Origin of the sequence: Georgenia satyanarayanai (assembly GCF_900116375.1) — a bacterium.
Taxonomy (GTDB): domain Bacteria; phylum Actinomycetota; class Actinomycetes; order Actinomycetales; family Actinomycetaceae; genus Oceanitalea; species Oceanitalea nanhaiensis.
This window is the reverse complement of the sequence record NZ_UETB01000003.1, coordinates 1-55999: the sequence shown is the minus strand read 5'-3', so window position 1 is coordinate 55999 and position 55999 is coordinate 1. Positions and strand designations below refer to the sequence as shown.

Below are 55999 nucleotides of genomic sequence, written 5' to 3'. Positions count from 1 at the left end.
AGGTACGCCCTCATCGTCAGGGGCTCCATGGCCGTCGTGGCGCCCGGCGCGGTGACCGGCGGCTCGGTGTCCTCCGGCGGCGGGCACTCCCAGGCGGAGTCCCACAGCAGCTCGTAGTCGGCGCCCGCACCCTGCGGCAGGGTCACCTGCTGCCGGTCGAGGGAGCCGTTGAGGACGAGGAGGAGGTCGCCGTCGCCGACGGGGTAGCCCGAGCGGAGCATCTGCAGCACCCGTACCCGCGAGTCGTGCCAGTCGGCGGCGTCCATCTCCTCGGCGTCGGCGCGGTACCAGGCGAGGTCGGGGATCGAGTCGCCCTCGACGGTGTGCCCGGTGGCGAAGGACGCGGGCCGCAGCACGGGGTGCTCGCGGCGCAGGCTCAGCAGGTGACGCACGGTGGCGAGCAGCTCGGCCTGCCAGGGGCGCAGGTCCCAGTCCACCCAGGAGATCTCGGTGTCCTGGCAGTAGGCGTTGTTGTTGCCGAGCTGGCTGCGGCCGATCTCGTCACCGGCGGTGACCATGGGGGTGCCGGCGGACAGGAGGAGCGTGCCCAGGAGGTTGCGCACCTCGCGACGGCGGCCGAGGAGGATGTCCTGGCCGCGCTCGTGGACCGTGGGGGTGGTCCCGGCGCGGACCGCGGCGTCGCCCGGCCCGCCCCGCTCGTCGAGGGGCCGGAGGGGGTCGGTGGTGACGGGGCCCTCGACCTCGAGGTTCCACGAGCGGTTGTTGTCGGTGCCGTCGCGGTTGTCCTCGCCGTTGGCCTCGTTGTGCTTGTGGCTGTAGGTGACGAGGTCGGCGAGGGTGAAGCCGTCGTGCGCCGTCACGTAGTTGATGCTCGCGAGCGGGCCGCGCCCGCCCGGGACGGCGCCGTGGGCGAAGAGGTCGGCGGAGCCGGCCAGGCGGGTGGCGAGGTCGCGCAGGTCCCCGCCGGTGCCGCCGGCCACGCCGGTCGCGGGGTCGCTGAGCCAGAAGGTGCGGGCCGCGTCGCGGAAGCGGTCGTTCCAGTCCGCCATCGGGGCGGGGAACTGGCCGGTGCGCCAACCACCGGGCCCCACGTCCCACGGCTCGGCGATGAGCTTGACGTGGGACAGGACCGGGTCGGTGGCGAGGCCGACGAAGAAGGGGTGGTGCGGGGTGAACTCCGCCCCGTGCCGGCCCAGCGTCGTGGCGAGGTCGAAGCGGAAGCCGTCCACACCGATCCGCTCGACCCAGTAGCGCAGGGAGTCCAGCGCCATCTGCACGACCCGCACACGGCGGAAGTCGAGGGAGTTGCCCGTCCCGGTGACGTCGACGAGGTGGGCCGGGCGGACGCCGTCGTGCATGTAGTAACCGGTGTTGTCCAGACCGCGCCACGACAGGGCAGGTCCGCCGTCGCCGCCCTCGGCGGTGTGGTTGTAGACGACGTCGAGGATGACCTCGAGCCCGGCCTCGTGGAGCAGGTGGACCATGCCGCGCACCTCCTCGAGGACGGCGGCCGGGCCCTGGGCCTGTGCGGCCTCGGTGGCGTAGCGCGGCTCGGGGGCGAAGAAGCCGAGGGTGTTGTAGCCCCAGTAGTTCGTCAGGCCCTTCTCGATGAGGAAGGGCTCGTCGCCGGTCGCGTGGATGGGCAGCAGCTCGACCGCGGTGATCCCGAGCTCGCGCAGGTGGGCGATGGTGGCGGGGTGCGCCAGGCCCGCGTAGGTGCCGCGCAGATGCTCGGGCACGCCGGGCAGGCGCTGGGTGAGGCCGCGCACGTGCGCCTCGTAGACGACGGTGCGGTCCCACGGCACGTGGGGGCGGGCGTCGGCGGGCACGACCGGCGGCTCGGGCAGGACGACGCCGTGACGGACGTGGCCGGCGGAGTCGAGGTCGCTGGGGGACCAGCCGGGGGCGGGGGCGAGGTCCTCGTCGACGGCGTGGCCGTAGACCTCGGGGCCGTGCACGAGCTCGCCCGTGACGCCGCGCGCGTAGGGGTCCAGGAGCAGCTTGGCGGGGTTGTGCCGCAGCCCCGCGGCGGGGTCCCAGCGCCCGTGGACGCGCAGGCCGTAGCGCTGTCCGGCACCGACGCCGGGCACGTGGCCCTGCCACACGCCGTGGGGGCCGCGATGGAGCGCGAAGCGGCGCTCGCGGAAGGAGCCGTGGTCCTCGTCGAGAAGGCACAGGTCCACGGCGCTGGCGTGGGAGGCGAGCACGGCGACGTCGACGCCGTCGCCCCACAGGTGGGCGCCCAGGGCAGGGGCACGCCCGGTCACCCGCTGGGCGACGCTGCGGGCGGGGCTCGTGCGAACGGATGAGGCGGTCATGCTCATGGTGGAGCCCATCGTGCCACCCTGCGTGGCGCTCGTGGGACGGCTTGCGCGTGAGATGTGCCGCGCGCCCGTCAACTCAGGTCTGTGGGGCATCAACCGATGGTGGTGTCTGGGAGGTGTGACGGACCGTGTCGGCACGAGGCCGCCGGAGGTGGCAGGCTTGGGCCATGAGGATCGTCGTGTGCGTCAAGCATGTCCCCGATGTCCAGTCCGAGCGAACGCTGGACGATGACGGCCACCTCGTGCGTGGCCTCGACGACGTCCTCAACGAGCTCGACGAGAACGCCCTCGAGGCCGCCGTCAGTCTCGTCGAGGAGCACGGCGGGGAGGTCGTCGTCCTCACGATGGGACCCGACGACGCCGAGGACGCGGTGCGGCGCGGCCTGCAGATGGGGGCCGACCGCGGCGTCCACGTGAGCGACGAGTCGCTCGCCGGCTCCGACGCCGTCGCCACCGCCCGCGTCCTGGCGGCCGCCGTCCGCACGCTGCAGCACGAGGCGCCCGTCGACCTCGTCGTCACCGGCATGGCCTCCCTCGACGGCCTCACCTCGATGCTGCCCGCGGCCCTCGCCGCCGCGCTCGACCTGCCCCCGCTCACGCTCGCCAGCGAGCTCACCGTGACCGGCGACCGCGTGCGCGTGCGCCGCGAGATCGGCTCGGCCGCCGAGGTGCTCGAGGCGCCGCTGCCCGCCCTCGTGTCGGTCACCGACCAGGCCAACGAACCGCGCTACCCGGCGTTCCGGGCGATCAAGGCCGCTCGCAAGAAGCCGGTGGACACGTGGTCGCTCGTCGACCTCGGCCTCGGTGCACCCGGGTCCGCGACGGCGGTGCTCTCCGCCGAGGAGCGGCCCGCCCGCGAGCAGGGCCGCATCGTCACCGACTCGGGCGACGCCGGCCGGCAGCTGGCCGAGTTCCTCATCGACGCCAAGCTCGTCTGACCGACCCCGCCCACCAGGAAGGCACCATGACCCAGGCACCTGTGCTCGTCGTCGTCGACCACCACGAGGGCGCGCCCACGCCGCCCTCGACCGAGGCGCTCACCGCCGCGCGGACCCTCGCGGCCGGTGCGCCCGTGGCGGCCGTGTGGCTCGGGGAGCAGGGACCGGGGGAGGCGGCGCGTACGGAGCTCGGCCGCTTCGGCGTCACCACCGTGCACGTGCCCGAGCTGGGCGGCCTCGCCCCGCAGCTCGCCGCGGTCGCGACCGAGGCCGTGGCCGCCGTCGTCGCGGCGACGTCCCCGCAGGCCGTGCTGCTCGTGTCGACCTACGCCGGCAAGGAGCTGGCCGCCGGCCTGGCGGTCGCGCTGGGCACCGGCGCGGTCGTGGACGCCGACCGCGTCGAGCGCCGCGACGGCGCCGTCGCGGCGGGCAAGACCGTCCTCGGCGCGTCGTGGGAGACGGTGTGCACGGTGACCGGGCCGCTGCCCGTCGTCGCGCTGCGCCCGGCCGCGGTCGACGCCGAGCCCGCGCCGGCGGCGGGGGAGCCGGAGGTCGTGGGCGTGCCCGTCGTGTTCACCGACCGGGCCCGGGCCGTCGCCGTCGTCGAGCGCACCGAGTACCCCGCGACGGGGCAGGTGCCGCTCGCCGAGGCGCAGACCGTCGTCGTCGGCGGCCGTGGCACGGGCGGGGACTTCACCGCGGTGGAGGAGCTGGCCGGGCTGCTGGGGGGCGCCGTGGGCGCCACCCGTGACGTCACCGACGAGGGCTGGCGGGAGCACTCCGCGCAGGTGGGGCAGACCGGCGTCACCGTCGCGCCGCGGCTGTACATCGGCGTCGGGGTGTCCGGGGCCGTCCACCACACCGTGGGGATGCAGGCCGCGCAGACCGTCGTCGCCGTCAACACCGACCCCGAGGCCCCGATCTTCGAGCTGGCCGACTTCGGCGTCGTCGGCGCCGCCGAGGACGTCCTCCCCCAGGCCATCGAGACGATCCGCACCTACAGGGGCTCCTGACCGGACGACGGAGCGGCCCCGGACACGTGTCCGGGGCCGCTCCTGTCCGTGCTGCGTGCGTGGGTCAGCCGGCGTAGAGGATGTCGACGACGAAGACGAGCGTCGAGCCGGGCGGGATGGTGCCGTTGTCCTGGTCGCCGTAGCCGAGCTCGGGCGGGATGACCATGACGACCTGGCTGCCGACGGTCTGCCCGAGCAGGCCGGTGTCCCAGCCCTCGATGACCTGGCCGGCACCGGCCTCGAGGGAGAACGGGGAGCCCCGCGACCACGAGGAGTCGAAGGACGTGCCGTCCCACAGCCAGCCGCTGTACTGGACGAAGACGTAGTCGCCCTCCTCGACCTCCTTGCCCTCACCCTCGATCGTGGGGGCGACGACGAGCTCGGTCGGGGCCTCGCCGTCGACGGGCTCGATGCTCGGCTCGCCGTTCTCGGCGAGCGTGACGGTCGGGACCCCCTCGGGGACCTCGACGGCGGTGCCCTCGGCGCGGCTGCGGGCGTCGACGACCTCGAGGGTCATGATCGCGGCCGCGGCCTGCGTGGGGCTGGCGAAGAGGACCCGCGCGCCGACCTGCTGGCCGATGAGGACGTCGTTGAGCGCCGGGACGGTCATCTCGTCGCTGACGACGAGCGGCTGCGGCTCGCCCTCGTAGGTCGAGTCGAGGACCTCACCGTTCTCGCCGTTGACCTGGGTGAAGTCGACGAGGAGGAGCTGGCCCTCGGCGATCTCCTCACCGTCCCCGGGCGAGGCGACGGCGGCGGCGGCGCCGGAGACGTCGAGCGGCTGCTCGAAGGTGAGGGTCGCCTCCGCGCCGGGCTCGCCCTCCACGGTGACGCCCTCGAGCGCGGCGACGTCCTCGGGGGCGTTGCCCGCCTCGGCGTCGGCCGACGCGGTCTCGGTCTCGGTCGCGGTGGGCGTGTCGGCCGGCTCGGCGTCGCCCTCGTCGCTCGAGCACCCGGCGAGGAGCAGGAGCGCGGCCAGGGCGGCGGCGGTGGTGGCAGTGGCGGATCGGCGCACAGGGAGTCCTTCGTGTGGTCGTACGTGCCGCTCCGGCGGCACCCGGACCAGGGTAGGCGCTGTTCCTGGGAGATCGCCCACAGTCGGGCACCGCTTCGTAGACTCGGGCCCATGGCCTACCTCGACCACGCGGCGACCACCCCCGTCCGGCCGGAGGTCGCGGCCCGCTACGCCGAGGAGCTGACCCGCGGCGGCAACCCGTCCTCGCTCCACACCGTCGGGCGCGACGCGCGCCGCCGCCTGGAGGAGGCCCGCGAGGAGCTCGCCGCGGCGCTCGGCGCCGAGCCCGCCGAGGTCGTCCTCACCTCCGGCGGCACCGAGGCCGACAACCTCGCCGTCAAGGGCGCCGTCTACGCCCACCCCTCGCCGCGCCCGCGGCTGCTCGTCAGTGCCGTCGAGCACCACGCCGTGCTCGACGCCGCCGGCTGGCTGGGCGAGCGCGGGCTCGCGGACGTCGCGGTGCTGCCCGTCACCGGCGACGGCGCCCTCGACCTCGGTGCCGCCCGCGCCGCCCTGGACGACGGCGAGCCGCCGGCGCTCGTGTCGGCCATGTGGGCGAACAACGAGACCGGAGTCGTCCAGCCGGTCGCGGAGCTCGTCGCGCTCGCCGGCGACGTCCCCGTCCACTCCGACGCCGTCCAGGCCGTCGCGCACCTGCCGGTGGACTTCGCGGCCAGCGGGCTCGCGGCGATGTCGGTGACCGGCCACAAGCTCGGCGGCCCCGTGGGCACCGGAGCCCTCGTGGCGCGCCGGGAGCTGGCGCTCGCGCCGGTGCACCACGGCGGGGGGCAGGAGCGCGGCGTGCGCTCGGGCACCCTCGACGTCGCCGGGGCCCGCGCGCTGGCGCTCGCCGTGCGCCTCGCGGTGGCCGACCGGGAGGCGGAGAGCGCCCGGCTGGCCGCGCTGCGGGACCGGCTCGTGGCCGGGGCGCTTGCCGCGGTGGAGGGGCTACGGCTCACGGGGGCGGGCGCCCCGCGGCTGCCGCACGTCGCCCACCTCACCGTCGAGGGCGCCGACGCCGACTCCCTGCTCTTCGGCCTCGACATGGCCGGGGTCAACGCCTCGGCCGGCTCCGCCTGCTCGGCGGGCGTGCAGGAGGCCTCCTTCGTCCTCACCGCGATGGGCTACCCGCCCGAGCTCGCCCGCTCGGCGCTGCGCTTCTCGCTCGGCCGGACCACGACCGAGGACGACGTCGACGCGGTCCTCGCTGCCCTGCCGGACGTCGTCGCCCGCTCCCGCGCCGCGAACGCCGCCCGCTGACGGTCGCGGCGGGCCGCGTGACGGGAGGACGGCCACCGGTCAGGGAAGCCGGACCGTGGCGAGCTGCCGGCGGGAGGTGATGCCCAGCTTGCGGAAGATGTTGCGCAGGTGGGCCTCGATCGTGCGCGGGCTGAGGAACAGCTGTGCGCCGACCTCCCGGGAGGTGGCCCCCGTGGCGACCAGTCGGGCGATGTGCAGCTCGTGCGCGGTGAGCGCGTCGGTGGGCTGAGCGGTGCGTCTGCGTGGGTGCTCGCCGGTCGCACGCAGCTCGCGTGCGGCGCGGTCAGCGAACGCCTCCGCACCCATGTCCGACAGCAGCTGGTGAGCGGTGCGGAGCTGGTGGCGGGCGTCCTGGCGACGACCCTCGCGACGCAGCCACTCGCCGTAGAGCAGGTGCGCGCGGGCGAGGTGGGTGGCCATCCGGCACCGTCCGAGCCGTTCGATGGCCTCGCGGTAGTGCTCCTCCGCCGCAGGCCCGGTGCTGGTCAGCGCTCGTGAGCGCGCCGCCAGTCCCAGCGCCCACTCGGTGCCGCTCGCCCGGGCCCGCACGCTGAGGCGCTCCAGGGCCACGGCTGCCCGATCTGGCTGACCGGCACGCGAGGCGGCCTCGACCAGCTCGGGCAGCGCGACGCTGCTGTGGGCCAGCTCGTCGAGCTCGACCAGCGGCGCGGCGGCCTCCAGCGCGCTGTGGTAGCTGCCCAGCCCGTTGTGGAGGTAGGCGAGCGACATCTCGGCACTGCTGACGGTGAGGCCCTCACCTCGCGCCGTCGCCCCCGCGACCATCCTCGCGTAGAGCTCGGAGGTGTCCTGCTTCTGGCCGCGCCAGGCAGCCAGGGCCAGCCGCGAGTTGGGCAGGGGCGGGGCGCCGGTGGCCCGGGTGATCGCCTCCTCCTCCGCGAACAGCTCAGCGGCACGGGACAGCTCGCCGGTGAGCACGAGCACCAGGGCCAGGGCGTTGAGCGCCGCTGGGAGCGTCGCGAGCGCGCCGGCCTCGCGGGCGAGCCGGACGGCGCGGGTGGCCAGCACGTAGATCGACTCGTCGTCCCACAGCATCGCCCCGACATGACAGGCCAGCCACAGCCAGCGCCCGTTGTCGTCGTCGGTACCGGAGTCGTCGTCGCGCAGCGACCCGAGGGCCCGTTGCAGGCTGGGGACGCTCGCCTCGTACCCCTGCGTGAATCTCGTGGCGAGTCCGTCCAGGAGCAGGTCGACCGGCCGGGGAGGGGTCGGCGCGCCGGGCGCGTCCCGGGCGGCCTCGGCCACCGTGAGCATCCCGTGGCCGTGAGCCAGGCGGCCGGCGTGGAAGGAGGACTCGAGCGCGTGGACGTACGCCTGGCGGGACAGGTGTGGGTCGAGGGGGGCGAGGGCCTGGGCGGCCGTGAGCAGCATGCCGGGCACCTCCCTCCCGCGTGTGCGGTGGAAGGCGATCTGGGCTCGCAGCAGCTCGAGTCGGGCGTGCTGCAGGGCGTCCAGCGGCCCGGTCGACGCCACCGCCAGCAGCTCCAGGGCTGCCTCAGGCGCTCCGGCGTCGTGCGTGAGGTGCACGGCTTCGAGCGCCCGCCTCGCGCGGGCGGCGGGCTCGGGAGTCAGCTCCGCGGCGTGCTGCAGGAACGTGGCGGCGGCTGCCAGGCCGCCGCGGGCGCGTGCCCGGCCGGCCGACCGCTCCAGATCGACGGCCGCCGCCTCGTCGGTGCCCAGCACCGACTGCGCGCGGTGCCAGGCACGTCGGTCAGGGTCGAGCTCTGGGTCGGTCGCCGACGCCAGCGCACCGTGCACGCTGCGTCGGTCCGGGGGTGTGGCGGCTCGGTAGACCGCAGAGCGCACCAGCGGATGACGGAACCGCACCCGGGTGTCGATCTCGAGCAGCCCGGCCGCCTCCGCGGGCGCGGCCACCTCGCGAGCGAGCCCCAGGTGTGCGGCCGCGCGCCACAGCAACGCCGCCTCGCCTGTCGGCTCGGCCGCGGCGACCAGCAGAAGGAGCTGCGTGTCGGCCGGCAGGCTGCCCGAGCGGTGGCGGAAGCTGTCCTCGACGCGGCGCGGGGCACTGACCGCGTCGGGCAGCGCGAACCCGCTCGCCAGCTGTGCGGGCAACGCGCTGCGCGGCAGCTCCAGCAGCGCCAGGGGGTTGCCACGCGCCTCGGCGACGACCCGCTCGCGGACCCCGTCGTCCAACGGCGTGCGCACCGCGCCGACCAGCAGCGCCCGGGCGTTGCTGTCGCTGAGCCCTTTCAGGTGCAGCGTCGGCAGACCGGCGAACGTGCGGACGTCACCATCGGTGGGGTCGCGTACGGCGAACACCAGGGCCACCCGCTCGGCCGCCACCCGACGCGCCACGAACGTGAGGACCTGGGCCGAGGCCTGGTCCAGCCACTGTGCGTCGTCGACGAGATACAGCACCGGCTCCTCCTCGGCGACCTCGGCAAGGAGGTGGAGGGTCGCCAGCCCGACGAGGAACCGGTCCGGCGCCGCGCCCTCCTGCCGGCCGAACGCGACGCCCAGGGCGGACTGCTGCGGGTCGGGCAGCAGTGCTCCGGCCTGGGCGAGCAGCGGTGCGCACACCTGATGGAGACCCGCGAACGCGAACTGCGTCTCGGACTCCGCGCCGACAGAGCTCTCCACCCGGAACCGCCCGGCTGCGGTGTGGCGGGCGTACTCCAGCAGCGCGGTCTTGCCGATGCCGGCCTCCCCGCGGACGACCAGCGCTCCGCTGCGCCCGGCCTCTGCTCCGGCGAGCAGGTGGTCGACCGCGTCGCACTCTGCGCGCCGGCCCACGATGGGCGCCATGGTGTGCTCCGTCCTCATGAGGTTGAGCCCGCCCACGCCGACCGGCTGGTTCTCACCGATGCGAACCACGCCCGCCGGCCAGCTCTTCGAGCGTACTCAGGGACGGCCGTCGCGAGAAGCCCCGGAGCGTCCGGCCTCAGCCGCGCACCGCGGACAGCGAGACGTCCAGGTACACCTGCAGCGGGTGGGCGGCGTCGTCCCGGACCCAGGCCTCGCCCGCGACGTCGAGGCAGGTGACGAAGCACCCGACGATCGCCCTCGCGCGCAGCGAGGAGCTGTCGCCGCCCCCGAGGCGGCGCTCGACCTCGGCCGCGAGGACGTCGGACCAGCGCAGGTGCTTCTCGATGCTCCGTGCGCGGAGCGACGGCGTCCCGTAGACCATGCGGGCGACCGCCAGGAGCCGCTCCCGGTCGGCGGTCGCCTCCTCCAGGGAGAACAGCGCCCCGGAGAGGGCGGCCCACACGTCGACGTCGTGCGGCTGGCGTTCCAGCTCGACGCGCAGCAGCTCACCGTCGGCGACGAGGTGGTCGATGACGACGTCCTCCTTGCTGCCGAAGTAGCGGAAGAAGGACCGGCGCGAGATCCCGGCCGCCGCGGCGATCTCGTCGACCGTCGTCTCCTGGAAGCCCTGCTCGAGGAAGAGGCCCATCGCCGCCGCCGTGATCTCCCCGTACGCGCGCCGGCGGGTCCGCTGCCACAGCGTGGGCCGCTCCTGCTCCGCTGACATGCGGCTCACCCTAGTGGAGGCGGCACGGCAGGCCTTATTGACACTCAGTGCCACCCCGGCATACCGTGCCGTCATGCGACCTGACGGTATGACGCAGACAGTGCTGGTCACGGGCGCGAGCGCCGGGATCGGGGCCGAGCTCGCGCGGCAGCTCGCCGCACGCGGCGCCGGCCTGGTCCTCGTCGCTCGCCGCGCGGAGCGGCTCGAGGCCCTCGCCGGGGAGCTGCGCCGGGCGCACGAGGTCCCCGTGACGACGCTGGCCATGGACCTCGCCCGGCCCGGAGTCGGGCAGGCGCTGCGCGGTGAGCTCGCGGACCGCGGGGTGGAGGTGACCGGGGTGGTGAACAACGCTGGCTTCGCCAACCACGGGCTCTTCCACGAGGAGGCGCTCACCGACCTCATGAGGGAGATCGCGCTGGACGTCTCCGCGGTGGTCGAGATCAGCCACGCGTTCCTGCCGGACCTGCGCCGGCACGGCCACGGGTTCCTCCTCAACGTGGCGAGCATGGCGGCCTACCAGGGCAACCCGACCATGGCGGTCTACGGGGCGGCGAAGGCCTTCGTGCTGAGCCTCACCGAGGCGCTGTGGTACGAGGCGCGCGGCAGCGGGGTACGCGTCCTGGCCGTCTCCCCGGGCGCCACGCAGACGGAGTTCTTCGACGTCGCCGGCGACGCCGCGGACGGCGGTGGCCGGCGGATGACGGCGAGCGAGGTCGTCGCCACCAGCCTCAGGGCCCTCGAGCGCCGCAACCCACCGCCCGGGGTCGTCGTCGGACGGGCCAACAGGCTGTCCGCCGCGGCGGTGCGGGCCCTCGGACGGCGGCGGGCCACCGAGGTCGTCGGCCGGCTGATGGTCCGTCCTCCTGCCGGGCGCGCCGCACGCCCGGTGTAGACCCCTCGGCCGGGCGGGGTCAGCCGGCGGCCTGCTGCAGAAGATCCGCGGCGACGGACCGCCACCGGGGGCGGAAGGCGTAGACGCCGGCGAGGCGCAGGCGCGTGGCCAGGGTGTACGCGCTCACCCGGTCACGGGGCACGTCACCCACCCCCGCCAGGAAGCCGTGGCGTGCCGCGGCAGCGAGATCGGGGACGAGCAGCCCCTGCGCCTGCCGCAGCTCGAGGTGGACGAGGAGGTTCGCCACGTCCAGCGCGCGCTCCCCGACGGCGAGGGTGTCGACGTCGATCATCCCCACCGTGCCGGCGTCGTCGAGGAGGAGCTGCTTGTCGTGGAGGTCGCGGTGGAGCACGCCGAGCACCGGGTCGGCTGGGGCGTTCCGCAGGACCGCGGTGACGCGCTCCCTCGCTCGCGCGACCGTGCCGGCGTCGAGCAGGCCGTGCGCGACGGCGGGACCGAGCCAGCTCGCGACGGCGTCGAGCTCCTCCTCCGCGCCGTGCCGGGCCTCGACCGGCCCGGCGGGTGCGGCGTGCAGCCGCGCCACCGCCCGCCCCGCCGCCTCCCACGCCGCGCGCGCGTCGGCGGCGCCCCACCCGCCGTCGGCGCCGAGGTCGTGCAGGGTGCGGCCGGGCACGACGCTCCAGCACAGCACCCCGCGCTCCACCCGGGAGGCGTCCACGAGGCGCGGCACGGGCACGACGTCCCCGACGAGCTCGGCGACGAGCCCACCGCGACGGGCGAGGTCCGGGGCCTTGCCCGGCCGGACGACCTTGACGTACTCGCGCACCGTCCCGTCCGTGCCGGACACCCGGACGACGGCGCGGCGGCCGGGCCGGTGGGCGACCAGCCGGCTGCCGTCCTCGGCGAGGACCTCGCGCAGCGCGCGGAGCCGGGCGTCGGCGCCGCCGGGCTGGAGCAGCACGTCGCCCGACACCCGGGCCGGCGCGGGCGCCGCGGCGGCAGCCTCGGCCAGGGCCACCGGGCAGGCGAACCACTGGGCCGCCACGGTGCCGCCGTCCTCCGCGCGGAGCTCGACGAGGGCGTGGTCCTCGCCGCGGGGCCACGCGCGCACGAGGTGGTACCGGTGCGCACCGTCCAGGACACGATCGGGCAGCCGGCTCGCGCCGGGAGTCCCGGTCCCGGCGGGCGGGGTCGTCCGGGCGTCGGTGGGTGGTGTCGTCATCGCGTGAGCTCCTCGGCGGCAGCGACGAGGCGGGCGACGCCGTCCGGCCAGCCGGGCAGGTGACGCCGGAAGGGCTCGACGGCGCGCTGGAGGACGGCCGCCGCGCAGTGGAGCCGCAGCGCACGCTCGTCGACCTCCCCGCCGGCGGCGGTGTACCCGGCGAGCAGCGGGGCGAGCAGCTCCGCGGGGTCGCCGGCCTCCGCGCCGGTGGCGACGAGCGCGCCGTACCAGGAGCCGAGGTCGGCGAGGGGGTCGTCGAGGGCGACGCGGTCGAGGTCGATGAGGGTGAGCCCGGCCTGGCCGGGGCTCGCCTGCTCCGCACTCGCCCCGGCGGTGAGGTCGGGCCGCACGACGACCTGATCGGCCGAGAGGTCCCCGTGCACCACGCGCACGGCGCCACGGCCCGCCAGGCCCGCGCGCACCCGCGCGGCCGCGGCCGCGGCGGCCTCCGCGCACGCCGGCGCCACCGAGCGCACCGCCGTCACCGAGGCGGCCAGCCCGCCCTCCCGGTCCACCCGCCGCAGCCCCTCGGCGCGCGCCTCGCGGTGCACCGCCGCGGCCAGCGCGCCGGCCTGCCCCCACAGCTGCGCCGCCGCGGCGAGCCGGTCGAGGGAGGTCCCGGGCACCCAGGCGGACCGCACGGTCCCGCGGCGGAGCCGGACCGCCGTCACGGCGGGCACCGGCAGCCCGGTGAGGGCGCGGTGGCCGGTGAGCACGCCGGCCGCGGCCCCAGGGTGGTACACGCGTACCAGCTCGGCCGGCCCGGCGGCGCCCTCGACCCGGGCGACCCAGCGCCTGCCGGGCCGGTAGACGAGCGGGCTCACGCCGTCGGCGTCCCGCAGCACGCGGCGCACGCCGGGCAGCCGCCGGTCGGCAGTGGCGTCGGCAACGGCCACCGCGAGGCCGTCGTCGACGACGGCGCCCCGGCCGACGTCGTCGGCCTCCCCGGCACGGCGCACCTTGGCGAGCTTGTCGGCCGCGCCCGCGCGGACGGCGAGGGCCTGGGCGAAGGACGTCGCGCCGTCGTCGTCGGTGAGGACGAGGCCGGCGAGGAGGGAGGTGCCCCGCTTGTAGCGCAGGTAGTCGACGCGGGCCGAGCGCACGCCCCAGGCCGGGGCGAGGCGGCGGACCAGGCCGAGCGGCGCGAGCACGTCGCGCAGGCCGGGGAGGGCGGGGTCGGCGGCGGCGAGGCGGGCGTCGGCCGCGAGCATCAGGCGCTCCTCCGGTCGCGGACGACGGTGGGCCGCTGGTGCCGCTCGGGGGCGAGCAGCGCGAGGCGCGAGCCCGGCGTGGCCATGAGCTCGGCGGGCCGGCCGTGCTCGACGACCCGGCCGCGGTCCAGGACGATCACCTCGTCGCAGCCCAGCGCGTCGGCCAGGGTGTGGGTGATGACCACGGTGGTGCGGCCGGCCGCGAGCCGGTCGACGGCCTGGAAGACCTCCGCGGAGCTCCTCGGGTCCAGCCCGGTGGTGGCCTCGTCGAGGATGATGACGGCCGCGTCGCGCAGCATGGCCCGGGCGATGGCCACGCGCTGGCGCTGCCCGCCGGAGAGGGTGTCGCCCCGCTCGCCCACCACCGTCTCGTAGCCCTCGGGCAGGCGGGAGACGAACTCGTGGGCGTTGGCGGCGCGGGCGGCGGCCTCGACCTCCTCCGGGGTGGCACCGGGCCGGCCCATCTCGATGTTCTCGGCGATCGTGCCGTGGAAGAGGACCGACTCCTGCAGGACGACGGCCACGTGGGCGCGCAGCGAGTCGAGGGTGACGTCGCGCAGGTCGTGGCCGTCGAGCTTGACCGCACCGCGCACCGGGTCCTGCAGCCGCAGCAGGAGGCCGGCGAGCGTGGACTTGCCGGAGCCTGAGTGCCCGACGACGGCGACCTTCGTGCCGGGCAGGATGCGCAGCGACACGTCGTCCAGGGCGCGGTCGGTCCCGGTGTAGGAGGCGGTGACGTGCTCGAGGCGGATCTCCCCGGCCAGCCGCTTGATCGTGTAGGCCTTGGCGGAGTCGGTGACGTCCTGCTCGGTGTGCATGATGTCGAGGATCCGCTCGCCGGAGGCGGCGGCCTTGGCGATGCGCCCGGTGTACTTCGCCAGGTCCCGCATCGGCTTGAAGGCGCTCTTGAGGTACTGGACGAACACGACGAGCTCACCGGGCGTGAGCCGCCCCTGCACCACCGACCAGCCGCCGACGAGGAGGACGATGCCGGTGGCCACCCCCACGAGGAGGTCGGTCTTGCGCTCGAGCGCCGCGGAGAGGCGGGTGGCCCGCACGCCCTCCTTGAGCTCCTTGGCGTTCGACGCCGCGAAGCTCGACTCGAGCCGGTCGGCCAGCGAGTACGCCTGGACCACCTTGATCGCGCCGAGCGACTCCCCGGCCGCGCCGGCGAGGTCGCCCTCGCGGCGCCGCTGCTGGCGCGAGGCGGAGGTGATCCTGCGGGTGGAGCGGGAGGAGGACAGCGCGAACAGCGGGAACGCGCCGACGACGACGAGCGCGAGCCGCCAGTCGAGGACGACCATGACCGTGACCATCGCGAGGAGGGTGACGACGTTGCCGATGAGCGGCATCGCGGCGGTGACGGCGACGTCGCGCAGCCGCCCGACGTCGGTGACGAGCCGGGTGATGAGGTCGCCCCCGCGCGCGGAGCTGTGGAAGCGCAGCGACAGCCGCAGGACGTGGGAGTAGACCTGCGCGCGGACCGAGGTCATCGCGCGGGTGCCGGCGAGCGCGAAGAGCACCGTCATGAGGTAGGCCGACAGGGCGCGCAGGCCCGTGACGGCGACGACGGCGAGCGCCGCCCACACGAGCAGCGTGACCAGGCCCGGGTCCTGCGCGGCGCCGGGCGCGATGACGGCGTCGATGACGAACTTCAGCGGCCACGGCTCGAGGAGCCGGAAGGCCACCTCGGCGAAGAGCGCGACGAAGCCGCCGGCGACGACCTTGCGGTGCGGCCGCAGGTGGGGCCGCAGGAACGTCCAGATCCGCCGGAGCGAGGGCACGATCGAGCGCAGCTCCGCGGTGGGCTTGGGGGAGGCCATCAGCTGCCCACCCCCACGCGCTCCCGCTCGCCGACACCGGGCTTGTCACCGACAGTGGAGTTGTCGCCGAGAGTGGAGTTGTCGCCGACAGTGGAGTTGTCGCCGAGAGCCGAGCTGCCGACTCTCAGCCGCAGGCCCGCGGCCGCGAGGGAGCGCTCGACGACGTGCGTCCAGGTGTGTCCGGACGCCACGTGCTCTCGCGCCGCCCGCCCGACCTGCGCCCGCAACCTCCGGTCACCGGCGAGCATGCCGAGCGTCCCGGCCAGCGCCGTCGGGTCCGAGCCCGGCACGAGGAACCCGGTACGACCGTGCTCGACGACCCCCGGCAGCTGCCCGACGGCGGAGGCGACGACGGGCAGCCCCGCCGCCATGTACTCGTAGGCCTTGAGCGGGGAGAAGTACCCCTCGCCCGCGGCCGGGTAGGGCGCGGTCGCGACGTCCATCCGGTGCAGCAGCGTGGGCACGTCGACGGGGGCGACGGCGCCGGTCGCCTCGACGGCGCCGGCGGTCCCGAGCGTGCGCGCCTGCTGTCGCAGCGCCTCCGCCTGCGGGCCGTCCCCGACGAGCAGCAGCCGGGCGTCCGGCACCGAGCGTCGCAGCAGGGCGTGCGCCTCGAGCACCGTCTCGGTCCCGTGCCACGGCTTGAGCGTGCCGACGAAGCCGACGGTGAAGGGCCGGTCCGGCCGGCCGGCCGCCGGGCGGATGCGGGTGACGTCCACACCGTTGGCCTCGACGACGACGGCGGCCCCGGGAGCCAGGTCCCGCACCCAGGCGGCGACCGGCTCGGAGACGCAGACGACGGCGCTCGCGCCGGTGGCGGCGCGGCGGACGACGGCGTGGGCCTCGTCCGCGTGGACGAGCCCGCGGTGGCGGGCCTGCTCGGCCGGCAGCGGCGCGTTGACCTCGAGGACGGCGGGCACCCCGCGCTCGCGGGCGTAGGTGGTACCGGCGGTGCTCCACAGCGAGTAGCGCTCGTAGACGGCGTCGAAGGGCCCGCCGGCGGTGACGGCGCGGAGCATGTCGCCGTCGGCGGCCATGGCGCGGCGCTCCCGGTCGGCGACGTCCTCACCGCGGATGCGCCCGAGCTCGTGGACGGTGAGCCGGCCCTCGGCGCGGGCGGCCGCGGCGGCGGGCCACGGCTCCCCGCCGGTGCGGCGGCAGAAGAGGTCGACGGCGTGGCCGGCCTCGAGCAGGACCCGTACGACCTCCTGGACGTGGACAGAGGCTCCCTTCGTCCCGAAGACCGGGATGCCGGGGTCGGCGCAGACGTAGGCGATCCGCATCAGCGCACCCCCTCCGGACGAATCCGGCTGTCGGCGACAAGTGCGCTGTCGGCGGCAAGTGCGCTGTCGGCGGCAAGTGCGCTGTCGGCGGCAAGTGCGCTGTCGGCGGGTGTGGCCACTCTGTCGCCGAGCGCTGAGTTGTTCCCGGCGCGGACGGCCTTCTCGAGGGCCTCGACCTGGCGGCGGGTGTCGAACTCGCGCTCGACGAGCGCGCGGGCGGCACGGGTGAGGCGGGACCGCAGCGACGCGTCGTCGAGCAGGCGGACGATCGCCTCGGCCAGCCCGACCGGGTCGTGCTGCGCCACCTCCAGCCCGGTCTCCCCGTGCCGCACCGCCTCGGTGATGCCGGTGACGTCGGTCGACACGCACGGTGTGCCCAGCGCCATCGCCTCGAGGAGCACGGTCGGCAGGCCGTCGGCGTTGCCGTCGGAGCCGACGACGCAGGGCGCGGCGAACACGCCCGCCGCCGCCACGTGCGCGCGGACCTCGTGCTGGGGCAGCGGACCGGTGAGCTCGACGAGCCCCTCGAGCCCGAGCGCCGCGACCTGCGCCCGCAGCTCGGCCTCCTTCTCCCCGCCGCCGACGATCCGGCAGCGCAGCGGGCGGCCCCGCTCGCGCAGGTGGGCGACGGCGTCGAGGAGGACGTCGAAGCCCTTCTTCTCCACGAGGCGACCGACGGCGACGACGTCCGTGCCGCCGTCGTCGTCCGCCCGGTGCGTGAAGGGGAAGTCGGTGAGGCCCAGCCCGTTGTAGATGCGGTGCAGGCGCGTGGCGGCCACCGCCTCGGGGTAGGTGCTGCGCAGGTGGCGCGCGTTGTAGTCGCTGATCGTCACCACGTGGTGGGCGCCGGCGATCTTGCGGGCCAGGTCCGCGGGGTCCACCGAGGAGTGGAAGATGTCCTTGGCGTGCGCGGTGAAGGAGTACGGCACGCCGGTGAGCAGCGAGGTGAGCCGCGCGACCGTCGTCGCGAGCGAGGCGAAGTGCGCGTGCAGGTGGGTGATCCCGCGGCGCACGACCATGACGGCGAGCTCGAGCGCCTGGCCGGCGTCGGAGGCGTCGGCGGCGAGGAGGTCGGGCAGCGCGCGGTGGAGCAGCGGCAGCTCCGGCGCGGCGGCCCGCAGCGCGTCCCACAGCTCCTCGGCCTTGCGGGCCCGGGGCACGTAGGTGACCGGCGCGCGCACCTCGGCGAGCGCGCTGTGGAAGCGCGGGTCCACCGGCGGGCGCAGGGAGAACACCTCGAGGTCCGCGCCGCGCGCCTCGCGGCCGAGGAGCTCGGAGACGATGAAGGTCTCGGAGAACCGGGGGTACATCTTGAGCACGTAGCCCATCCGCTCAGGCGACATCGGTCTCCTCCTTCGTGGCAACGAGGCTGGTGAGCAGGTGGGGGAGCCGGGTGAGCCCGCCGAGGTCGACGACGTCCTCGGGGGCGTCGGGTTGGGCGGTGACGGCCCGCGCGAGCCACCGTTCGAGGGCGGGCGAGGTGAGCCGCTCGGGCGGCAGGTGGTCGAGGACGCCGACGGCGGTGAGCAGGCGGGCGCGCACCAGCTGCTCCTGGCGGGGGCGCACGCGGGGCACGACGAGGAGCCGGACGCCGAGGGCGAGCGCCTCGCACACCGTGTTGTACCCGCCCATCGAGACGACGGCGGCGGCGCCGCCGATGAGCGCCTCGGCGTCCTCGACGAAGGTGCGGACGGTGAGGTCGGTGCGGTGGGCGGCGATCTCGGTGACCCGGCGGACGTCGTCGGCAGGCATCTGCGGGCCGGTGACGAGGACGCCGTGGTGGCCGGCCGGCATGGTGGTGCGGACGAAGGCCTCGGCGAGGTGGGCACCGTCGGAGCCGCCGCCGACCATCGCCAGGACGTAGGGGTTGTCGACCTCGGTGACGGCCGGCCCGCCCTGGCGGCCGGTGGCGAGGTAGCCGGTGTGGACGGTGCGCGCGGCGGGCAGGTCGAGCTCGGCGGTGAGGTCGTGGACGGCGCGGTCACCGTAGACCCACACCTGGTCGTACCAGCGGCGCAGCGCCTGGGCACCGCGGTCGGCGTCCCACTCGCGGCGGGAGGTGACGGCGTCGTCGAGGACGTCACGCAGACCCAGGACGATGCGGGTGCCGGCGGCGCGGAGCAGGGCGAGGGCGGGCTCGAGCTCGCCGAGGAAGCCGCGGGGGTGCTTGTCGACGACGAGGACGTCGGGCCGGAAGGAGGACAGCGCCGCGGTGAGGACGGCCCGCCGCATGTGCCGGATGTGCGCCTCGTCGACCGAGAGGTGGCGGGCGGAGTAGGCGCCCGTGGCGTCCTTGGCGAGCGCGGGCAGCGAGACGAGGTCGCAGTGCGCGGGCCGCTGCGCGGTGACCGCCTCGGGGGCACCGGTGAGGAGGAGGACGTCCGGCGCCGGGCCGAGGGTGGTGAGCGCGCGGGCGATGGCGAGGTTGCGGCGGACGTGACCGAGACCGAGGGCGTCGTGGGAGTACAGCGCCACGCGCAGGCGCCGGCCTTGTGGGTCCGTGCCCCGGTGCGGGCCGGCCGGGCCGGCGGGCCTGGTGGTCGTCGTGGTCATGAGGGTCCCCCTTCTGCGTCGCACCGGGGACCTGGTCCGCGGCATGGCAGACAGTCGACCCGACGCACGTGAGGCCCCGGTGACGGGCGCATGAGACACCTCTCATCCGTCGGCCGGACGCCGGCCGTTCACCCGCCGCCCCGGTCCCGCCAGCAACCGCCCGGAAGAACGGGACACACGCCCCTGTCGCCCGGGACGCCGGGCGCCGGAACGTACTCCCCGAGCCCGCGCGGAGCGGTCATGGTGGCCGCCGGAGGTCGCGGGTTCGAGGAGGTTCCCCCGTGTCCACCACGGTCACCAGCGAGACGAGCACCACCCAGCCGACCCGCCCTGCACCCGCCGGCCGAGCCTGGGCCCTGTCCGGCGTGGGCGCCGCCCTCACGGGCGCCGCCGGCATCTGGTTCTCCCTCGCCGTCTCGCCGCCCTACCCGACCGACTCCGTGCTCACCCCCGAGGCCGTCGTCGCGCACTACGCGACCGTGGTGCCCCAGCTCCTCGGCTTCCACGTGACGACGGTCCTCGCCGCCGTCCTCCTCCTGCCCTTCGCCGCCGGGCTGCACCGGCGGCTGACCGGTCGCACCCCGGCCGGCTCCCTCCACGGGCTCGTCGCGATGCTCGGGCTCGTCGTCCTCTCGGCCGTGCTCGTCCTCGGCTCCGGGCTCAACACCGAGTTCATCTTCGGCTTCCTCACCCCGGAGATGCTCGTCCCCAGCGACGCCTCCTTCTACTCCCACTGGGTCGCGACCATCTCCTGGCTGTGGGTGACGGCCGGGGTCAGCGGTCTCGCCGTCGGGGTCGCCGCACTGCGCCACGGCGCCGCGGGCCGCGGCCTCGGCGTTGCGAGCCTGGCGCTCGGCGGGCTCACCCTCCTGCTGGGCGTCTCGCCCCTGCAGTACATGGCCGGCTTCGTCGGCCCGCTGCTGCTGCTCGTCCTCGCCGTCGCGATGCTGCGGAACCGCTCCTGACACGCGCCTCGCAGCCCTACAGTTCAGCCATGCCCCGCACGGTGGCTGTGCGCCCGGACCTCGGACGGCTCGCGTCCGAGGTCCCCGGCGTTGCCCTCGGCGGCGCGGCGGCGCTCCTCGGGGTGGCGGGCACGGCGATGTTCGTCGCTGCTCGGCCCGTCCTCGGCGAGGACGCCCTCTTCCTCGTCGTCGACGCCACGGTCGCCCTCGTCTACGGGCTCACCTCCGCGCTCGTGCTGTCCCGGCGGCGGCACGTCGTCGGCTACCTCCTCGCCGTCGCGGCTCTCGGAGGCGGCCTGTCCGCCGCCGCGGGCGGCTGGCGGGTGCTCGCCACCGCCCGCGGCCTGAGTCCCGAGCCCTTCGCCTCCGCCTTCTCCTGGGCGTGGGTGCCGGGGACGCTCGGCCTGTTCCTCGTCGTCCCGTGGCTCGTGCGGCAGCGCCCGGCCGACGCGCCGTGGTGGGGCCCGACGGTCGGCGCCACGATCGCGGTCACCACCGCCGTCCTGTCCGTGGGCCTGCACTACACCGCCTTCTCCGTCAGCCTCGGTGCGGCGGTCGTGTGGGGGCTGGTGACGGCGGCCGGCGTCGAGCGGCGGCGGCGGCGTGCCCCCGCTCCCGACGCCGTGGGGCTGGGCTGGCTCGCGCTCGGGACGCTGGTCCTGGCCGTCTCCTTCGTCCCGCTCCTGCTGCCGCTCGGGTGGGTGCCGCTGTGGCTGACCCCGGCGCTCCACCTCGTCAGCCAGGCGCTCTTCCCCGCGGCGGTGCTCGCCGTCGTCCTGCGCCAGCGGCTGTGGGGCATCGAGGTCGCGGTGAGCCGCACCGTGCTCGCCGGGGCGCTCACGGTCGGGCTGTCCGCGACCTACCTTCTGGCCACCGTCCTGCTCAGCGGGGTGGTGCCGGGGGAGGGGTGGGCGCAGACGCTCGCGGCGGCCGCCGTCGTCGTCGCGGTCCAGCCGAGCCGGCTGTGGCTCGAGCCGCGGGTCCACCGCCTCGTCTACGGGGCCGCGGGGGACCCCTCGCGGGTGGCGGCCCGCATGGGCGGGGAGCTCGGCCGCGCCGACGGCCGGCTCCTGGACTCCCTCGTCGAGAGCGTGCGCACGGCCCTGCGGCTGGAGTCGGTGGCCGCGCGCGGGGAGGACGGGACGGTCCTCGCGACGGCGGGGACGGCGACGGCGGAGCCCACCGCGCTGCCCCTCGCGGCCGCGGGCGGGCCGGTCGGCACCCTCCTCGTCACGGCGCGGCCGGGGGAGGTGCTGGACGGGCGCACGCGTCGGGCGCTGGACGAGCTGTCCGCCGTCGTCGCGGCCGGGCTGCTGCTGCGGCGCACCGCCGACGAGCTCGCCCGCACGCGCGAGCGGCTCACCCGCGCCCGGCTGCAGGAGCGGCAGGTCATCCGCCGCGAGCTGCACGACGGTCTGGGCCCGTCCCTCGCCGGGCTGCGCCTGGGCCTCAGCGGCGTCGCCAACCTCGTGGGGGCGGACCCCGAGGCGGCGCGGACGATGCTTGCCGCGCTCCAGGAGGAGCTGGACCGGCGGGTCGAGGACGTGCGCGTCGTCGCGCGGACCCTCCTGCCGCCGGTGCTCGAGGAGCTCGGCCTGGAGCCGGCGCTGCGCGAGCTCGTCACCCGGCACGCCGAGAGCGGCTTCACGGTGCGGCTGCACGCCGACGTGCCGGGCGCCCTGCCCGCGCCCGTGGCCGCCGCGGCCTACGGCATCGCCGCCGAGGCCGTCCTCAACGCCGCCCGGCACAGCGGCGCCGGCGGCTGCGACGTCGAGGTCGGGGTGGACGGCGCGGGCCTGCGGGTGGTGTGCCGTGACGGCGGTGGCGGCCGCTCACCCGGGGCGCCCGCGGGCGTGGGCACGCACGCGATGCGCGAGCGGGCCGAGGAGCTGGGCGGGTCGCTGCGGATCGACGGGCCGCCGGGCGGGGGCACCGTCGTCGAGGCCCTGCTCCCGCTCGCACCGGCGCTGGAGGAGAGCCGGTGAGCGCGCTGCGGGTCGTCGTCGTCGACGACCACCCCGTCTTCCGGCTCGGCATGGCCGGGCTGCTGTCCTCGCTGCCGGGGATCGACGTCGTCGGGCAGGCCGACTCCGCCGCCCGGGCGCGCGAGGTCGTCGTGGTCGGCGGGGCCGACGTCGTCCTCATGGACCTCCACCTCGGGGACGGGTCCGGGATCGAGCTCACCCGCGAGCTCGTCGCCCGCGACCCGGCCCTCGCCGTCCTCGTCGTGACGATGAGCGAGGACGACGCGTCGGTGGCCGCGGCGCTGCGCGTCGGCGCTCGCGGCTACCTGCTCAAGTCCTCCGGCCCGGAGGAGGTGGAGCGGGCGGTGCGGGCGGTGGCGCACGGTGAGGTCATCCTCGGACGCGAGGTCGCGGCGCGGGCGCTGTCCGCCCTCGCGCCGGGGCGGGCCGCGGTGCGGCTGCCGTTCCCCGAGCTCACCGCGCGCGAGCGGGAGGTGCTCGACCTCCTCGCCCGCGGCCTGGACAACACGGCGATCGCGCGGCGTCTCGTCCTGTCCGGCAAGACCGTGCGCAACCACGTGGCCAACGTGCTGACCAAGCTCGCCGTGCCCCACCGGGCGGCCGCCGTCGTCCTCGCGCGGGAGGCGGGGCTGGGCCTGGACTAGCGCGAGCGCGCCTCGCGCACCGTGGTGACGAGGTCCGTGACGCTCGGGTCGCGCGGGGAGGAGCCGAAGCCGAAGCGCACCGGCGGGTCGAGGGGGTGGAGCGGCCCGAGGTCCTCGCCCTCCCACAGGGTCCCGGCGGCGGCGAGCCGGTGGAGGTCGTGGGCGCCGTAGTGCTCGGTGCGCCCGCCGCCGGCCGAACCACGGGTGCGCACCCCGCGCAGCACCACCCGCGCCACCGGGTCGGTGACGCGGGTGAGAGCCGGCGCCGTCGCCAGGGCGCGCGGCACGAGGCGCAGCAGCCGCCCGAGCGGGGGCCGCGCGCCCACGTGGAGGCGCGCGGTGAGCGGGCCCGCGTCGACCCGCCACGTCTGCCCCGCGGAGGTGGGCTTCCCCGCGAGCGGGCGTCCCGCCGTCGTCGTCACGGAGACGGGCACGAGCAGGGTCGTGTCGAAGGTGTAGGTGGAGGCGACGAAGTCGGCGACCTCCTGGGAGGGGGCGAGGAGCAGCCGCTCGCCGTCGGGCCGCTCGACCATGACGTCGGCGAAGGCGCCGAGCGGGGAGTCGTGCCAGGCACCGAGGACGAGCCGCGTGCCGCCGGGTGTGCCCCAGCCGGCGATGCGTCCGGTGAAGTGCCACGAGCGAGGGGTCGCCATGCGTCTCATCGTCCGGTGCCCCCGCCCGTGGCGCACGGCGCGCGCGAAGGGCTCGGGCGCCTCGTGCAGGAAGAGCGTGACGTCGTCGCTGAGCCGACGACGCTGCACGACCTGGTCCACCGCGTTCTCGTCCCTGCCCACGACGGCGATGCGCCGGTCACGCCCCTGTGGTGCCCCGCTCATCGGCCGGCGCCCCGCTCGCGTGCCCCCTCGGCCACGGGACCACCGGTCCCGGACCGCTCGTCGTCTCGCGGTCGGGTGGCGATCCAGATGGTGCGGCCGGAGCTGAGGGCGAGCTCGGACGTCCCGGCGTCCAGCAGCGCGATCGTGGCGTCGAGCGCCGCGCGGTCGTCGGCGGACAGGTCCTCCTCCAGCCGAGCACGGTGCATCGTCAGCTGCCGTGCGAGGTAGCGGGCGCCCTCAGGCGTGCGGGCCGACGCGGTGAGCGCGGTGTCGTGGCGCTCGACCGGGGCGAACCCGGCCGCGGTCAGTGCGCTCGTCCACTCGCCGGTCGCCGGGTAGCCGCGCGCGGCGAGCGCACCGACCAGCCGCTCGCCGAGACGGTCACGGCCGGTGCCGAGGTCGGCGGGGTCATAGGTCGTCGCGCCGGTCATCTCGATGACGACGAGCACGCCCCCGGGGCGCAAGGCCCCGAACACCTGGTGAAGCACCTCGGCGGGGTCGCTCACGTGGTGGAGCGAGAGCGCCGCCCAGGCGAGGTCGACGGCGCCCGGCAGGACGGCGGGCCAGTCGCCGTCGAGGTCGACCAGGTGAGTCTGGACGCGGTCGCCGACCTGGGCCGCGGCTGCCGCGGCACCCAGCCGCTCGAGCATCGCGGGCGAGGCGTCGAGGCCGTGGAGCCGTGCCCCGGGGAAACGGGTCGCGAGCGCGACGGTTCCGGTGCCCGTCCCGGCACCGAGGTCGACGACCGCACCCGGCGCAGCACCGAGCGCGACGGAGGCGGCGTCCAGCGCCGCCGCCAGCACCGGGGCGCCCTGCGCGGCATCGAGGTCGAGGAGCTCGGCGAGGTCGGTGTCGTGCTCGGGTGCCGGGCCGTGACCGGGGCGGGCGTGGGCGTGGGCGTGGTGGGCGTTGGTCGAGGTCATGAGCTCGACACTAGGCCTGCCATGCGTGGGCGGCACGGAACCTTGCGTAGAACGCAAGCAGGTCGTGGAGGATGTTGCCGGTGGGGCCGCAGTCACGGCCGTGAGCACCGTCAGGCACCTCACGGCGGCAGGCGCCCGTCCGGTCCGGGTGGGGACGTACCCTCGTACGGGCAGACGAAAGGGAAGGACGTCATGCGAGTCCTGGCAGCACTCTCGGGCGGGGTCGACTCCGCCGTCGCGGCCGCGCGCGCCGTCGAGGCGGGGCACGACGTCGTCGGCGTCCACATGGCCCTGTCGCGCTCGCGGGCCCAGCACCGCACGGGCTCACGCGGCTGCTGCTCTATCGAGGACGCCTCCGACGCCCGCCGCGCCGCCGACGTCCTGGGCATCCCGTACTACGTGTGGGACCTGTCGGAGGAGTTCGAGGAGACGGTCGTCGCGGACTTCCTCTCCGAGTACGCCGCCGGCCGCACCCCCAACCCGTGCGTGCGCTGCAACGAGCACATCAAGTTCTCCGCGCTCCTCGACCGCGGGCTCGCGCTGGGCTTCGACGCCGTCGCCACCGGGCACTACGCGCGGATCGTCGAGGGTCCGGGCGGCGCTCGCGAGCTCCACCGCGCCGCCGACCTCGCCAAGGACCAGTCCTACGTGCTCGCCGTCATGGGCCCCGAGCGGCTGGCGCGCTCGCTCTTCCCGCTCGGGGACGTCGCCTCCAAGGACGAGGTGCGCGCCGAGGCCGCCGCCCGCGGGCTGTCCGTCTCGGCCAAGCCGGACTCCTACGACATCTGCTTCGTCGCCGACGGCGACACCCAGGGCTTCCTCCGCGACCGCCTCGGCGCCCAGCCGGGTGCCGTCCTCGACCACGAGGGCAACGAGGTGGGTCGCCACGACGGCGCCTACGCCTACACCGTCGGTCAGCGCAAGGGGCTGGCCCTGGGCCGGCCCGCCACCGACGGCCGCCCGCGCTACGTGCTGCGCACCGACCCGGCCGCGAACACGGTCGTCGTCGGCCCCGGCGAGCTGCTCTCGGTCACCGAGCTCACCGCCGACCAGACCGTCTGGCTCGCCGACGACGTCCCCGCCGGGGAGTGGACGACGGCGCAGGTCCAGGTCCGCGCCCACGGCACCCCGACGCCCGCGCAGGTCCGCCGCGACGACGACTCGCTCCACGTCCGCCTCGACACCCCGCTGCGGGGCATGGCCCCGGGCCAGTCGGTGGTCGTCTACGCCGGCACCCGCGTGCTCGGCCAGGCGACCCTCACGAGGGCGGGCCGCGGCGCCGTGCCGACCCCCGTCCCCGCCCCCTAGGTCCGCAGTCGGCGAGCTGACCGAAGCGCCCCGGTCGGTGATGGTTCAGATGCTGCCGAGCCGGGCCATCGTCGCCTCGAAGACCTCCGTGGCAGCGTCGGAGCGCTCGTCGCGGACCAGCTCCCAGGCGACTGACGGGGACAGGGTGAACGCCGGGATGCCCGCGGCAGCGAGGCGCGCCACGTCGTCAGCCGTGCGAAGGCTGGCCGCGAGGACCTCGGTGCGGCCACCGGCCGCGATCTTGTGCATCGCCACGACGTCGGCGAGCGCATCGGCGCCGGAGTCGGCCATCCGGCCGACGTAGGGGGCCACGTAGCGCGCCCCGATGCCGCACGCCACGACCATCTGGCTCGGGCGGTACACCGCGGTGAGCAGGACCTCGACGCCCTGGCCGACGAGTGTGGCCGCAGCCGGGACACCGGCCACCGTGCACGGGACCTTGACGATGGTGCGCGCGTCGACGTCGAGCAGGCGCGAGGCGTTGGCGAGCAGCTCCTCGCGCGTCTCCCCCCAGGTCTGGAAGCACACCTCCCGGGCTCCGGCGGCCCGCGCCCACCGGTTGATCCGCGGGAGATCGGCCGTGACGGCTCCGCCGCGCTCGAGGATGGTGGGGTTGGTCGTCAGCCCCATGAACGCGCCGGTGGCGAAGAGGTCCTCCGTCGCGCGCTGGTCGGCGGAGTCGACGAAGAGCTTGGGGGCGTGCATGGGTCCTCCTGGGTCGATCGGCGTGTCCCACGATGCCCCATGCGGCATGTCTCACAGGCACAGACGACGCTCAGATGAGCGGCTCGTCTTGGAGGAGGAGCCGCGCCACGGCATCGTCGGTGACGAGCGCGTTGGCGATGCCGGCGAGCAGCACGCTACGGATGGCCTTGGCCTTGGTCACGTGCCCGGCCACGGCCACCACCGTGGGGACGGCCCGCAGCTCGACGCTGCTGATACCCATGATCCGCTCGACCACGGGGCTGTCGATCTCGCTCCCCTCGGCGTCGAGGAGGATCCCGCCGGTCTCCGCCTGGAGTCCCATGGCGGTGAGGGCCGCCTGGTCCTGGGTGGAGAAGAAGGTGCGCAGCTGGGAGTTTGCGGGGTTCCAGCTGCCCACCGCGACGACGGCGACGGAGACCGAGCGGAACCGGTCGAAGGCCTCGGCGACGCCCGGGGAGTGCCGCAGGCTCCGCGCCGTGGCTGCGTCGGGCACGAGGAGCGGGGTGTACAGCGGAAAGGCGTCGTCCTTGGTGATGCTCGAGAGGATCCGGACCAGCTCCATCGAGTTCTCGCCCGGGTTCCCGGCGATACCGGACAGCTGGACGACGGGGACTCGGGGAAGGCTGACCGTCGCCTCGGCCAACGCCTTGATGGTGCGTCCCCAGCTGACGCCGAGGACGTCGCCCTCGGCGAGGAGCGTGGTGAGGAGCCGCGCACCGGCGTCCCCGAGCAGCCGGCGCACCTCCGGCTCCGTCCGCTGCTCGGCCGGGACGACGACGGCGTGGTTCAGCCCGTAGCGCTGCTTGAGCCGGACCGAGAGCTCGCTCGCCCGGGTCGTCGGCCGGTGCAGTGTTATCCGGACGGCGCCGCGGTGGACTGCCTCCTCGAGCATCCTCGCCACCTTGAAGCGGGACAGCCCGAGGGTGGCGGCGATCTCCACCTTGCTCTCGTTGCCGAAGTAGTACCGGCGCGCGACGTCGATGAGGAGCTCGTCGTGGGTCAGCGGCGACCCGTCCGGTCGATGTGTGCTCATATGAGCACACTAGCTTTGGATGACGGCCCGCGTCGATGCCTCAATGTGTTGAACCCGGCGGGCAGCCGTCGGAGGGTCCGGAAGGCTCAGTGAGGAGAGGCAATGACACGCAGCGCGGCCATCGGCATCGACTACGGCACCGAGTCGTGCCGCGCCGTCGTCGTGGACCTCGCCAGCGGGTCGGAGCTCGGTGAGGCCGTGCACCTTTACCGCTCGGGTGTCATTGACGAGGTGCTCCCCGCCACCGGTCAGGCGCTGCCACCGAGCTGGGCGCTGCAGGACCCTGCCGACTACGTCGAGGGACTGACAGCTGTCGTCCGCGGGGCCGTGGCGGCCAGCGGCCTCACGGCCGACGAGGTCGTCGGCATCGGCATCGACACGACCGCGTGCACCGTCATCCCGACGACGGCCGACGGCGTCCCCCTCGCCACGACGCCGCACTGGCGCGCCGAGCCGCACGCCTACGCGAAGCTGTGGAAGCACCACGCCGCGCAGCGCCACGCCGACCGGGTGAACGCGCTCGCACGCACGCACGGCGGACTCTTCCTCAACAGCTACGGCGGGAAGATCTCCGCCGAGTGGCTCGTCCCCAAGGCGCTGGAGATCTTCGAGGCCGCGCCCGATGTCTTCGCGGCGGCCGACCGGCTCATCGAGCTCGAGGACTGGCTCGTCTCCCAGCTCGTCGGGCACGAGGTGCGCGGCGCGCACGTCGCCGGCTACAAGGCCAACTACCGCGCCGAGGACGCCGGCTACCCGAGCGAGCAGTTCCTCGAGGAGCTCTCGCCCGGCTTCGCGGCCGTCCTCGGCAAGCTCGGCCATGACCTCGTCGGTCCAGGCGCCCGCGCCGGTGGCCTCACCGAGGAGTGGGCGCAGCGCCTGGGGCTGCGGCCCGGCACCGCGGTCGCCAGCGGGAACATGGACGCGCACGTCGCGATGCTGGCCTGCGGCGTCGCAGGCCCCGGCGACATGGTCCTCGTCATGGGTACCTCGGTGTGCAACCTCGTGCTGTCGGCGGAGAAGCAGCACGTCGAGGGCATGTCGGGGGTCGTCAAGGACGGCATCATCCCCGGCTACTGGGCCTACGAGGCCGGCCAGCCCGGTGTCGGTGACACCTTCGGCTGGTACGTCCGCAACTTCCTGCCGCAGCGGTACGCGGAGGCCGCCGAGGCCGCCGGGGTCAGCGGCTTCGACTACCTCGCGGACAGGGCCGCGGCCCTGCGGCCGGGCGAGAGTGGGCTCGTCGCTCTCGACTGGTTCAACGGCAACCGCTCGGTGCTCGTCGACGCGCACCTCAGCGGCGTGCTCGTCGGCATGACCCTGGCTACCCGACCCGAGCACGTCTACCGCGCGCTCGTCGAGGCCGCCGCCTTCGGGCAGCGCACCATCCTCGAGGCCTTCGAGAGCTCGGGCGTCGCGGTGGACCGGATCGTCGCCTGCGGCGGACTGCCGGGGAAGAGCCCGCTGCTCATGCAGGTCCTCGCCGATGCCACGGGCCGGGAGATCCACCTGTCCGCGTCGGCGAACACCCCGGCTCTCGGTGCCGCCCTCCACGCGGGCCTCGCTGCCGGCTCCGCGGCCGGCGGCTACGACAGCTTCGCGGAGGCCGCCGCCTTCGGCCGGATCTCCGAGACGGCCTACACGCCCGACCCGGAGGCCGGTGCGGTCTACGACCGCCTCTACCGAATCTACGACCGGCTCTCCACGGATCTCGGGCGCCGGCCAGAGGACGTCATGTACGCCCTGCGCGACATTGCCGCCGACGCGGCGAGATATCAGCAGTTCCCACTACAGGAGGTAGGACCATGAACAACGCACGACGGAGTGCCGCCGGAGCGGCGATGACCGTCTCGGTCGCGCTCGTGCTGACCGCGTGCGGCTCCACGGGCGGCGGGGACGACACCGCCAGCCCCGCTGCCGACGGCGAGCGCCGCATCGTCAACGTCGTCAAGCTCGCCGGCGGTGACTGGTTCAACCGCATGGCCGTCGGCAACGACGAGTACGCCGCCGAGCACGAGGTCACGGTCAGCCAGACCGCCGGTGACGACTCGAGCGAGGAGAAGCAGATCGCGGTCCTCAACGACCTCATCCCGCAGCGGCCCGCCGCGCTGACGGTCGTGCCCAACTCCCCGGAGTCCCTCGAGGCCGTGCTGGGCCGCGCGCAGGACGCCGGCATCGTCGTCATCACCCACGAGGCGCCCGGCATCCAGAACGCCGAGGCGAACATCGAGGCCTTCGTCAACGCCGACTACGGCGCGCACCAGATGGACCTGCTCGCCGAGTGCATGGACGGGGAGGGCTCCTACGCGCACTTCGTCGGCTCCCTCACCGTGGCCAGCCACAACGTGTGGGCGGACGGCGCCCTCGCGCAGGCCGAGGCGGAGTACCCGGGTGTCACGCGGGTTGCCGACGCCATCTCTTCCGAGGAGGACCAGGAGGTCGCCTACCAGCGCACGAAGGAGCTGCTCGCGACGTACCCCGACATCCGCGGGTTCATCGGCGCCGCGTCCACCGACGTCGCCGGCATCGGCCGGGCGATCGAGGAGGCCGGCCGGGAGGCCGACACCTGCGTCGTCGGCACCTCGACGCCCGCGATCGTCGGCAACCAGCTCGAGAGCGGCTCCGTCGACGTCATCACCGGCTGGGACCCCGCACTTGCGGGCCAGGCGATGCTCGCCGCCGCGGAGGTCGTCCTCGACGGCGGAGAGCTCACCGAGGGCACCGACCTCGGCGTCCCCGGCTACGAGTCGCTCCGCCAGGACCCCGAGGTGCCCAACAGCTTCTTCGGCGATGCCTGGATCGACATCACGAACGACAACCAGGCGGACTACCCGTTCTGACGCCGGACCCCGCTGCCGCCCGCGGGCGGCAGCGGGGACCACAGGACAGGAAGAAACGGTGATGAACGAACAACCACTGGCCCTGCGGGCCCGCGGGGTGCGCAAGTCCTACGGCGGTGTGCACGCGCTCAAGGGGGTCGACGTCGAGGTCCGTGCCGGCGAGGTGCTGTGCCTCGCCGGTGCCAACGGCTCGGGCAAGTCGACGCTCATCAAGATCATCGCGGGCGTCGAGACGCCGGACGGCGGTGAGATCGAGATCGGCGGCGAGTCCGTCGGGCGGCTGAGCGTGACCGACGCCGTCGACCGCGGTGTCCAGGTGATCTTCCAGGACATGTCGCTGTTCCCGAACCTCACGGTGGCGGAGAACATCGCGATGTCGGCGCGCATCTCCCGCGGCCGCAAGATTGTCTCGCACCGCGAGGCGCGGGAGGTCGCCGGCGCGGTGGTGGAGCGGCTGGGGCTGCATCTCGACCTGGACGCCGAGGTCGGCGAGCTGCCGATCTCCGACCGCCAGCTCGTGGCGATCTGCCGCGCGCTCGCGCTCGACGTCAAGGTGCTCTTCATGGACGAGCCGACCACGGCCCTGACCTGGCGCGAGGTGGACACGCTCTTCGCCGTCGTCAACCAGCTCAAGGCCCAGGGCGTGGCCATCGTCTTCGTCTCCCACAAGACGGAGGAGGTCTTCGGCATCTCCGACCGGATCACCGTCCTGCGCAACGGTGAGGTCGTCGCCGACGACGTCTCCTCGGCCTTCGACCACGACAGCCTCGTCGAGGCGCTGCTGGGCTACCGGGCCACCGAGGACCGCGTGCTGTCCACGCTTCCGGAGCACCCCGCCCCGGCGCTGCAGGTCGAGGAGCTCTCCTCCACCGACCTCTTCGCCGACGTGAGCTTCGAGATCGGCAAGGGCGAGATCGTCGGCCTCGCCGGTCTGCTCGGCTCGGGGCGCGCCGAGGTGGCCGAGGCCGTCTTCGGGCGCCTGCCCATCACCGGCGGCACCGTGCGCGTCGACGGCCAGGCCGTCGACGTCCGGGGGGTCAAGGACGCGCTCGCCGCCGGCATCGCCTACGTGCCGGAGGACCGGCTGACCCAGGGCGTGTTCCTCGAGCAGTCGATCGGGACCAACCTCGTCGCCGCGTCGCTGGACGACGTCACGCGCACGGGCGGCCTGCTCGACGGGAAGCGCATCGAGGAGCGGGTGTCCTCCGCGATCGACGAGCTGTCGATCAAGATCGGCAGCGCCGACGACCCGGTGAGCACCCTCTCCGGCGGCAACCAGCAGCGGGTGGTGCTCGGCAAGTGGCTCGCCACCAAGCCGCAGGTGCTCATCCTCAACGGCCCGACCGTCGGCGTGGACGCCGGCTCCAAGGCCGCCATCATGCAGATCCTTCGCCGCCAGGCGGAGGCCGGGATGGGTGTCCTCCTCATCTCCGACGACGTCCCCGAGCTCGTGAGCGTGTGTCACCGCGTGCTGTTCATCCGTCGTGGACGGATGCACGGCGAGGTCGCGGGCGACGACGTCACGGTCACCTCCGTGCGGGAAAGGCTGGAGACATGACAACGACGACGACGCGGCCGGCGACGACGCGACCGGCCCCGAGCCCGTCGCGCACGTGGGCCCGACGGCTGCGCGGGCCGCACAACGAAGGTGTCCTGCTCGGCGTCATCGTCCTGCTCCTCGCGGTCATCCTGGTCGTGGAGCCGGGGACGCTGACGTGGACCTTCGCCGGTGACATCCTGCGCTCGGGCATCGTCACGCTGGCGCTGTCCCTCGGCCTGCTCCTCATCATCATCTCCGGCGGCATGGACGTGTCCTTCACCGCCATCGCCATCTTCAGCGGGTACAGCACCGTCAAACTCATGAACGAGCTGGGGATCGACGGGGCCGTGTGGCCCTTTCTGCTCGCCTCAGTCATCGGGTGCGCGCTCGGCAGCCTCAACGCCGTCCTCGTCGCCCGGTACCGGATGGAGACACTGGTCGCCTCCCTCGGCACCCAGGTGATCATCCGAGGCGTGCTGCTCGCCTTCGTCGGCTCGACCTACCTCGCGAGCCTGCCCTCCCAGCTCGACGCCGTCGGGTCGGCGACGATCTTCCACCTCGGCGGGAGCGCGGTCAACGTCCTCGTCCTCCCCGTCATCGCGCTGTGCGTCGCGCTGGCGTTCGTCCTCAAGCGGACGTCCTTCGGGCGCTCGGTGTACGCCGTCGGCGGTGACAAGGAGTCCGCGCGCCGCGTCGGGCTGCGCGTGTCGTTGGTGCAGACCCGCATCTACCTGTTCGCAGGGCTGCTCGCCGGCTTCGCCGGCATGGTGCACGTCGTGCTGTCCCGGCACGCCTCGCCCTTCGAGATCGTCGGGATGGAGCTCAACGTCATCGCCGCCGTCGTCATCGGTGGCGCGCTGGACACCGGAGGCCGCGGCTCCGTGCAGGGCACCGTGCTCGGTGTCCTCCTCATCTCGCTCGTACAGAACTCCCTCGTGCGACTGGGGATCTCCAGCTACTGGCACATGCTCATCGTCGGCGTGGTCATCCTCGTCGGCGTCGCGATCCAGGCCCGGAGCAGCGCCCGTGGCCAGCACCGTGCCCGCATCCTCGAGGAAGGCTGACCGATGGCTGCACCACTCACGTCGATCCGGGCGCGTCTCGCCGGGAGCAACACCCACACCCTCGGCCTGGTCGCGCTCGCCCTCGCCGTCGCCGTCCTCTTCTCGGCGCTCAACCCGGCGGTGTACACGAGCTCGCTCAACATCGAGTCGATCACCCTGTCCATCCCGGAGATCGGCCTCATGGCGCTGGCCATCTCCATCGCGATGACCACCTCCGGCATCGACCTGTCGATCGTCTCGGTCGCCAACCTCTCGGCGCTCACCGCGGCGTACGTCAGCGTGCAGGGGATGGAGGCGGGCATGTCGACGCCGGTCCTCACCCTCCTCGCCGTCGTGCTCGCGCTCGTCGTCGGGATGGTGTGCGGCGCGATCAACGCCGTCGTCGTCGCCGTCGTCGGGGTCGCGCCGATCCTGGCGACGCTCGCGACGCAGATGATCTTCGCCGGCGCGGCCATCGCGTTCACCCGCGGCGAGCCGATCTACGGGCTCACCCCCGAGCTCACCGAGGTCGGCTCCACGACCATCGCGTCGGTGCCGCTGATCTTCTGGCTGTTCCTCGTCGTCGTCGCGCTCGTCGCGGTCGTCATGACACGGACCGGGTACGGCGTGCGGGCCACCATGCTCGGCGCCAGCGCGACGGCGGCCGACTACACCGGCATCGCGCGCCGCAAGGTGCTCTTCCAGACATACATGCTCGCCGGCACGATCTCGGCGGTCGCCGGGCTCGTCATGGTGATGCGGACCGTGAGCGCGTCGGCCGGGTACGGCAGCTCCTACCTGCTGCTCGCCGTCACCATCGCCGTCCTCGGCGGGGCCAACCCCTTCGGTGGCCGGGTGGCGATCTGGGGAACGGCGCTGGCCGCGCTCATCCTCCAGATGATCTCCAGCGGCATCAACATGCAGGGGCTGAGCAGCTACGTCTACCAGATCGCCCAGGGCCTCATCCTCGCCGGCGTCTGGATCGTCCGGATGGAGGGCACACGCGCCTCGACCTGGATCAACGGGAAGCGGAACGGGCAGCGCGACAAGCCCACCCCACTGACCGACCTCCCCTACGAAGAAGGACAGAATGATGGATCGTCAAGAGCAGCTGCGGGCAGCGGCCACGTTCATTGAGCAGGAGGGCGCCGCTGTCGCTCGCGTCGCTGCCCAGGTCGACGAGTCGCTGCTGGGCGTGGCGGACCTCATCCGTGAGGCCGGCGGCAAAGTGATCGTCACGGGCTCCGGGACGTCCGGCACAATCGCGCGCCGGCTGGCGCACCTGCTGTCGGTCACCGGGACACCGGCCCTCTACCAGAACCCCGGCGACGGCCTGCACGGAAGCCTCGGGGTCGCCACGGCCGGTGACGTGGTCATTGCGATCTCCAAGGGCGGTGAGTCGAGCGAGCTCGCCGAGTTCATCCAGCGCACCACGGACCGCGGCGCCAAGGGCGTGGTCATCACGGCGTCACCCGAGTCCAGCCTCGCGAAGGCGGCGGACGTCGTCGTCGTGGTCGACAGCGACTCCGCCGACCCGGGGGGCATCATCGCGATGGGCTCGACGCTCGCGACAGCGGCGTGGGGTGACGCGCTGGCGATCCTCCTCATGAACGAGGGGGGCTACACGTGGGAGAAGGTGCTCCACAGTCACCCCGGGGGTGCTGTCGGCAAGAACGCCGACGAGCTCCTCAAGTCCGTCGACGGCTGATGCTTCCCGGTGCCCGCGCCGCGGGCACCGGGAACGTGCCCGCCCGGGGCCACCTCATCGGGCGGACGCCGGGCCGCGCGACTACGGTCGGAAGATGCGGATTCTCGTCTCGGGCGCGTCCGGACTCATCGGCTCGGCACTCCAGGAGGAGCTGCGCGCCGACGGTCACGAGGTGCGCACGCTCGTGCGCCGCGAGCCGGGCGGGGTGAGCGAGTACGAGTGGCACCCGGAGGAGGGCCGCCTGCCGGCCGAGGCGGTCGAGTGGGCCGACGGCGTCGTCACGCTGTCCGGGGCGCCGCTGGGCCGGCTGCCGTGGACGCGCGCCTACCGCCGCGAGATCTACGAGAGCCGGGTCACCGCGACCCGCACCGTCGCCCGCGCCATCGCCGCGTCGGCCGACCCGCCGCGGGTGTGGGTGAGCGGCTCCGCCACCGGCTTCTACGGCGACCGCCCGGGCACCGTCCTCACCGAGGAGTCCGGGCCGGGGGACGGTTTCCTCGCCGGTGTCGTCCTGCGTTGGGAGGCGGCCACGGCCCGCGCCGACGACGTCACGCGCGTCGTGCACATCCGTACCGGTCTCGTCATGGCCGACGGCGGTGCCCTCGCGCCCCTCCAGCTCGCCACCCGCCTCGGTGCGGGTGCGGCGATCGGCACCGGCCGTCAGCAGTGGCCCTGGATCTCCCTCGCCGACGAGGCCCGCGCGATCGTCCACCTGCTCGCGCACTCCGAGCTGTCCGGCCCGGTCAACCTCACCGGACCGACGGCCGCGACCTCCGCGGAGATCACCCGGGCGCTGGCCAGGGAGATGCACCGCCCCCACCTCTTCCGGCTGCCGGCCCGGCTGCTGCGGCTCGTCCTCGGTGAGCCCGCGGACGAGATGCTGCTGCCGGACCAGCGCATCCTCCCGGTCCGGCTGCAGGCCGACGGCTTCACCTTCCGGCACACCACCGCCGAGGAGGCCGTGGCCGCCGCCGTCCGCTGACCTACTCCCGGCGCACGAGCGCGCGCAGCGTGACCGCGACGCCGAGCACGCACCACACGACGAGCACGAGCAGGTCGCGCCCGCTCGCGTCGAAGACGTCCGAGGCCAGCCCCGCACGGAGCAGGTCCGCGCCGGGCCGGGCCGGCAGGACGTCGTGCGCCGTCTGGAACCACCCCGGCAGCTGGCTCGCCGGGAAGGTGATCGGGGAGAAGAGAAGGACGAAGAAGACGAGCACCTGGGTGACGAGCTGCGCGAGCATCGGCTGGAGGCTGACGGCGATCGCGTAGCCCACCGCCGTCGCCATGAGGGTGACGAGCAGCGCGGAGGCCACGAGGACGGGCCAGTCGAAGGAGAGGTCGAGGTCGTAGCGCAGCTGGGCGACGAGCACGCCGACGGCGACGCTCGGCAGCGCGATGAGCAGCCACACGGTGAGGTCCGCGGCCAGGAGCAGCGGCCGCGCCAGCGGCAGCGAGCGCATGTAGGCGAAGGTGCCGTCGGTGCGGGCGCGGGCCACGCCCTGCGGCACGATGACGAAGCCGATCGTCAGGAGCAGCACGGTCGGCGCACCGGTGGACAGGAACAGTGCCGTCGCGGGGTCGATGTCGGGGATGAGGAACCCGAAGCCGATGATGATGCCGGCGGCGAGCAGCGCCTGGATGACGACGACGAGCGGCAGCAGCGGCCCGATCTGCGCCACCTGCCAGCGGAGCAGCGTCGTGTACGTCGTCCACAGGCTCACCTGGACGGGCGCGGGGCGGGTGAGGGTCTCAGACATGGGCCGGCTCCTGTCCGGACGGGGCGGCGTCGGCCGCGGTGAGGGCGAGGTAGGCGTCCTCGAGGGTGGCGGGGGCGAGGGCGTAGCCCTCGATGCGGGACCGCTCGCGCAGGGTCGTCGCCCACGCGACGGCGGTCGCGGCCTCGGCGGCCGGGACGGTGAGGAGCACGCGCCGGCCCACGTGGACCGTGCGGTGCACGGTGACGGGGGCGTCGGTGGCGTCCGGTGCCGCGCCGTCCGGCGGCAGGAGGAGCTCGAGGCGCAGGTCGGTGTCCTGCGTGCCGCGCAGCCGGCCGGGGGAGCCCGCGGCGACGACGCGCCCGCGGTCGAGGACGACGAGCTCGTCGACGATCCGCTCGGCCTCGGTGACGTTGTGGGTGACGAGGAGGACGCCGCAGCCCTGGTCGCCGCGCCGGCGGACCGCCTCCCACAGGAGCCGGCGGCGGGAGGCGTCGATGTCGTTGGTCGGCTCGTCGAGGACGAGCAGGGGCGTGGGGACGACGACGGTCATCGCGAAGGCGGTGAGGCGCCGGATCCCGCCGGACAGGCCGCGTCCGTCGGGCAGGGCGCGTCGGTCGAGCCACGGACCGATGTCGAGCTCGGCCGCGAGGTCCTCGGCGGCCGCGCGGGCGGCACGCGTGGACAGGCCGCGGAGGCGGCCGGCGATCTCGATCGCCGTGCGCGGCGTGAGCCCGTCGATCGGGGCCTGCGCCTGCGGCTGCAGCGCGGCGTGACGGCGGGCGGCGGCCGGGTCGGCCACCGCGTCGACGTCGCCGACGGTGATGCGCCCGGCGTCGGGCCGCAGGAGACCGACCACCTGGGAGACGAGCGTCGTCTTGCCCGCCCCGTTGTGGCCCAGCAGCCCGACGACCTCGCCGGGCCGCACGCGCAGGGAGATGTCGTCGTTGGCCACGACGGCGCCGAAGCGCCGGGTGAGGCCCGCGACGTGGAGCACGTCCTCGCTCATCGGAGAACCTTTCGGATACTGACGGTATGGGAATACTGACGGTATTCAGATACTCGCGGTACGTCAATGGCCGTGGCGACGTAGGATCGCGGACATGCCCCAGCTGCCCGACCCGCTCTCGCGTCGTGACAGGCAGCGCCAGACCCGGGAGGCGCTGATCTTCGCGGCGCGCGCGGTCTTCTCCCGCGACGGCTACCACCGCGCCAACCTCGAGGTCATCGCGCGGGAGGCCGGCTTCTCCAAGGGGGCGGTCTACTCGAACTTCGAGAACAAGGCCGCGCTCTTCCTCGCCGTGCAGGACACCAACATGGAGGCGGCGCTCGCGGAGGCGTGGGACCCCTTCGAGCGGGTCGAGGAGATGCCCCAGGCGGTGCCCGGCGGCGTGAGCGAGGAGGACCTCACGGCCGCGATGACCGGCTTCGCGCTCGCCACCCTCGAGTTCATCGCCGTGGCGGCACGCGACGAGACGCTCCGCGCGGAGATGGCCAGCCGGATGCAGCGGCTGCTCGACGCCTACACCGAGGTGGTCCGGCAGCAGCGCGTCGAGGGGGACCCCATGTCGGTGGAGGAGCTCGGCGCGCTGAGCGCCGCGCTGGACCAGGGCGCGGGGCTGCTCCTGCTCAGCGGCACCGGCGCGGTGGACGCGCGACTCCTGCGCGCGGGCGTGCGCCGGCTCATCGACCCGGCGCGCGCGGCCGAGTCGGGGAGCGATGACGCCGACGTCGGCCCGGGCATGCACGACCAGGAGGTCCGGGCGCGCATCGCCGCGGAGCTGCGCGACCAGCAGTCCTGAGGTCCGCGGCCGGCCGCTTCGTCATCGTGTGGCTTTCGGCCTCCCTGGGAGCGCGAGTGCCACACGGTCTCGCACCGGCCGGTCCGGCGGTCGGGCCCGCTCAGGCGCTGGGCGCCGGGGCGCCGGGGACCAGCGCGACCGCAGCGACCGCGCCCGCGTCGACGTCCGCGGGCCGCGGGATCCCCGTCCCCGGGAGCCCGGCCGCCGCGCTGCCGTAGGCGACGGCCCAGCGCAGCGCGTCCTCCGCCGCGGCGCCGCGCTCGGTGGCGAGGAGGTAGCCGAAGAGGCTGGAGTCACCGGCGCCCACGGTGCTGACCACGGTGGTGGGCGGGGCCGGGGCGTGCCACGCGCCGTCGGCGGTGACGAGGACGCCACCGGCCGCACCGAGGGTGACGAGCACGGCCCCCACCCCGCGGCCGACGAGCACGCGCGCGGCCTGCGCCGCCGCAGCAGGGTCGTCCTCGAGGGCGGCCGGGTCCGCCCCGACGATCGTGGCGAGCTCCTCGCCGTTCGGCTTCATGAGGTCGGGCGCGGCGCCCGGGAGCGCGGCCGCGAGCGCGAGGAGCGGCGCCTCGCTCGTGTCGACCGCTACCCGCGCGGCGGTGCCGCGCAGCCGCTCGACCAGCCGCGCGTACCAGTTCGCCGGTGCCCCGGGCGGCAGCGACCCGGCCAGCACCACCCACGTCGCCTCCGCTGCGAGGGAGACGACGGCGTCGGCCAGCTGGTCCAGGTGGGCGCGGTCGACGGCGGCGCCGGGGCTGTTGACCTTCGTCGTCGTGCCGTCCGGCTCGGTGAGGGTGAGGTTGACGCGCACGTCCCCGGCGGGCGGCTGGGGGCGGCAGTCGACCCCCGCGTCCCGCAGCTCGGTGACGAAGGGGTCGGCGCCGTCGGCGGGGAGGACGGCCACGGTGCGGATGCCAGCGGCGACGGCGGCGCGGGAGATGTTCACGCCCTTGCCCCCGGCCTGCGAGGTCATCGACGCGGCGCGCAGCACCGCCCCGCGCTGCAGCGGGCCGGCGAGCGTCACGGTGCGGTCGAGGCTCGGGTTGGCGGTGAGGGTGAGGATCATGCGACGACCACCTCGACGTCGTGCGCCGCGAAGGCGCGGGCGGGGACGGCGGCGGGCTCGGCGTCGGTGACGAGGACGTCGACGTCGTCGAGCCCGGCGAAGCTCACCGTCGCCTCCCGGCCGAGCTTGGTGGAGTCGGCGAGGACGACGACGCGCCGCGCCGCCCGCACGAGCGCGCGCTTGACCGCGGCCTCCTCCGAGTCCGGGGTGGACAGCCCGTGGTCCTCGGTGACGCCGTTCGTCCCGAGGAAGGCGACGTCCACGCGCAGCCGCTCGAGCACCTGGATGGTGAGCGAGCCGACCGCGGCCTGGGTGGTCGGGCGCACCCGCCCGGGCAGGAGATGGAGGTCGACGCCGGGCAGCGGGGCGAGCTTCGCCGCGATCGGGACGCCGTGGGTGAAGGCGGTGAGCCGCCGGTCGGGCGGGATGAACCCGGCCAGCCGGGCGGTGGTGCTGCCCGCGTCGATGACGACCGTGCCGCCGTCGTCGGGGAGGAACCGGGCCGCGGCGGCGGCGATGCGCTCCTTCTCCCGCGCGTGGGTGACGTCGCGCTCGTCGAGGCGGCTCTCCATGGCCGAGAGCGAGGCGGCCGGGACGGCGCCGCCGTGGACGCGCCGCAGCAGCCGCAGCCGCTCGAGCGCGCCGAGGTCGCGGCGCACCGTCTCGGTGGTCACCGCGAACTCCTCGGCGAGCTCGGTGACCGCCACACGCCCGCGCGCCACGACGAGCTGGGCGATCGCCTGCTGGCGCTCCTCCGCGTACACGTTCCTCCTCGACTGGCTCGCTGCGGCCCGATGCTACGGCGGCTCAGGGCTCGACGGTCACCTTGATCGCGGTGCCGCTGCGGACGAGGTCGAAGGCCGACAGGACGTCCTCGAGCGGGATGCGGTGGGTGATGAGGTCCTTGACCGGCACCTGCCCGGTGGAGATGTACTCCAGGGCGCGGCGGTTGTGCTCGGGGGCCGAGCCGTTGGCGCCGTGGATGTGCAGCTGGCGGTAGTGGACGACGTTGGAGTCCAGCGCGATGACGGGGTCGTTCTTCGGCAGCCCGCCGAAGAAGGAGATGCGCCCGTTGCGGGCGGCCATCGCCACGGCCTGCTCCTGGGCGACCTTCGCCGCCGTCGCGGTGATGACGACGTCCGCGCCGCGGCCGCCGGTCAGCTCGAGCACGCGCTCGACGACGTCCACCTGGGAGCCGTCGATCGTCTCGTCGGGCTCGGCCACCTCGGCGGACATGGCCAGGCGCTCGGCGTTGACGTCGACGAGGACGACCTTCCCCGCGCCGTGGACGCCGCGCGCGACGCGGATGTGCATGCAGCCGATCGGGCCGGCGCCGAAGACGACGACGACGTCCCCCTCCTCGATCCCGAGCAGCGCCTGGGCGTTGATCGCGCAGGCGAGCGGCTCGGCGGCGGAGGCCTCGTCGAAGCCGACGTTGTCCGGCACGCGGTTGAGGCCGTCCACCTGGAGGACCTGGCGGGGCACGACCATGTACTCGGCGAAGCCGCCCTCGTACTGGTAGCCCATCGAGGTCTGGTTCTGGCACACGGCCATCCAGCCCTTGCGGCACTCGTGGCACTCCCCGCAGGGGACGGCGGCGATGACCTGGACGCGGTCCCCGACCTGCCAGTCGGTGCCGTACAGGCCCGCGACCTCGGCGCCGACCTCGACGACCTCGCCGGCGATCTCGTGGCCGATGGTCCGCGGCGGGCTGAGGTTCTGGTGGCCGTTGTGGAAGATCTTGACGTCGGTGCCGCACGTGGAGCAGTTGCGGACCCGGATCTTGACCTCGTCCGGGCCGCACGTCGGCTCGGGGTAGTCCTCGAGGCGGACGTCCTCGGGTGCGTAGAAGCGCAGGGCCTTCATCGGTCCTCCCAATCGGTGGGGACGGCGCGGTGTGACGCCGTGCACTCACTATAGCCACACACTCGGATGTGGGAACAGGTGGAAGTTCTTGGCTTTCGGCCCGGATGGGTGTTTACTGGTGCCCGATGCGTGAGGTGCATCACCGTTCTCGAGGAGGAGCACAATGTCCGCACCCACTGACGTGCGACCCGACCGCGGCAGCGCGGGCCGGGAGCGAGGCGGCCTGCGGGTCGCCGTCCAGAAGCTCGGCACCGCCCTGTCCAACATGGTGCTGCCGAACATCGCTGCCTTCATCGCCTGGGGGCTCATCACCGCCCTGTTCATCGAGGTCGGGTGGATCACCCTCATCGGCGAGAACGTCTTCGGCTACGAGGGCGGCTACGGCCTGGTCGAGCGCCTCGGTGGCTGGGGCGCCGGCGCGGAGGCGGGCGGGATCGTCGCCCCGATGATCACCTACCTCCTGCCGCTGCTCATCGGCTACACCGGCGGCCGGATGCTCTACGACGACAACATCCGCGGCGGCGTCGTCGGCGCCATCGCCACCATGGGCGCGATCACCGGCGCGGGCGTGCCGATGTTCCTCGGCGCCATGGTCATGGGGCCGCTGGGCGGCTGGTCGATGAAGAAGCTCGACGCGCTGTGGGCGGACAGGATCCGCCCCGGCTTCGAGATGCTCGTCAACAACTTCTCCGCCGGCATCTGGGGCATGATCCTGGCGATCCTCGGCTTCGTGGCCGCCGGGCCCTTCGTCGAGGCCTTCTCGAACGCGGCGGGCAACGTCGTGCGGTTCCTCGTCGACAACAGCCTGCTGCCGCTCACCTCGATCCTCGTCGAGCCGGCCAAGATCCTCTTCCTCAACAACGCGATCAACCACGGCATCTTCACGCCCCTGGGCACCACGGAAGCGATCACGGACGGCCAGTCGATCCTCTTCCTCATCGAGGCCAACCCCGGCCCGGGCCTGGGTCTGCTGCTCGCCTTCGCGGTCTTCGGCACGGGCCTGGCCAAGGCGTCCGCGCCGGGCGCCGCGCTCATCCAGTTCGTCGGCGGCATCCACGAGATCTACTTCCCCTACGTCCTCATGAAGCCGCGCCTCATCCTCGCCGTCATCGCCGGCGGCATGACCGGTGTGGCGACCAACCTCGTCTTCGGCTCGGGCCTGCGGGCACCGGCCGCGCCGGGCTCGATCATCGCCGTGCTCATCCAGTCCCCCGTGGGGAGCCTGGTGGGGGTGATCCTCTCGGTGGTGCTCTCCGCCCTCGTCACCTTCCTCGTCGCCGCGGTGCTGCTGCGCACGGGCAAGGACGACGACGCCGACCTCGCGGGCGCCACCGAACGCATGGAGGAGATGAAGGGCAAGCGCTCGAGCGTGGCCGGTGCCCTCACCGGCGGGGGCGTCGCGACGGCCACCCGGCCGATCGGCTCGATCGTCTTCGCCTGCGACGCCGGGATGGGCTCCTCCGCGATGGGCGCCTCGGTGCTCCGCCGGAAGATCCGCGACGCCGGGTACGAGGACGTCACGGTGGTGAACAAGGCGATCTCCAGCCTCCGCGACGACGCCGACCTCGTCGTCACCCACCGTGACCTCACCGACCGCGCCCGGCAGCGCACACCCTCGGCCGTGCACGTGTCGGTGGAGGACTTCATGGCCAGCCCGCGCTACGACGAGGTCGTCGCGCTGGTGGGGGAGAGCCGGTCCGCTGCCGAGCCCACCGAGCCGGCCCCCAGCTCGTCGGTGCCGGCCACGGCGCAGCCGGCGGCGAGCATGGCGGGGCCGGCGACCGGCGCCGGCACCTCCGCGGCCCCCGAGGCGGGCGCCGCACCGGCGGGCGGGCTGCTCGCGGTGGAGGCGATCGTCCTGGAGGGGCGGGCGTCGTCGAAGGCGGAGGCCATCTCCGAGGCGGGCGGGCTGCTCGTGGCCAGCGGCGCGGTGCCGGCGGCCTACGTCGAGGCGATGCACGAGCGGGAGGAGTCGGTCTCCACCCACATGGGCAGCGGCCTGGCCATCCCGCACGGCACGAACGAGGCCAAGGGGCTCATCGCCCGCACGGCGATCTCCTTCGTCCGCTACCCGCAGGGGCTGGACTGGGACGGCAAGGACACGGAGTTCGTCATCGGGGTCGCCGGCGCGGGCGACGACCACCTCCAGGTGCTCTCCCGGGTGGCCGAGGTCTTCCTCGACGAGTCCCAGGTGGCCCGCCTGCGCGCGGCCCGGACCGCCGAGGAGGTCCAGGCGGTGCTCAGCGAGTCCTGACCCCGCGCCTCCTCGGCCGCACGCACGGACGCATCGTCACGCCGTCGCCCGGGCAGCCGGCTGCCGCGAAACCGTGCGGAAGTCGGACCCCGACCCCCCGGGGACGACGGAGGACGGAGCAGCGGCTCCACCCCCCGACCGGTTTCTTCCCGCGGGCTTGCGCGGGGCACGGCGGGTGCGGTCCGCTTAGGTCAGCAGAGTTGCCGCCCGCCCGCGGAGACCCTGCGGCCGGGGCGGCGACGTGGGAAGAGGTGGGAAGCGGTGACTCGCATCGCGCTGGGCGCGTCGGCGGTGCTGGCCACGCTCATGGGGGTCGTGGGCGCGGTGACCTCCTTCGAGGAGGGCGCCTTCACGGTCGGGACCGTCCTCATCGTCCTGGCGCTCGGGTCGGTCGCGATCCACGCCGTCTTGAGCCCTCAGAGCTACCGCCACCCCCGCTTCACCGGCACCTTCTACCGCGTGTGGGGCATCGGCGTGCCGCTGCTCGCGGTCGCGGCGCTCGTGACGAGCGCGTTCGCGCCGGAGACGGCGCAGCAGGTCGCGTACTGGTCGGGCTTCGCGTCGGTCGCGCTGCTCGCCGGGGCCGTGGTGGACCACCGCACGGCCCGCACGACCGTCTCCAGCCGCTGAGGCGTCCCGCCCACACCCCGCCCCGGCGGCCCTCGTGGACCACCTACCCTGGCGGGGTGGGTGACATGTGGACCGGGCCGGAGCCCGACTGGGACGAGCCGCCGCCGGACCCCATGAGCGAGTGGGACGTCCACGACCCCGAGATGGCCGCCGCCCTCGCGACGGACGCCGCCACCGCGGCACCGCTGGCGACGGCGCGGGCCGCTGCGGCGTCGTCGTCCACGCCTCTCGAGGCGCTGACCAGCGTGTGGGGCTACGACGCCTTCCGCGGTGAGCAGGCCGAGATCATCGAGACGGTGACGCGCGGGGACGACGCGCTCGTCCTCATGCCCACCGGTGGCGGCAAGAGCCTGTGCTACCAGATCCCGGCGCTCGTGCGGGAGGGCACGGGCGTGGTCATCAGCCCGCTCATCGCGCTCATGCACGACCAGGTGGACGCGCTCGAGCAGCTCGGGGTGCGGGCCGCGTTCCTCAACTCCACGCAGAGCATCGACGAGCGCCGCGACGTCGAGCGCCGCCTGCTCGGCGGGGAGCTCGACCTCCTCTACCTCGCGCCCGAGCGCCTGCCGGTGGCCGCCGACCTGCTCGACCGGGCGCGGATCGCGCTCTTCGCCATCGACGAGGCGCACTGCGTGGCGCAGTGGGGTCACGACTTCCGGCCCGACTACCTCGGGCTGACGATCCTCCACGAGCGCTGGCCCGACGTGCCGCGGATCGCGCTCACGGCGACGGCGACGGCGGAGACGCGCGAGGAGATCGTCCGCAACCTCCGGCTCGACGGCGCGCGCGTGTTCGTCTCGAGCTTCGACCGGCCCAACATCCAGTACCGGATCGCGCCCAAGCAGGAGGCGCGCAAGCAGCTGCTGCGGCTCATCAAGGACGAGCACGACGGCGAGGCGGGGATCGTCTACTGCCTCTCGCGGGCGTCGGTGGAGAAGACGGCGGAGTGGCTCGCCACCCAGGGCGTCACGGCACTGCCGTACCACGCGGGCCTGCCGGCGGAGCTGCGCGGGCGCAACCAGGCGCGGTTCCTGCGGGAGGACGGCGTCGTCATGGTGGCGACGATCGCGTTCGGCATGGGGATCGACAAGCCGGACGTGCGGTTCGTCGCGCACCTGGACCTGCCCAAGAGCATCGAGGGGTACTACCAGGAGACAGGACGCGCGGGGCGCGACGGGCTGCCGTCGACGGCGTGGCTCGCGTACGGGCTGCAGGACGTGGTCCAGCAACGGCGGATGATCGCCGACGGTGAGGGGGACGCGCAGCGCAAGCGGGCGCAGACCCTGCACCTGGACGCGATGCTCGCGCTGTGCGAGACCGTCCAGTGCCGACGCCAGCAGCTGCTGCGGTACTTCGGGCAGGACAGCGAGCCGTGCGGGAACTGCGACACCTGCCTCAACCCGCCGGAGGCCTTCGACGGCACCGTGCCGGCGCAGAAGCTCATGTCCACGATCGTGCGGCTGCAGCGCGAGCGCGGGCAGCAGTTCGGCGCCGGGCACCTCGTGGACATCCTGCTGGGGCGGGAGAACGAGCGGGTGGTGAAGATGCGCCACACCGAGCTGTCGACCTTCGGCATCGGCACCGAGCTGGGCGACGCCGAGTGGCGCGGGGTGGTCCGCCAGCTCCTCGCCCAGGGGCTGCTCCAGGTGCAGGGGGAGTACGGCGTGCTCGCCCTCACCGAGGCGGCGGGGGAGGTGCTGCGCGGGGAGCGCGAGGTGCGGCTGCGGCGGGAGCCCGAGCGGGTGCGGACGGCGCGGAAGTCGCGGTCCGGCGCGTCGAAGGCGCCGCTCGACCTCGACGAGCCGCAGCAGGCGCTGTTCCAGCAGCTGCGTACCTGGCGGGCCTCGGTGGCCAAGGAGCAGGGCGTGCCGGCCTACGTCGTCTTCCCCGACGCGACGCTCGCCGCGATCGCGCAGTCGCGCCCGGAGAACCGCTCCGAGCTGAGCGGGATCTCGGGGGTGGGTGCGGCCAAGCTCGAGCGGTACGGCGAGGCGGTCCTCGAGGTGGTCGCGGGCGCCTGATGGGTGTCGGGCGGCGTCGATGCGAACTCGAGGACGCCTGCGCGTCCGTGAGGGGATACTTCCCGCGCGAGCACTGCGTCGTCGAGAGATCGGGGGTACCGGGATGCGCGTCCTCGTCGTCCTTCTGTGCGCGGTGAGCGTCTTCACCGCTGGTGTCGCCATCAACCACGCCTACCTCGCCGGGCGGTACGCCGTCGCAGGCGCCCCGGAGCGCGCGTTCGACCTGCACAGCTCGTCCCTCACGTACGGAGGGGTGGGGATCATCTGCCTCGCGTTGGCTCTGGTGCTCCACGTCATCGGTCAGGGCAACCGTCCAGTCACCTAGCCGTCGGGGCCGAGAAGGTTGCGACGCGCGTCGCTCCTTCGCCGTTGTCCACAGATTCGCGCGAGGGGGCTGACACCGCGTCCGATTGCCCCTAGGTTTGCCTCCATCATCCGCTCCCGGGGGGTGCGAGGCATGAACCAGGCAACGGTGCTGCTCGAGGACGAGGTGCGTGAGCTCGTCCGTCGGCGCGGCCTCGACCCTGCCCGCGACACCGCCGGCGTCCGCGCGCTCGTGGCCGACGCCCTCGCCGACTACGACAGCCGCTCGGTCGCGGGACTTGTGCCGCCCGTCGTCGACCCGGAGCAGACGGCCAAGGACGTCCTCGACGCCGTCGCCGGCCTCGGGCCCCTCCAACGCTTCCTCGACGACCCGACGATCGAGGAGGTGTGGATCAACGAGCCGGGCAAGGTGTTCATCGCCCGTGCCGGTCGCGCGGAGCTGACGACGACGATCCTCACCGAGACACAGGTCCACGACCTCGTCGAGCGCATGCTGCGGATCTCCGGCCGCCGCCTGGACCTGTCCTCCCCGTTCGTCGACGCGTCCCTCGCCACGGGCGAGCGCGTGCACGTCGTCATCCCGGACATCACCCGCCGGTCGTGGGCCGTCAACATCCGCAAGTACATCGCCCGTGCCACCCGCGTGAGCGACCTCGTCACGCTCGGCTCGCTCACCACCCAGGCCGCCGCGTTCCTCGACGCCGCCGTCGTGTCCGGCATGAACGTCCTGGTCAGCGGGGCGACGCAGGCGGGGAAGACCACCATGGTCAACGCCCTGGCCGGCGCGATCCCGCCGCACGAGCGCATCATCACGTGCGAGGAGGTCTTCGAGCTGCGGCTGGCCAACCGCGACGTCGTCGCCATGCAGTGCCGCCAGCCGAACCTCGAGGGCCAGGGCGAGGTCAGGCTGCGCCGTCTCGTCAAGGAGGCCCTGCGGATGCGGCCCGACCGCATCATCATCGGCGAGGTGCGTGAGGCGGAGAGCTTCGACATGCTCATCGCCCTCAACGCGGGCATCCCCGGCATGTGCACGGTCCACGCCAACTCTGCCCGCGAGGCCGTGACCAAGATGTGTACGTTGCCGCTCCTCGCGGGGGAGAACGTCTCGAGCACCTTTGTCGTGCCCACCGTCGCCTCCGCCATCGACCTCGTCGTCCACCTCGAGCTGGACCGACATGGACGACGGCGGGTGCGGGAGATCGTCGCTGTCACCGGGAGGTCCGAGGAGGGGGTAGTCGAGACCGCTGAGATCTTCGCGCTGCGGGGAAGCAGCCTGCAGCGAGCCGGCGGTTTCCCACCGGACGTCGATCGGTTCGAGAGAGCGGGCTACGACCTCGCCGAGCTGCTCATGCAGGACTCCGGGCGGTAGCCGTGGGGACGGTGGCGGGTCTGCTGCTCGGTGCCGGCCTGCTGCTGCTCTGGTTCTCCTGCTGGCCCCAACCGGTTCGGGAGCGTCGCCCCTCGCGGTGGAACGAACGCACGCAGGACCTCCTCGTGCGGGCCGGCGCACCGGCGGTGACGCCGGCCCGTCTGGCCACCGCCTCTGTGGTCCTCGCGATCATCGTCCTGCTGCTCGCGTACGGCTTCACGGCTTCCCCGCCGATCGCTGTGTGCTTTGCCGTCATGGCGGCCGGCGTGCCGAGCGTGCTCGTCCGGTCCCGGGCGCGACGCCGTCAGGTGGAGCTGCGGGCCGTGTGGCCGGAGGTCGTCGACGACCTCATCTCCGCCATCCGCGCCGGCCTCTCCCTGCCCGAGGCGCTCACCAGCCTGGGAGAGCGTGGGCCGGAGGAGGTGCGCCCGCAGTTCCGGCGCTTCGGTGAGGACTACCGTGTCACCGGCCGGTTCACCGAGTCGCTGGACCGCCTCAAGGCACGGCTCGCGGACCCGGTCGCGGACCGCATCATCGAGGCGCTGCGCATCACCCGCGAGGTGGGTGGCTCGGACCTCGTTCGACTCCTGCGGACCCTTGCGCAGCTGCTGCGGGAGGACCTGCGCACCCGCGGGGAGCTCGAGGCCCGCCAGAGCTGGACGGTCAACGGTGCACGCCTGGCGACGGCCGCACCGTGGGCCGTGCTCCTGCTCCTCAGCGGCCGGCCGGAGACGGCGGCCGCCTTCAACTCCGCCGCTGGCGTCCTCGTGCTCGCGACCGGTGCGGCGGTCTCCGGGGTCGCGTACTGGCTCATGGTTCGGCTCGGGCGGCTGCCCGAGGAAGCGCGGGTGCTGCGGTGAGCCCGACGGCGTGGGGCGCGTTCGCAGGCCTCATCGGCGGGCTCGGGCTGGTTCTCGTCGCGTGGCGGGTGCGGGCCATGCGCCCGCGGCTGCCGGACCGCATCGCCCCGTACCTGCGCGAGCGGCCCGCGACGTCCGGCCTCCTCGCCGAGCCCCGCACACACACGCCCTTCCCCACGCTCGAGAGCCTCCTGGCCCCCGTCATGTCCGACGCCGGGCGCGTGCTCGAGAGGCTCGGCAGCACGACCCAGAACGTCCGCCGCCGCATCGCCCTGTCCGGGGCGCCGCTCACGGTCGAGCAGTTCCGCCTCGAGCAGATGATGTGGGCGGTCCTCGGCCTGACCGGCGGGCTCCTCCTCGTCACTCTCGCGGGCGTGGCCCGCGGTCTCAACGTGCTGGCGGGGACCGGCGTCGTCGTCATCGCCGCCGTCGTGGCCGCCGTCGCACGCGACCGGTGGCTGACCCGGACCGCCAACCGCAACCAGCACGCGATGCTCGAGGAGCTGCCCGCCGTGGCCGAGCTGCTCGCCCTCGCGGTGAGCGCGGGCGAGGGGCCGATGGCGGCGCTCGAGCGGGTGGCGCGCACGACGCGGGGTGCGCTCACCACACAGCTCGAGGTCACGCTCGGAGAGGCCCGGGCGGGCACGCCTCTGGCGGTGTCGCTGGAACGCCTGGCGGCGCGGACCTCACAGCCGGCCGTGGCCCGTTTCGCCGAGGGGATCGCCGTTGCCGTCGACCGTGGCACCCCGCTCGCCGAGGTGCTGCGTGCCCAGGCACAGGACGCCCGGGAGGCCGCCCGCCGTGAGCTCATGGAGGTCGGCGGCAAGAAGGAGATCGAGATGATGTTCCCCGTCGTCTTCCTCGTGCTGCCGGTGACCGTCCTGTTCGCGCTGTTCCCCGGCCTGATGCTTCTGCAGGTGGGCCTGTGAACCCGCCCCCGCCCCCGACCGCACCCGTCCGCACCGACGACCAAGGAGAACGACATGCGGCTGTACCTGAGCACCTATCTCGCGGCGTTACGACGGCGCTTCGTGGCCGAGGAACGCGGCGATGTCCCAGGGTGGGTGATGGTCACGCTGATGACGGCGGGCCTCGTGTTCGCGATCTGGCTCATCGCCGGCCCCGCGCTCACCAGCGTCTTCGAGGCCGCCATCAGCCGCGTCATGAACATCTGAGGAGGCGCCTCGCTGCGGACGACGGGTCCGCGGTGGTGGAGTTCGTCCTCGTCTCGATCCTCGTCGTCACGGTCCTGCTCGGGGTCCTGCAGCTGACTCTCGCGCTCCACGTGCGCAACACGATCGTCGACGCCGCGGGCGAGGGGGCGCGTCTTGGCGCGCTCGAGGGCAGCTCGCCGGCGGCGGGAGCGGAGCGGACACGTGAGCTGATCGGGACGGCGCTGCACCCGCGCTACGGCGAGGACGTCGCAGCCCAGGTCGTCGAGCGCGACGGGATGGCCCTCGTGGAGGTCACCGTCCGCGCGCCGGTTCCCGTGCTGGGCCTGCTCGGACCGGCGGGGACGATGACGGCCAGCGGTCGGGCGGTGCAGGAATGAGCAACGTCCGCGCGCTGCTGGCGCGCCTGCGCGAGGAGGAGGGCGGCAACGCCGTTGTCGAGTTCATCGGCGTCACGCTCGTCCTGCTCGTACCGCTCGTGTACCTGGTGCTCACGTTGGGGCAGATCCAGGCGGCCGCCTTCGCGGCGGAAGCGGCGGCGCGTGAGTCCGGCAGAGTGCTGAGCCAGGCGGAGGACCTGTCGACGGCGGCGGGCCAGGCGCAGACGGCGGTGGAGCTTGCCTTCGAGGACCACGGGATCGCGGTGGACGCGGCGGCGGCACTCGACTTCACGTGCAGTGAGAACCCGTGCCTGAGCGCGGGGGGCCAGATCCACGTGGAGGTGGCCACCGCCGTCAGGCTTCCGCTCGTCCCCGACTTCGTCGCCGGCGCCGTGCCCCTCGAGGTCCCGGTGAGTGCGACGTACCTGGCGGCCGTGCCTGAGTTCAGCGGGTTGCCATGAGCCGCGCACGCACGGACGACGACGGCGAGAGCGGGCAGATCATGCTGCTCTCACTCGGCTTCGGGGTGCTGGCGCTGGCGCTGGTGCTCGTCGTGGCGGCGGCCTCGTCGGTGTACCTCGAGCGCAAGCAGCTGCTGGCGCTCGCGGACGGCGCGGCAGCCGACGCGGCCGACGCGATCGACTACGGCCTGTACTACGCGGGGGAGCGGGACGGCTTGCCGCTCTCTGACTCCTCCGTCCACGCCGCGGTGGGGGAGCACCTGCAGGAGTCTGCTGCGGCGGGATCCTTCCACGGCCTCGGAGTGGCCGGGGCGACCGGGACGAGCGACGGCCGGACGGCGCAGGTGACGCTGACAGCGGTTGCCCGGCCCGCCGTCGTGCCGTGGGTGCTTGTGCCGTGGTCGGACGGGTTTTCCATCTCAGTGACGTCGTCGGCGCGTGCTGACTGATCGGGAGGACTGACGAGGATGACGAGACGACGGAGCGCACTCGGAGCGGTCGTGGCAGCGATCGGCCTGCTGGTCGCGGGCTGCAGCGACTCCGAGGGCAACGCGAGCCCGACGACGGAGCCGGCCCCGGAGCCGTCGCCCACGACGACGACCGAGGAGACGACGTCCCCAGCACCCGGCCCCACGCCGTGGCCCGAGCCGACCAGGCCGGAGGAGATGGAGCGCGACGACATCGAGGGGGCAGAGGCGGCAGCACGGCATTTCATGCAGTTGTACGCGTACATCTTTGCAACTGGAGATCTCGAGCAGTGGGCTTCCATGTCGGATCCCGAGTGTCGCTTTTGTGCAGGGGCTGCAGAACGAGTCGAGGAGTTATTTTCCGATGGTGGTTATGCGACCGGCGGCGCGTTCGACGTGGAGGAAGTTGAGACGCAGGAGTCCGGTGACGCTGACGGTGCGGTCTTGATCGCGCTTACGGGGACTGAGGCGCCTTCCAAGGAGTACTCCCGAGACGGCATCGAAATACGCGCCTTGGAAGGTGGCGGGGCCACGTACACGTTCGCCCTCGCACGCGAGCGCGACGGGTGGATAGTGATCGACGGAAGCGTAGAGGCGGCTGACGGGCTATGAAAGCTGTGGTTATGTGCCTGGGCTTGGTGGTCTCGCTTGCCCCAGTTGGGTCCGGTCAGATGGTGGGTGACGCGAGCGCCTCGCTGGCTAACACCGAGCGCGTCACCGAGGCGGCGCGTGCTCCTAGGACGACTCCGCGGCCGGAAGAGTCTCCGAGGCCGCCCGGGAACCTCCGAGGGGGGACGCACGGGACGGGCGAGGTTGTCATTGATGGGTCCGTGCAAAGGAGGCATTCGAGAAGAGGTTCTGCCGGAGATCCTGTGGCAGGTTCTGGCGTTGTGCGTGAGCGATATTGCCCGCCGGTCACGTACGTGTGGGGCAAGTACGAGACCAGAGTGACTGCATGTGACCCTGTGCCTGAAGGTGAGTGGGCTCCAGAGCGCTGGTGGACCGACGGCGAAGATGCGGAACAAGCCGAGGAAGTTCCTAGGGAAGTGCTGGTATTCACGCGGGAGGACGTCCAGTCACTGCTCGTGGACTCCGGCAGCCTGGAGATCCAGCCGGACCAAGCATGGGTACTCGTGGGGACTGACACGGTCGTGATGACCGATGCGGCGGAGCATGTCCTGGGCACGCGGGTTCTCGATCTGGATATCGACGTGCGCGTGACTCCGGTTCTCTTCACGTGGGACTTCGGGGACGGATCGGCGCCGCTGACAGGAACTGACCCCGGGGCTCCCTGGCCGAATCACACGGTCTCCCACGTCTACAGCGACCCCGGGACGGTAAGGATCTCGCTGCGTACGGAGTGGGATGCGGACTTCCGCGTGGAGGGGACCTCGACATGGATCCCGGTCGCGGGCAGGGCGGTGACCGAGACGCAGAGCGAGCCGATCGAGGTCGTGACGGCCAGGCCACGCCTGACGACCGGCTGAGCGGAGGCGATCGCGGGACGGCGCGACGCCGTCGTGTGACAAGAGCCACACGCGCCACCGGTCATCATTGCGGGCGATGCACCGATCGCCCTGAGTGACGCCCCTCACCAGGGGCCCGGCGCTGGACGCGCCGGTCGGTTCAGCCACGGATGGTGCGGTCGCATGACACTTGTACGACGAACAGCCCGGACTGTCGGGCTCGGTGCCCTGGCGGTCGCCGTCGGCCTCGCCGGCTGCGCCGGCGCAGACTCGGAAGCGGCGAGCGAGGGCGAAGAGGTCGCCCGCGTCGGCGTCGCGATGCCCACGCAGCAGCTCGAGCGCTGGGCCAAGGACGGCGCGAACGTCACCGCACAGCTCGAGGCCCTCGGACACCACGTCATGGTGGACTACGCCGACGACGACCCCCAGCTGCAGGCCGACCAGATCCGCCAGATGGTCGAGGCGGGCGCGGACGCGCTCGTCGTCGGCGCGGTGGACGCGTCGGCGCTCACCGCGGTGCTGGCCGAAGCCGGCGCGGCCGACGTCCCCGTCGTCGCCTACGACCGCCTGATCCTCGACAGCCCCGACGTCGACTACTACGCCACCTTCGACAACGAGCGTGTCGGCATCCAGCAGGCCACCTCGTTGCTCCAGGGCATCGGCGTGCTCGACGAGACCGGCCGCGAGACCGGTGCCGAGGGTCCGTTCTTCATCGAGATCTTCGCCGGCTCGCCCGACGACAACAACGCGACGGTGTTCTACGCCGGCGCCATGAGCGTCCTGCAGCCCTACCTCGACTCCGGCGTCGTCGAGGTCGTCTCCGGTGAGACGGAGTTCGACGTCGTCGCCACGCCCGCGTGGGACGGGGAGACCGCAGCGGCGCGGATGAGCGCGCTCATCCAGACCTACGACGCCGACCAGCAGCTCCACGGCGTGCTGTCCCCGAACGACGGCATCGCCCAGGCGCTCATCGGCGTCTTCGCCACCGCCGGGCTCGACGCCGGTGACCGCGCCCTGCCGGTCGTGCCCGGCCAGGACGCCGACCTCGCCTCCGCCAAGTCCGTCGCCGCCGGCGAGCAGTACACGACGATCTTCAAGGACACCCGCCAGCTCGCGGAGGTCGCCGTCTCCGCGGTGCACCAGATGCTCAACGGTGGCGACCCCGAGACCAACGACGTCACCACCTACGACAACGGCCGGCTCATCGTGCCCGCCTACCTGCTGACCCCCCAGCTCGTCACGCAGGACAACTACCACCACCTGCTCATCGAGAGCGGTTACTACGAGGCGGGAGACCTGGCATGAGCCGCCGCACCAGCACCGACACCCCTGACGCCCCCCGACGACGCCGCAACGCGTGGTTCTGGGACCGTCCGGTCGGCTTCAAGATCGCCACCGCCATCGTCATCCTCGGCGGGCTGTTCGGCATCGTCGGCGGGGCCGGTGCCGTCGCGCTGCTGCGCGCCGGTGACCACCTCACCGAGGTCCGCCTCCTCACCGAGGACCTCCAGGGCTCGATGGCCGAGCTGCGCGCCGCCCAGTCCCAGAGCCACCTGCTCGTCCGCCGTGCGGCCGCCGCCACCGACGAGTCCCGCCGCGAGCAGCTCCTCACCTCCCAGGCGTGGAACGACCGCACCGTCGACGGGCTCATCGACGCCGTCTCCCAGTACCCCGAGTCGGAGACCCAGCAGTGGGCCGACTTCACCACCCGCTGGGAGGGCTGGCTCACCTACCGCGACGCCACCCTCATGCCGCTCGTCGAGGCCGGCGACGTCGTCGGCCTGGAGAGCGCGCTCAACGCCTCCCCGGCCGGTGACCCGGACAACGCCGGGCGGGCACTCGTCCTCGCCGACGGGCAGATCCAGAACCGTGTCGACGCGATCGCGACCGACGCCAGCAGCGAGATCAGCCAGACCCTTCTCGTGCTCACCATCGGCTTCGTCGTCGCGGCCGCGATCTCAGTCACGATCGCCGTCGCCGTCACCCGTCGCATCCGCCGCGGCCTGCACGCCGTCCGCGGCTCGCTCGAGGCCATGGCCGCGGGCGACATGACCGTGGACGCGCACGTCGAGGACCGTGACGAGCTCGGGCAGATGGCGCACTCTTCCTCCCTGGCCCGTGTCGCCCTGCGCGAGGCGCTCACCAGCGTGGTCGAGTCCGCCCAGACCGTCGCCGCCGCCGCGGAGGAGCTGTCCGCCTCCAACACGCAGGTGGCCGCCGGCTCGGAGGAGGCCTCGGCCCAGGCCAGCGCCGTCTCCGACGCCGCCCAGCAGATCTCCCACAGCGTCCAGACCGTCGCCTCCGGCGCCGAGCAGATGAGCGCCTCCATCCAGGAGATCGCGAAGAACGCGGGGGAGGCCGCCGGCGTCGCCGCCCGCGCCGTCACGACGGCGGACGCGACCGCCAGCACCGTCAACAACCTCGGTGAGAGCTCGCGGGAGATCTCCGAGGTCGTCAAGGTCATCACCTCGATCGCCGAGCAGACCAACCTGCTCGCGCTCAACGCGACCATCGAGGCCGCGCGGGCCGGTGAGGCGGGCAAGGGCTTCGCCGTCGTCGCCGGGGAGGTCAAGGAGCTGGCGCAGGAGTCCGCGCGGGCCGCTGAGGACATCACCACCCGCATCGGTGACAACCAGACGCAGACCGTGGCCGCGGTGGCGGCGATCGAGGAGATCGCCAAGACCGTGCGCTCGATCAACGACTACCAGCTCACCATCGCCTCCGCCGTCGAGCAGCAGACCGCGACGACGCAGGAGATGACGCGCGGCGTGCACGAGGCCGCCGCCGGCTCCGGGGAGATCGCCGCGAACATCTCCGGCGTCGCCACCGTGACGGCCACCTCCAGCACCGTCCTCGCACAGATGCAGAGCGCCACCGACGAGCTGGCCCGCATGGCGGACGAGCTGCGCGGGAGGGTCTCCGCCTTCGTCGTGTGACGGCTGCGTCGCGCCGTGGTCCGGCGCTCGACACCTACGGGTGTCGGGCGCCGGACCCGTTTCTAGAACGGCGGTTCGCCGTCAGCCCAGGACTGCCCGTGGTGGAGGTCGGGCCGCGGCGCCGAGCGCTGACCCTTGGGAAGTGTCCAGTGCTCGGGGGTGTCGGTGCCGGCCGACGCGGCGGCGAGAGCGGCGTCGATGAGGGCGGGGTCGACGGGCCTGCCGTTGCGGGTGGTCTCTTTCACGAGCTTGCGCAGGGCTTGGGTGGTGTGGCGGGGGAGGGTGGTGGTGGTGCCGTCGGGGCGGCGGAGGTAGCCGTGGTCGGTGGGGGTGGTCCAGGCGTAGGTGCGGTCGGTGGTGTAGGCGACGGTGTAGGCGCCGATGGTCTTGGCGTGGTGGTCGCCGGTGCACTGGGGGCCGAGGTTGTCGGCTGAGGTGGTGCCGCCGTCCTTCCACTCGTGGATGTGGTCGAGGTGGGCGGTGCGGGCGGGGTGGGTGCAGCTGGGGCGGATGCAGGTGCGGTCGCGGTGGCGGACGTGGTCGGCGATGGCGGCGGGTGGTTGGTAGCGGGTGCGTCCGACGTCGAGGATCTGTCCGGTGGTGGGGTCGGTGAGGAGTCTGCGCCAGGTGCCGCCGGTGGCCAGGGCTCGGGCGAGGATCGGGGGGATGGGGCCGTAGCCGTCGAGCTCGGCGACGGGTTCGGGGTCGCGGTC

Annotated in this window: 51 protein-coding genes (1 of these 51 cut by a window edge); 31 read left to right on the top strand and 20 right to left on the bottom strand. The window is 73.9% G+C overall.

Annotation, left to right across the window (positions count from 1 at the left end):
- Positions 1 to 2279, bottom strand: the 5' portion of a protein-coding gene (gene glgX / locus DSZ44_RS06095) for a glycogen debranching protein GlgX (protein ID WP_110851920.1). 13 nt of this gene lie to the left of the window's left edge; only the first 2279 of its 2292 coding nucleotides appear in the window; the start codon lies at positions 2277 to 2279; the stop codon falls past the left edge of the window.
- A gap of 173 nt (positions 2280 to 2452) precedes the next feature.
- On the opposite strand from glgX, the gene DSZ44_RS06090 reads away from it, so the two are divergent.
- Both DSZ44_RS06090 and DSZ44_RS06085 read left to right on the top strand, forming a co-directional pair.
- A complete protein-coding gene (locus tag DSZ44_RS06090) occupies positions 2453 to 3223 on the top strand; it encodes an electron transfer flavoprotein subunit beta/FixA family protein (RefSeq protein WP_110851731.1) in 771 nt (256 codons plus the stop codon).
- Between the two features lie 26 nt (positions 3224 to 3249).
- Positions 3250 to 4236 carry an electron transfer flavoprotein subunit alpha/FixB family protein gene (locus tag DSZ44_RS06085; protein ID WP_110851730.1) on the top strand — a complete coding sequence of 329 codons (987 nt, stop codon included), beginning with the start codon at positions 3250 to 3252 and terminating at the stop codon, positions 4234 to 4236.
- A gap of 64 nt (positions 4237 to 4300) precedes the next feature.
- On the opposite strand, the gene DSZ44_RS06080 is transcribed toward DSZ44_RS06085, so the two are convergent.
- On the bottom strand, positions 4301 to 5251 hold the full coding sequence (locus DSZ44_RS06080) for an FKBP-type peptidyl-prolyl cis-trans isomerase (RefSeq protein ID WP_110851729.1): 951 nt from the start codon (positions 5249 to 5251) through the stop codon (positions 4301 to 4303).
- Positions 5252 to 5362: 111 nt separating this feature from the next.
- Between DSZ44_RS06080 and DSZ44_RS06075 the strand changes: the two genes are divergently transcribed.
- The gene (locus DSZ44_RS06075; protein ID WP_110851728.1) at positions 5363 to 6511 is read left to right on the top strand and encodes a cysteine desulfurase family protein; all 1149 of its coding nucleotides are present in this window, start codon (positions 5363 to 5365) and stop codon (positions 6509 to 6511) included.
- Between the two features lie 39 nt (positions 6512 to 6550).
- Here the strand turns inward: DSZ44_RS06075 and DSZ44_RS06070 are convergent, their stop codons facing one another.
- Positions 6551 to 9295 (bottom strand): ATP-binding protein, encoded by a 2745-nt coding sequence (locus DSZ44_RS06070; protein ID WP_110851919.1) that lies wholly within the window; start codon positions 9293 to 9295, stop codon positions 6551 to 6553.
- A 136-nt stretch (positions 9296 to 9431) separates the two neighbouring features.
- Positions 9432 to 10022: a TetR/AcrR family transcriptional regulator gene (locus tag DSZ44_RS06065; RefSeq protein WP_110851727.1), complete on the bottom strand. Its 591-nt coding sequence runs from the start codon at positions 10020 to 10022 to the stop codon at positions 9432 to 9434.
- A gap of 73 nt (positions 10023 to 10095) precedes the next feature.
- Between DSZ44_RS06065 and DSZ44_RS06060 the strand changes: the two genes are divergently transcribed.
- Positions 10096 to 10914, top strand: coding sequence for an SDR family NAD(P)-dependent oxidoreductase (locus tag DSZ44_RS06060; protein WP_110851726.1), 819 nt, complete (start codon positions 10096 to 10098; stop codon positions 10912 to 10914).
- Positions 10915 to 10933: 19 nt separating this feature from the next.
- Here DSZ44_RS06060 and DSZ44_RS06055 read toward each other — a convergent pair whose 3' ends face one another.
- Genes DSZ44_RS06055 through DSZ44_RS06030 form a run of 6 tightly spaced genes read right to left on the bottom strand, consistent with a single transcriptional unit; the run spans position 10934 to position 18967 of the window.
- Positions 10934 to 12097, bottom strand: a complete 1164-nt coding sequence (locus tag DSZ44_RS06055; RefSeq protein ID WP_110851725.1) for a phosphotransferase — start codon at positions 12095 to 12097, stop codon at positions 10934 to 10936.
- Positions 12094 to 13308 carry a phosphotransferase family protein gene (locus DSZ44_RS06050; protein ID WP_110851724.1) on the bottom strand — a complete coding sequence of 405 codons (1215 nt, stop codon included), beginning with the start codon at positions 13306 to 13308 and terminating at the stop codon, positions 12094 to 12096. Before DSZ44_RS06050 ends, DSZ44_RS06055 begins: the two co-directional genes overlap by 4 nt.
- Positions 13308 to 15131: an ABC transporter ATP-binding protein gene (locus DSZ44_RS06045; protein ID WP_110851723.1), complete on the bottom strand. Its 1824-nt coding sequence runs from the start codon at positions 15129 to 15131 to the stop codon at positions 13308 to 13310. The genes DSZ44_RS06050 and DSZ44_RS06045 overlap by 1 nt, the downstream gene beginning before the upstream one ends.
- Positions 15131 to 16414: a glycosyltransferase family 4 protein gene (locus tag DSZ44_RS06040; protein ID WP_110851722.1), complete on the bottom strand. Its 1284-nt coding sequence runs from the start codon at positions 16412 to 16414 to the stop codon at positions 15131 to 15133. The genes DSZ44_RS06045 and DSZ44_RS06040 overlap by 1 nt, the downstream gene beginning before the upstream one ends.
- Positions 16414 to 17757 carry a glycosyltransferase family 4 protein gene (locus DSZ44_RS06035; protein WP_110851721.1) on the bottom strand — a complete coding sequence of 448 codons (1344 nt, stop codon included), beginning with the start codon at positions 17755 to 17757 and terminating at the stop codon, positions 16414 to 16416. The genes DSZ44_RS06040 and DSZ44_RS06035 overlap by 1 nt, the downstream gene beginning before the upstream one ends.
- Positions 17747 to 18967 carry a glycosyltransferase family protein gene (locus DSZ44_RS06030; protein WP_146237487.1) on the bottom strand — a complete coding sequence of 407 codons (1221 nt, stop codon included), beginning with the start codon at positions 18965 to 18967 and terminating at the stop codon, positions 17747 to 17749. The genes DSZ44_RS06035 and DSZ44_RS06030 overlap by 11 nt, the downstream gene beginning before the upstream one ends.
- A 281-nt stretch (positions 18968 to 19248) precedes the next feature.
- Here DSZ44_RS06030 and DSZ44_RS06025 point away from each other — a divergent pair, with 281 nt between their 5' ends.
- From DSZ44_RS06025 to DSZ44_RS06015, 3 genes are read left to right on the top strand one after another with little or no spacing between them, the layout of a single operon-like run.
- Positions 19249 to 19932 carry a hypothetical protein gene (locus tag DSZ44_RS06025; RefSeq protein WP_110851719.1) on the top strand — a complete coding sequence of 228 codons (684 nt, stop codon included), beginning with the start codon at positions 19249 to 19251 and terminating at the stop codon, positions 19930 to 19932.
- Positions 19933 to 19961: 29 nt separating this feature from the next.
- The gene (locus DSZ44_RS06020; protein ID WP_110851718.1) at positions 19962 to 21917 is read left to right on the top strand and encodes a histidine kinase; all 1956 of its coding nucleotides are present in this window, start codon (positions 19962 to 19964) and stop codon (positions 21915 to 21917) included.
- A complete protein-coding gene (locus DSZ44_RS06015) occupies positions 21914 to 22561 on the top strand; it encodes a response regulator (RefSeq protein ID WP_110851717.1) in 648 nt (215 codons plus the stop codon). Before DSZ44_RS06020 ends, DSZ44_RS06015 begins: the two co-directional genes overlap by 4 nt.
- On the opposite strand, the gene DSZ44_RS06010 is transcribed toward DSZ44_RS06015, so the two are convergent.
- Positions 22558 to 23214, bottom strand: a complete 657-nt coding sequence (locus tag DSZ44_RS06010) for a hypothetical protein (RefSeq protein ID WP_110851918.1) — start codon at positions 23212 to 23214, stop codon at positions 22558 to 22560. The two genes, DSZ44_RS06015 and DSZ44_RS06010, sit on opposite strands and share 4 nt — an antisense overlap.
- Positions 23215 to 23393: 179 nt before the next feature.
- Positions 23394 to 24320: a class I SAM-dependent methyltransferase gene (locus DSZ44_RS06005; RefSeq protein ID WP_110851716.1), complete on the bottom strand. Its 927-nt coding sequence runs from the start codon at positions 24318 to 24320 to the stop codon at positions 23394 to 23396.
- A 192-nt stretch (positions 24321 to 24512) separates the two neighbouring features.
- Between DSZ44_RS06005 and mnmA the strand changes: the two genes are divergently transcribed.
- Entirely contained in the window at positions 24513 to 25628 is a 1116-nt protein-coding gene (gene mnmA / locus DSZ44_RS06000; RefSeq protein WP_110851715.1) for a tRNA 2-thiouridine(34) synthase MnmA, read from the top strand.
- Between the two features lie 45 nt (positions 25629 to 25673).
- Here mnmA and DSZ44_RS05995 read toward each other — a convergent pair whose 3' ends face one another.
- Complete coding sequence (locus DSZ44_RS05995; RefSeq protein ID WP_181424549.1) at positions 25674 to 26333, bottom strand: transaldolase family protein; 660 nt, start codon at positions 26331 to 26333, stop codon at positions 25674 to 25676.
- 70 nt (positions 26334 to 26403) lie between these two features.
- Entirely contained in the window at positions 26404 to 27366 is a 963-nt protein-coding gene (locus tag DSZ44_RS05990; RefSeq protein ID WP_110851713.1) for a sugar-binding transcriptional regulator, read from the bottom strand.
- Positions 27367 to 27468: 102 nt separating this feature from the next.
- Between DSZ44_RS05990 and DSZ44_RS05985 the strand changes: the two genes are divergently transcribed.
- From DSZ44_RS05985 to DSZ44_RS05955, 7 genes are all read left to right on the top strand, one after another.
- A complete protein-coding gene (locus tag DSZ44_RS05985) occupies positions 27469 to 29172 on the top strand; it encodes a ribulokinase (protein WP_110851712.1) in 1704 nt (567 codons plus the stop codon).
- Positions 29169 to 30203, top strand: coding sequence for a substrate-binding domain-containing protein (locus tag DSZ44_RS05980; protein WP_110851711.1), 1035 nt, complete (start codon positions 29169 to 29171; stop codon positions 30201 to 30203). Before DSZ44_RS05985 ends, DSZ44_RS05980 begins: the two co-directional genes overlap by 4 nt.
- Before the next feature lie 61 nt (positions 30204 to 30264).
- Positions 30265 to 31761 carry a sugar ABC transporter ATP-binding protein gene (locus DSZ44_RS05975; RefSeq protein WP_110851710.1) on the top strand — a complete coding sequence of 499 codons (1497 nt, stop codon included), beginning with the start codon at positions 30265 to 30267 and terminating at the stop codon, positions 31759 to 31761.
- Entirely contained in the window at positions 31758 to 32807 is a 1050-nt protein-coding gene (locus tag DSZ44_RS05970; protein WP_110851709.1) for an ABC transporter permease, read from the top strand. The genes DSZ44_RS05975 and DSZ44_RS05970 overlap by 4 nt, the downstream gene beginning before the upstream one ends.
- Before the next feature lie 3 nt (positions 32808 to 32810).
- A complete protein-coding gene (locus DSZ44_RS05965; RefSeq protein WP_110851708.1) occupies positions 32811 to 33923 on the top strand; it encodes an ABC transporter permease in 1113 nt (370 codons plus the stop codon).
- Entirely contained in the window at positions 33880 to 34494 is a 615-nt protein-coding gene (locus tag DSZ44_RS05960) for an SIS domain-containing protein (protein ID WP_181424548.1), read from the top strand. Before DSZ44_RS05965 ends, DSZ44_RS05960 begins: the two co-directional genes overlap by 44 nt.
- 94 nt (positions 34495 to 34588) lie before the next feature.
- The gene (locus DSZ44_RS05955) at positions 34589 to 35476 is read left to right on the top strand and encodes a TIGR01777 family oxidoreductase (RefSeq protein ID WP_110851706.1); all 888 of its coding nucleotides are present in this window, start codon (positions 34589 to 34591) and stop codon (positions 35474 to 35476) included.
- A 1-nt stretch (position 35477) separates the two neighbouring features.
- On the opposite strand, the gene DSZ44_RS05950 is transcribed toward DSZ44_RS05955, so the two are convergent.
- Both DSZ44_RS05950 and DSZ44_RS05945 read right to left on the bottom strand, forming a co-directional pair.
- Positions 35478 to 36251: an ABC transporter permease gene (locus DSZ44_RS05950; protein ID WP_110851705.1), complete on the bottom strand. Its 774-nt coding sequence runs from the start codon at positions 36249 to 36251 to the stop codon at positions 35478 to 35480.
- Complete coding sequence (locus tag DSZ44_RS05945) at positions 36244 to 37218, bottom strand: ABC transporter ATP-binding protein (RefSeq protein ID WP_110851704.1); 975 nt, start codon at positions 37216 to 37218, stop codon at positions 36244 to 36246. Before DSZ44_RS05945 ends, DSZ44_RS05950 begins: the two co-directional genes overlap by 8 nt.
- Positions 37219 to 37312: 94 nt before the next feature.
- Here DSZ44_RS05945 and DSZ44_RS05940 point away from each other — a divergent pair, with 94 nt between their 5' ends.
- Complete coding sequence (locus DSZ44_RS05940; RefSeq protein WP_110851703.1) at positions 37313 to 38011, top strand: TetR/AcrR family transcriptional regulator; 699 nt, start codon at positions 37313 to 37315, stop codon at positions 38009 to 38011.
- Positions 38012 to 38111: 100 nt separating this feature from the next.
- On the opposite strand, the gene DSZ44_RS05935 is transcribed toward DSZ44_RS05940, so the two are convergent.
- Genes DSZ44_RS05935 through DSZ44_RS05925 form a run of 3 tightly spaced genes read right to left on the bottom strand, consistent with a single transcriptional unit; the run spans position 38112 to position 40946 of the window.
- On the bottom strand, positions 38112 to 39080 hold the full coding sequence (locus DSZ44_RS05935; RefSeq protein WP_110851702.1) for a 1-phosphofructokinase family hexose kinase: 969 nt from the start codon (positions 39078 to 39080) through the stop codon (positions 38112 to 38114).
- A complete protein-coding gene (locus DSZ44_RS05930; protein WP_110851701.1) occupies positions 39077 to 39844 on the bottom strand; it encodes a DeoR/GlpR family DNA-binding transcription regulator in 768 nt (255 codons plus the stop codon). Before DSZ44_RS05930 ends, DSZ44_RS05935 begins: the two co-directional genes overlap by 4 nt.
- Before the next feature lie 43 nt (positions 39845 to 39887).
- Positions 39888 to 40946 carry a zinc-dependent dehydrogenase gene (locus DSZ44_RS05925; protein ID WP_110851700.1) on the bottom strand — a complete coding sequence of 353 codons (1059 nt, stop codon included), beginning with the start codon at positions 40944 to 40946 and terminating at the stop codon, positions 39888 to 39890.
- A gap of 163 nt (positions 40947 to 41109) precedes the next feature.
- Here DSZ44_RS05925 and DSZ44_RS05920 point away from each other — a divergent pair, with 163 nt between their 5' ends.
- From DSZ44_RS05920 to DSZ44_RS05850, 15 genes are all read left to right on the top strand, one after another.
- A complete protein-coding gene (locus tag DSZ44_RS05920; protein ID WP_110851699.1) occupies positions 41110 to 43200 on the top strand; it encodes a PTS mannitol transporter subunit IICBA in 2091 nt (696 codons plus the stop codon).
- Positions 43201 to 43461: 261 nt separating this feature from the next.
- Positions 43462 to 43830, top strand: coding sequence for a hypothetical protein (locus DSZ44_RS05915; RefSeq protein ID WP_110851698.1), 369 nt, complete (start codon positions 43462 to 43464; stop codon positions 43828 to 43830).
- A gap of 65 nt (positions 43831 to 43895) precedes the next feature.
- Positions 43896 to 45851: a DNA helicase RecQ gene (gene recQ / locus DSZ44_RS05910; protein ID WP_258369295.1), complete on the top strand. Its 1956-nt coding sequence runs from the start codon at positions 43896 to 43898 to the stop codon at positions 45849 to 45851.
- Positions 45852 to 45954: 103 nt separating this feature from the next.
- On the top strand, positions 45955 to 46176 hold the full coding sequence (locus tag DSZ44_RS05905; protein WP_110851697.1) for a hypothetical protein: 222 nt from the start codon (positions 45955 to 45957) through the stop codon (positions 46174 to 46176).
- A 132-nt stretch (positions 46177 to 46308) separates the two neighbouring features.
- The gene (locus DSZ44_RS05900; RefSeq protein WP_110851696.1) at positions 46309 to 47544 is read left to right on the top strand and encodes a TadA family conjugal transfer-associated ATPase; all 1236 of its coding nucleotides are present in this window, start codon (positions 46309 to 46311) and stop codon (positions 47542 to 47544) included.
- A gap of 2 nt (positions 47545 to 47546) precedes the next feature.
- The gene (locus DSZ44_RS05895) at positions 47547 to 48404 is read left to right on the top strand and encodes a type II secretion system F family protein (protein WP_110851695.1); all 858 of its coding nucleotides are present in this window, start codon (positions 47547 to 47549) and stop codon (positions 48402 to 48404) included.
- On the top strand, positions 48401 to 49333 hold the full coding sequence (locus DSZ44_RS05890; protein WP_110851694.1) for a type II secretion system F family protein: 933 nt from the start codon (positions 48401 to 48403) through the stop codon (positions 49331 to 49333). The genes DSZ44_RS05895 and DSZ44_RS05890 overlap by 4 nt, the downstream gene beginning before the upstream one ends.
- A gap of 54 nt (positions 49334 to 49387) precedes the next feature.
- A complete protein-coding gene (locus DSZ44_RS05885) occupies positions 49388 to 49579 on the top strand; it encodes a hypothetical protein (protein ID WP_110851693.1) in 192 nt (63 codons plus the stop codon).
- Positions 49580 to 49611: 32 nt separating this feature from the next.
- A complete protein-coding gene (locus tag DSZ44_RS05880) occupies positions 49612 to 49956 on the top strand; it encodes a TadE/TadG family type IV pilus assembly protein (protein WP_258369260.1) in 345 nt (114 codons plus the stop codon).
- Positions 49953 to 50417 carry a pilus assembly protein gene (locus DSZ44_RS05875; RefSeq protein ID WP_220035107.1) on the top strand — a complete coding sequence of 155 codons (465 nt, stop codon included), beginning with the start codon at positions 49953 to 49955 and terminating at the stop codon, positions 50415 to 50417. The genes DSZ44_RS05880 and DSZ44_RS05875 overlap by 4 nt, the downstream gene beginning before the upstream one ends.
- Positions 50414 to 50866, top strand: a complete 453-nt coding sequence (locus DSZ44_RS05870) for a pilus assembly protein TadG-related protein (RefSeq protein WP_181424547.1) — start codon at positions 50414 to 50416, stop codon at positions 50864 to 50866. The genes DSZ44_RS05875 and DSZ44_RS05870 overlap by 4 nt, the downstream gene beginning before the upstream one ends.
- A 51-nt stretch (positions 50867 to 50917) precedes the next feature.
- The gene (locus DSZ44_RS05865) at positions 50918 to 51496 is read left to right on the top strand and encodes a DUF6318 family protein (RefSeq protein ID WP_110851692.1); all 579 of its coding nucleotides are present in this window, start codon (positions 50918 to 50920) and stop codon (positions 51494 to 51496) included.
- A gap of 353 nt (positions 51497 to 51849) precedes the next feature.
- Entirely contained in the window at positions 51850 to 52371 is a 522-nt protein-coding gene (locus DSZ44_RS18220; RefSeq protein WP_181424546.1) for a PKD domain-containing protein, read from the top strand.
- A 162-nt stretch (positions 52372 to 52533) separates the two neighbouring features.
- Complete coding sequence (locus tag DSZ44_RS05855; RefSeq protein ID WP_110851690.1) at positions 52534 to 53655, top strand: substrate-binding domain-containing protein; 1122 nt, start codon at positions 52534 to 52536, stop codon at positions 53653 to 53655.
- A complete protein-coding gene (locus tag DSZ44_RS05850) occupies positions 53652 to 55286 on the top strand; it encodes a methyl-accepting chemotaxis protein (protein ID WP_110851689.1) in 1635 nt (544 codons plus the stop codon). The genes DSZ44_RS05855 and DSZ44_RS05850 overlap by 4 nt, the downstream gene beginning before the upstream one ends.
- 62 nt (positions 55287 to 55348) lie before the next feature.
- Here DSZ44_RS05850 and DSZ44_RS18950 read toward each other — a convergent pair.
- The coding region (locus DSZ44_RS18950; protein ID WP_110851688.1) for an HNH endonuclease signature motif containing protein at positions 55349 to 55999 on the bottom strand (651 nt) is incomplete at its 5' end.

Bases quoted from the DNA above. Each gene is read 5' to 3' on its own strand.
- DSZ44_RS05940 (WP_110851703.1), top strand. From the start codon at position 37,313: ATGCCCCAGCTGCCCGACCCGCTCTCGCGTCGTGACAGGCAGCGCCAG.
- DSZ44_RS05990 (WP_110851713.1), bottom strand. From the start codon at position 27,366: ATGAGCACACATCGACCGGACGGGTCGCCGCTGACCCACGACGAGCTC.
- DSZ44_RS06070 (WP_110851919.1), bottom strand. From the start codon at position 9,295: ATGGCGCCCATCGTGGGCCGGCGCGCAGAGTGCGACGCGGTCGACCAC.
- DSZ44_RS05950 (WP_110851705.1), bottom strand. From the start codon at position 36,251: ATGTCTGAGACCCTCACCCGCCCCGCGCCCGTCCAGGTGAGCCTGTGG.
- DSZ44_RS05935 (WP_110851702.1), bottom strand. From the start codon at position 39,080: ATGATCCTCACCCTCACCGCCAACCCGAGCCTCGACCGCACCGTGACG.
- DSZ44_RS06010 (WP_110851918.1), bottom strand. From the start codon at position 23,214: ATGGCGACCCCTCGCTCGTGGCACTTCACCGGACGCATCGCCGGCTGG.
- DSZ44_RS05985 (WP_110851712.1), top strand. From the start codon at position 27,469: ATGACACGCAGCGCGGCCATCGGCATCGACTACGGCACCGAGTCGTGC.
- mnmA (WP_110851715.1), top strand. From the start codon at position 24,513: ATGCGAGTCCTGGCAGCACTCTCGGGCGGGGTCGACTCCGCCGTCGCG.
- DSZ44_RS05905 (WP_110851697.1), top strand. From the start codon at position 45,955: ATGCGCGTCCTCGTCGTCCTTCTGTGCGCGGTGAGCGTCTTCACCGCT.
- DSZ44_RS05970 (WP_110851709.1), top strand. From the start codon at position 31,758: ATGACAACGACGACGACGCGGCCGGCGACGACGCGACCGGCCCCGAGC.
- DSZ44_RS05975 (WP_110851710.1), top strand. From the start codon at position 30,265: ATGAACGAACAACCACTGGCCCTGCGGGCCCGCGGGGTGCGCAAGTCC.
- DSZ44_RS06075 (WP_110851728.1), top strand. From the start codon at position 5,363: ATGGCCTACCTCGACCACGCGGCGACCACCCCCGTCCGGCCGGAGGTC.
- DSZ44_RS06065 (WP_110851727.1), bottom strand. From the start codon at position 10,022: ATGTCAGCGGAGCAGGAGCGGCCCACGCTGTGGCAGCGGACCCGCCGG.
- DSZ44_RS05855 (WP_110851690.1), top strand. From the start codon at position 52,534: ATGACACTTGTACGACGAACAGCCCGGACTGTCGGGCTCGGTGCCCTG.
- recQ (WP_258369295.1), top strand. From the start codon at position 43,896: ATGTGGACCGGGCCGGAGCCCGACTGGGACGAGCCGCCGCCGGACCCC.
- DSZ44_RS05870 (WP_181424547.1), top strand. From the start codon at position 50,414: ATGAGCCGCGCACGCACGGACGACGACGGCGAGAGCGGGCAGATCATG.
- DSZ44_RS05965 (WP_110851708.1), top strand. From the start codon at position 32,811: ATGGCTGCACCACTCACGTCGATCCGGGCGCGTCTCGCCGGGAGCAAC.
- DSZ44_RS05980 (WP_110851711.1), top strand. From the start codon at position 29,169: ATGAACAACGCACGACGGAGTGCCGCCGGAGCGGCGATGACCGTCTCG.
- DSZ44_RS05955 (WP_110851706.1), top strand. From the start codon at position 34,589: ATGCGGATTCTCGTCTCGGGCGCGTCCGGACTCATCGGCTCGGCACTC.
- DSZ44_RS06060 (WP_110851726.1), top strand. From the start codon at position 10,096: ATGCGACCTGACGGTATGACGCAGACAGTGCTGGTCACGGGCGCGAGC.
- DSZ44_RS06030 (WP_146237487.1), bottom strand. From the start codon at position 18,967: ATGACCACGACGACCACCAGGCCCGCCGGCCCGGCCGGCCCGCACCGG.
- DSZ44_RS06045 (WP_110851723.1), bottom strand. From the start codon at position 15,131: ATGGCCTCCCCCAAGCCCACCGCGGAGCTGCGCTCGATCGTGCCCTCG.
- DSZ44_RS05875 (WP_220035107.1), top strand. From the start codon at position 49,953: ATGAGCAACGTCCGCGCGCTGCTGGCGCGCCTGCGCGAGGAGGAGGGC.
- DSZ44_RS06035 (WP_110851721.1), bottom strand. From the start codon at position 17,757: ATGTCGCCTGAGCGGATGGGCTACGTGCTCAAGATGTACCCCCGGTTC.
- DSZ44_RS05945 (WP_110851704.1), bottom strand. From the start codon at position 37,218: ATGAGCGAGGACGTGCTCCACGTCGCGGGCCTCACCCGGCGCTTCGGC.
- DSZ44_RS06005 (WP_110851716.1), bottom strand. From the start codon at position 24,320: ATGACCTCGACCAACGCCCACCACGCCCACGCCCACGCCCGCCCCGGT.
- DSZ44_RS05925 (WP_110851700.1), bottom strand. From the start codon at position 40,946: ATGAAGGCCCTGCGCTTCTACGCACCCGAGGACGTCCGCCTCGAGGAC.
- DSZ44_RS05900 (WP_110851696.1), top strand. From the start codon at position 46,309: ATGAACCAGGCAACGGTGCTGCTCGAGGACGAGGTGCGTGAGCTCGTC.
- DSZ44_RS06085 (WP_110851730.1), top strand. From the start codon at position 3,250: ATGACCCAGGCACCTGTGCTCGTCGTCGTCGACCACCACGAGGGCGCG.
- DSZ44_RS06040 (WP_110851722.1), bottom strand. From the start codon at position 16,414: ATGCGGATCGCCTACGTCTGCGCCGACCCCGGCATCCCGGTCTTCGGG.
- DSZ44_RS06020 (WP_110851718.1), top strand. From the start codon at position 19,962: ATGCCCCGCACGGTGGCTGTGCGCCCGGACCTCGGACGGCTCGCGTCC.
- DSZ44_RS05920 (WP_110851699.1), top strand. From the start codon at position 41,110: ATGTCCGCACCCACTGACGTGCGACCCGACCGCGGCAGCGCGGGCCGG.
- DSZ44_RS05995 (WP_181424549.1), bottom strand. From the start codon at position 26,333: ATGCACGCCCCCAAGCTCTTCGTCGACTCCGCCGACCAGCGCGCGACG.
- DSZ44_RS06090 (WP_110851731.1), top strand. From the start codon at position 2,453: ATGAGGATCGTCGTGTGCGTCAAGCATGTCCCCGATGTCCAGTCCGAG.
- DSZ44_RS06055 (WP_110851725.1), bottom strand. From the start codon at position 12,097: ATGACGACACCACCCACCGACGCCCGGACGACCCCGCCCGCCGGGACC.
- DSZ44_RS05850 (WP_110851689.1), top strand. From the start codon at position 53,652: ATGAGCCGCCGCACCAGCACCGACACCCCTGACGCCCCCCGACGACGC.
- DSZ44_RS05960 (WP_181424548.1), top strand. From the start codon at position 33,880: ATGGATCGTCAAGAGCAGCTGCGGGCAGCGGCCACGTTCATTGAGCAG.
- DSZ44_RS05885 (WP_110851693.1), top strand. From the start codon at position 49,388: ATGCGGCTGTACCTGAGCACCTATCTCGCGGCGTTACGACGGCGCTTC.
- DSZ44_RS06050 (WP_110851724.1), bottom strand. From the start codon at position 13,308: ATGCTCGCGGCCGACGCCCGCCTCGCCGCCGCCGACCCCGCCCTCCCC.